Origin of the sequence: Rhizobium leucaenae USDA 9039 (genome assembly GCF_000426285.1) — a bacterium.
In the GTDB taxonomy this organism is placed as follows: domain Bacteria; phylum Pseudomonadota; class Alphaproteobacteria; order Rhizobiales; family Rhizobiaceae; genus Rhizobium; species Rhizobium leucaenae.
The window spans coordinates 1-56,076 of record NZ_AUFB01000007.1 but is presented as its reverse complement, the minus strand read 5'-3'; the positions used below and the strand labels follow the sequence as shown (position 1 = coordinate 56,076).

Genomic DNA, 56,076 nt, shown 5'->3' with positions numbered 1-56,076 from the left:
CGACCAAATATATATGGCGGCAATAACCAAACTAAAACCAAATACGCGCTCAGATGCATAAATGTTCGAAAGGCGACACCCGGACTGGTTGAGCGTCGCCTTCAGAATTCATGGGATATCGCGATCATCGTCCGGCCTTGGAATTCTTGGCTTCGTCGACGGCCGGCCAGCCAAGATCCTTGCGCATATCGTCCGAAAGGGACTCGAGCTCGCGCTCCGAGCGCCATTGCTGCCAGTGATCGGCAATCCGCGTGATGAGCTGCACAAACGTCCCAGTCGGCGGAAGCGGGCTGCGCGTCCTATGGGTGTGTCTATAGGTGATCGTTGTCATTTCAAGGTTCCTTCGGTTTTCAGATGCCCGAAAGGTCGCGACCTTTACGAGCTAATATGGGTGTGTTTGGCCCATCAATCAAACGAATAGATCTTATAGCTGCCATTAGCATTCTTGAACGATCGCGGGTTGGCGGCCTTCCGTTCGAGTGCCGAGAGCACCCGATCCGGCGGCAGCCCGCGGGCATTGACGTCGTCGATGAGATGCGCCGGGAAATGCGTTGCGATATCGTCGAGCGTGTGCTGCGCGGTGCGCTGAATTTCACGGGCGCGTATGAGGTTGAACAAGCGAGATGCCTCGCGAAGTGCTGCGCCAGCCATGGTTCGTTGCTCCTTTCGACTGTCTCAATCAATTTCGTTAGAGCCCAATATGGTGCTTCGTTGACATTCAGACAAATGAAATGATATGGTGTTTAAAATCAGAAAAATTGAAGGATGACGTTATGACCGTACCGCTCCGCCGGCCCATACCGCTGCTCGACAATGAAGTTCTGCGCACCTTCGTCGCCATCGCTGAAACCGGCAATTTTTCGACCGCTGCCGATGCGGTTTTTCGCACGCCGTCCGCTGTCTCCATGCAGATCAAGAAGCTGGAAGAGCAGCTCGGCGTGACGTTGTTCCTGCGCGATGCGCGCTCTGTCAGCCTGACGCAGCATGGCGAAATGCTGCTCTCCTATGCGCGCAACATCCTGGCCCTTTCCAATGAGGCCGTGTCGCGCTTCATCATGCCCGAGCTCAGCGGCGTCGTGCGGCTGGGCGCCCCCGATGATATCGGCGAGCGCCTGCTGCCGAGCATTCTGAGGAGTTTTTCGGAGAGTTATCCGGGCATCATGGTCGATGTTACTGTCGACATGAGTCTGCAGTTGAAGAAGCGTATCGAGGAGCAGCGGCTGGATCTGGCGCTGATCAACTGCGCGACGCGGCCTTTTCCAACCGAGGGCGAGGTGATCTATACCGAGCGCTTGGTCTGGGCCGGCGCAAAGTGCGGCACGGCCTATCGCCGCGATCCGCTTCCCATCTCGATTTGGGAAGAGGGCTGCATCTGGCGATCGGAGGCATTGGCGCAACTCGAGCGGCAGAAGCGTTCCTACCGCGTTTCCTATCTCAGCGCCCACACGATGGCACAGCGCGCCGCCATCGTGTCGGATCTGGCAGTCGCGCCGTTTCCGCGCTCCTACGTCACGGAGGATATGGAAATCCTTGGACCGAATGAGGGGCTGCCAGAGCTCACATCCTTCGACATTCGCCTGCTGACGGCGTCGCAGATGACAGGACCGATGAAGGCAGTCGCCGATAGCATCCGGCAGGCATTCGTAGAGATCGGACGAAGAATGGCGGCGTAAGCGGCCCGCGCTCGCCTATTACTCGCGGCTGCGGCGACGTCGGCGGCCGCCGCCCTCACCGTCGGCATCATCGGCAGGCTGCTTGCGCTCGGGCAATGTCACCACCTTCGACAGTTCCGGGAAGGCATCGACCTTGTTCGGCAGCGCCATGGCATAGACGAAATGCTCCTGAAACTTTGATTCAAGCGCCGTCTCTATCTTCTCGATTTTGCTCACCGTTTCCTCGATTTCGCGGCGGTGGCCGCGGTTGAGGAGGGCCATGCGCGCGCCGGTGCCGGCGGCATTGCCGACCGCCTTTACCTTGTCGAGGGCGCAGTCCGGGATCAGACCCAGCACCATCGCATATTTCGGATCGATGAAGGTGCCGAAGGCGCCGGCAAGGCCGATGCGGTCGACATGGGTTATGCCCTGCTTGTCCATCAGCAGCTTGACGCCGGCATAAAGCGCGGCCTTGGCGAGCTGAATGGCGCGGATATCATTCTGCGTCACCGTAATGCGCGGTTCGCCGTCGCGCAGCAGATAGGAGAAGGTGCGGCCGTTCTGCAGGATGCGCGGCGAGCGCGCCGTCATGCTGCCGTCGACGACGCCATCTTCGGAAATGATGCCGGTCAGGAACATCTCGGCCACGACCTCGATGATGGCCGACCCACAGATTCCAGTGACGCCGATTTTGGCTGCGGCTTCTTCAAAGCCGGGCTCATCCGACCACTGCTCGATGCCGATGACGCGATAGCGCGGTTCCAGTGTGACGGGATCGATACGTACGCGCTCGATGGCGCCGGGAGCGGCGCGTTGGCCGCTGGAAATCTCGGCACCTTCGAAGGCAGGGCCGGTCGGCGAGGAGGCTGCGACGACGCGGTCGCTGTTGCCAAGCACGATTTCGGCGTTGGTGCCGATATCGACCAGCAGCATCATTTCGTCCTGCCGGTGCGGCCCCTCGGCGAGCGTCGCCGCGGCGGCATCAGCACCGACATGGCCGGCAATGCAGGGCAGCATGTAGACGCGGGTGCCGGGATTCATCGGCAGGCCGATTTCGGCCGACGTCAAATGCACCGCGCCAGAGACGGCAAGCGCGAAGGGAGCGCCACCAAGTTCCGTCGGATCGATGCCGAGGAAGAGGTGATGCATGATCGGATTGCCGACGAAGACGGCGTCGAGAATATCCTGGCGCGATACGCCGCCGTCCGCGCAGACCTTGTCGATCAGCCCGTTCAGCGCTTCGCGCACCGCGTTGGTCATGGCGCCGCGACCGTCCGGATTCATCATCACGTAGGAGACGCGGCTCATCAGGTCTTCGCCGAAGCGGATCTGCGGGTTGGAAGCGCCGGCAGATGCCACCGTGCGGCCCGACAGCAGCGAAGAGAGATGCATCGCGATTGTCGTGGAGCCGATGTCGCAGGCAATGCCGTAGGCTTCATTCTTCAAGCCCGGATAAAGCGCGACTAGGCGCGGGCGGTCGCCCTCCTGATCCCTGTGGATCGCGGCCGTAACCTTCCATTCGCCCTTGCGCAGGATCGACTGGACCTGCGGGATGATATGAAAATCGACCTCGAGATTGTCGTACTTCCAGTCGGCGGCCAATGCAGCTTTCAGCCGGTCGAGATCGCCCGATGGCTTGTGCATATCCGGCTCTTCGACCTCGACGTAGCACATATGCACGGCCGTATCGCGGGCGATGACGCGCTCGTCGGCCGCCTTGCGGACCACCTGCGCATTGATCACCGTATCCTGCGGTACGTCGATGACCAGATCGCCTTGGATCAAGGCCGAGCAGGAGAGGCGACGCCCGTCGGGCAAGTCGCGGACTTCGGCGTAGCGCTTTTCCTTCGGGCCGATCGGTGAGAGGTGGTCGTTGGCGGAGACGATCTTGTGCTTGGCAAAATTGCCTTCCTGCACGGACACTTGGCACCGTCCGCATGTCGCGCGGCCGCCACAGACGCTTTCGACGTAGACGCCAAGCTGCCGTGCCGCTTCCAGCACGGGAGTGCCGACTGCAAATCGGCCACGCTTGCCGGAGGGCATGAAAAGGACGAGGGGGTTCGTGCTGTCGCTGGCTTGGGCCACGGATCAGCCTTTCTGTCTGGTGAGGCGGCGCACGTTCGATCGGACGCGCTTGCTGTAGGGCTTGACGGCGGCTTGGGCGATCGCATCGGCTGCGCGACGCGATGAGGTGCTGCTGCCCGTTGCCATCGCCGTTATCGCCACGACGTTCTGTTTGACAATGGCTATATTGGCCGCGACGGCGCTTTCCGCCGCAGCCATCATCTTTTCTGAGACCATCCGGTTGAATTCCGCGGTATTAAAAGCACCGCCGGTCATCGCCGCCATCCACATCTGTTGCGTGCGCATCGCAATGACGATGGGCGCCTGGAGCCACAGCGTTGCAAGATCGTTGGAAAGGCGGCTGCTCGGATACATCGCTATTCCCTCGTAGCGCCTGCTCCAGCGCGAGCCGCACGTCCACCACGGCGACCGCCGCCCGCTGCCGGCGCAGCCGTGGCAGCCGCAGCCACGCCGCCTTCGGCGGGCTTGTAGTCACGATAGGTCATGATCCAGTTCGTGCAATTGGGGTCAGTACCGTTCAGCACGTTGGCGGCGCGAACGGCTTCCATTTCCTGCGGGCGGCAGGGATTCATGATCGCCGAGGTCATGCCGGCGCCGATGACCATCGGAATGAAGCCGGCATTGATGCCATGGCGGTGCGGCAGGCCGAACGAGATGTTGGAGAGGCCGCAGGTGGTATTGACCTTCAGCTCGTTGCGCAGGCGATGCAGCAGCGCAAAGACCTGGCGGCCGGCGTCGCCCAGCGCACCGATCGGCATGACGAGCGGATCGACGACGATATCATGCGGCTTGATGCCGTGGTCCATGGCGCGTTCGACGATCTTCTTGGCGACCGCGAAACGCACGTCTGGGTCCATGGAAATGCCGGTCTCGTCGTTGGAGATGGCGACCACCGGCACGTCGTATTTCTTCACCAGCGGCAGGATGGCTTCGAGCTTCTCCTCTTCGCCGGTCACGGAATTGACCAGCGGCCGGCCCTTGGCGACCTTCAGCCCCGCCTCGATAGCGGCTGTTACCGAGCTGTCGATCGATAGCGGCACATCGACGAGGCCCTGGACGATTTCCAACGTCTTCACCAGCAGGCCCGGCTCGGTCTCGTTCGGATTGACAGAGGTGACGCCGGCGTTGACGTCGAGCATAGTCGCACCGGCGGCTACCTGTTCCAGCGCGTCCTTGATGACGGTCTCGAAATTGCCCTCGATCATCTCGGCGGCCAGCTTCTTGCGCCCCGTCGGGTTGATGCGTTCGCCGATCACGCAAAAGGGTTGGTCGAAACCGATGATGATTTCGCGAGTGGCTGAAGCAACGATGGTACGCGTCATGTCTGATCCTCTGGTCAGTTGGCCCGATAGCGGTGGTCTATCGTGCGATGAATTGGGTTACAAGCCAGACCGGCTCCTCCGGAGGCCTGTTGAGAATATTCTAATTCAATGCGCCAGGTGCGGCGGATGATGGGCGGCGGCTTCGGCCATTTGCTGTTGATTTTCCTCCATGCCGCCACGGATATGCTCCAGCCGCTCGGCGACCAGCGCGTCGGTACGGCTCGATTCGTGCTTCCACGGCTGGCGACCTTTCAACACACCCGAATCGTGCACCATCTCGGCGACATATTCTTCCTGGCGATAGGCCATGACATGGATGCCGGAAACGCCCTCGATCTCCTTCACCTCGTTGATGATGTCGATGCAGAGCTGTTTGCCTTCCTTCTTCTGATCCTGAGCACCTTCGATGCGCTTGATCACCGCGTCCGGAATATGCACGCCCGGCACGTTCGAGCGCATCCAGCGCGCGGTTTTGGCGGAAGCCAGCGGTCCGACACCGACCATGATGAAGCATTTCTCCTGCAGGCCGAGGTCCCGGACCTTCTTCATATATTCGCGGAACATCGGCACGTCGTAGCAGTATTGGCTCTGGACGAACTGCGCGCCGGCTTCAATCTTCTTCGCCAGGCGATACGGCCTGAAGTCGTAGGGCGGCGCAAAAGGGTTGATGGCGGCGCCAAGAAAGACTTTCGGCGGTGACGTCAACTTGCGGCCGGAAAGGAACTTGGCGTTGTCGCGCATGATCCGCACGGTTTCGAGCAGCGACATGCAGTCGAGGTCGAAAACCGGCTTGGCGCCCGGCTGGTCCCCGGCCTGGACGCCATCGCCGGTCAGGCACATGATGTTGCAGACGCCCATGGCGGCAGCGCCCAGCACGTCACCCTGGATGGCGATGCGGTTCTTGTCGCGGCACGCGATCTGCATGATGGGGGCATAGCCCATGCGCGTCAGCAGCGCGCAGATGCCGACCGACGACATATGGCAATTGGCGCCGGAGGCATCGACAGCATTGATGCCATCCACCCAGCCATCGAATATGGCGGCGCGCTCGTAGACATCTTCCGCATTGGCGCTGTCGGGCGGGTTCAGCTCTGCCGTGACGGCAAATTCGCCGCGGCGCAGCACGCGCTCCAACCGCCCGAGCGAAGAGTGGCCGGGCAGGGGATCGAGCGGCAGATGCGCGCCAAGCGGATTTTCATCGATATGCGCCATCGATCAGGCTTCCTTCTTCGTCGCTTCGCGTGCCGCCGCGGCTTCCGCCGTCACGCGCAGCCAGGAAGACGTTTCACGCAGCGATTGGTTCACTGGTTTCTGCACGTTCAAGATCGCGTCGCCACCGGTCATGTTGCGCGAGCCTTTCCAGGCCTGCACCCAAACGCACGGCATGTCGGGCTCGACTTCACAATTGCCGTTGGCGCGCACGCCGCCGCAGGGGCCGTTGCGCAACTGTTTCGGACAGTTCATCGGGCAGGACATGCCGGTCGACGAAAGGGCGCACTGGCCGCACATACGACAATCGAAGAGAAAGCCCTTCACATTGCGCTCGACAAAGGTGATCGGCCGCTCGACGCGCGCATAGCCGATCGACTTCCAGAGCGGATGCAGCAGGAGGAAGGTGTCGGCAAAGCGGTGATAAAACCACTCGAGGAAACGCGAGTGGCGCACAGCCCAGAGACGGACAGTGTATTTGCGGCGGGCGCGGCGGTTTGGCGAAACACCCGATGGCGTATAGGCGCCGCTGGCGGCCTTGGCCCCCGCTGCGGCGTTGCCCGGTTTTTGAACAGCATCACCCATTGTCACGGCCTCCGGCCTTCACCAATGCTACCAGGCGCTCGCGATCATAGGCGGCTTCGAGTTCGCTTGCGGCCTTATCGGCCTCTGCCTCCAGATCGTCGGAGACCGACACGGGATCGGCCTTGCGCCATTCGGCCAGATAATCGTCGGTCTCGGCAGCGCCGGTGCGCATCGCGCACATGTCGATCGCTTCCGTGAAGCGCAGCGACAATTCACGTTTGGCTGTTTGCCGTCCTTTCTTGATGATGACTTGGGCAGGGATGTCCCGCCAGTAGACGACAATGCGATCCGCCATGCAAAAATTCTCCTCTTTGAACAAGAATGGCACGTCCGCCGATCCTGGGACTGCGCTTGAGACGACGCGACCCATGCCAAAAAACGACGCGGTGTCGAAAGCGTCCCCACAATTGCCACCGCTAGTCACTCTTAAGTGACATCGTCTTGTTTTTCGCTGGGATTCGAGGCTTTCAACATGGCCAGCATGGCTGGGTCCGGTTACCGCCGCAAGTGGGCAGTCTTAAGGGCAATGTCGTAATCAGACGGCCAGCAATTCGCGGGCGAGATCGCCATAGCCGGTGAACCGGTATTCGTAGTCAAGGCCGAGATAGGCTGCTGCCGCTTTTGCCTTTTCCTGCAGCGCCGGATCCTCTTCCTGGGAGAGATAGACGATCTTGCGATAATTGCCGAAATACATTTCCTTCAGTTCGGGATGCCGGTCAAGGCCGAGTGGAACGACGACGAAGGCTTCGAACTGACGAGCCAGAAAATCGGTAAGGAAAAACGAGGTGACGTCATCCTCGCGAGCGGCAAAGGCGTCGTTGCCGCTGAAGAAGGAATAGCAGTGCGGGCCGGAGAGGCGCTCAATGCCCTCCTGCTCGCAAATTCTGTCGATATCGCCGCCGGTGCCGCAATCGGCATAGCCGATGAAAATCTTCTCAAAGCCGCGCGAGCGGGCATCCGCGATTGCCTCTTTGAGGGCAGGTGCGATCTTCTGGGGATAGGAATGATAGATCGCCGGAAGACAGTGCAGGTCGATGTGCTCGAGATTGTTGATTCTGGCGATCGCCAGTATTTCGCGCGCGATTGCGCCGCACGCGATCACATGAACCTTTTGCGCGATTGCACGTTTATCTCGCGGAGTTGTTGTCTCCGCCTTTTGTCGATCAATTTCCATTTCCGAGAAGGCTTCCGATCATGACCACACCGACACTCAGCAAAATCGCCGCCGCCTGCGCAGTCCTTATGGTACTCGGTTCATGCGCCAACACAATTCGCGGCGCGGGCAAAGACACCGCCAATGCCGTTAACGCGACCCAGGATGCCGGTCACAAGGTCAAGAAGGCGGCCCAATAACTGATCTGGGATGCCGATCGACCGGCGGCAACCCTTTGGATGCCGCCGCCTTGGCATTTGTCGTGATCAGGCGCTGGCAGCGTGGCTATTGTGCTTGCGCTTCATAAAGTCCTTGGCGGTTTCGACGGCGACGGCCGCGTCGCGGCAGTAAGCATCCGCACCGACCGCTTTGCCGAACTCTTCGTTCAACGGCGCGCCGCCGACGAGGACGACATAATCGTCCCGCATGCCCTTTTCCTTGAGCGTGTCGATGACGACCTTCATGTAGGGCATGGTGGTCGTCAGCAGCGCCGACATGCCGAGAATATCCGGCTGTTCGCGCTCGATGGCGTCCAGATAATTTTCGACCGGGTTATTGATGCCGAGGTCGATGACGTCGAAACCGGCGCCTTCCATCATCATGCCGACGAGATTCTTGCCGATGTCGTGAATGTCGCCCTTGACGGTGCCGATCACCATCTTGCCGAGCTTCGGCGCACCGGTCTGCGCCAGCAGCGGCCGCAGGATAAACATGCCGGCCTTCATCGCATTTGCGGAAAGCAAAACTTCCGGAACGAAGAGAATGCCGTCGCGGAAGTCGATGCCGACGATACGCATGCCTTCGACAAGCGCTTGGGTCAGAACGTCATAAGGTGCCCAGCCGCGTTCGAGGAGGATATTGGTCGCTTCCTCGATTTCCTCCTTCAGTCCGTCATAAAGGTCGTCGTGCATCTGCTGCACAAGTTCCTCGTCTGAAAGTTCCGAGAGAATGATTTCTTCGTCAGACATGCGCTCCATCCCGTTTTCGTGCGATGCATCAGGGGCTTCTATAAAACAATGCTGTCTTTATCGATAGACTGGAAGCCTAACAAAACCCTTTTCGAAAGCGACGTAGCGCAGATAAATCGCGACGGATGGAACGGATGGATATGAAGCAATTTCGCCCCGGTCATGTCTGTCCTATGCTAGTCACTGGCGCATAAAGGAATGTCCGTGCGATGGAATCGGGTAGCATGGGGCAAATGTACAGACGCATTCATGCGCAGGAGTGAGGAAGCATCATGGACGATATGATTGAGCAACCGGCCGCAGGTGATGGTGGCGGACGGCGTTCGCGCGGCGAAGGCAGAGGTGCGGCGGCGCGACGCGCATCACGCAGCGGTGGCGGGCCAGGTCCGTCGCTTCCGTATATTCAGCGTAAGATCGGTGTCTACGAAGTCCTGGACGAAGAAGGCCTGCAGCTTATCGAGCGCAATGCCGACACCGTGCTCGAAGAAATCGGCATTGAGTTTCGCGACGATGCGGAAGCGTTGGAACTCTGGAAGGAGGCCGGCGCCGACGTCAAGGGTCAGCGGGTGCATTTCCCGAAAGGGCTTTGCCGCGAACTCTTGAAGACCGCGCCGAAGGAATTCACCTGGCACGCGCGCAATAGCGCCCGCAACGCCCAGGTCGGCGGCAAGGCAACGATCTTCGCACCGGTCTACGGCCCTCCCTTCGTTCGCGATCTCGAAGGCAATCGCCGTTACGCGACGATCGAGGATTTCCGCAACTTCGTGAAGCTCGCCTATATGGCGCCGTCGATCCATTCGTCTGGCGGCACGGTCTGCGAGCCGGTCGACATCCCCGTCAACAAGCGCCACCTCGATATGGTCTACAGCCATATCAAATATTCGGACAAGCCGTTCATGGGTTCGGTGACCGCGCCGGAACGCGCCGAAGACACGATCGCGATGGCAAAGATCGTTTTCGGCGATGAGTTCGTCGAAAACAATTGCGTTACGCTGAACCTGATCAACGCCAATTCGCCGATGGTGTTCGACGAGACCATGCTCGGTGCATTGAAGGTCTACGCACGGCACAATCAGGCCTCCGTCGTCTCGCCGTTCATCCTCTCCGGCGCGATGAGCCCGGTGACGGTTGCCGGCACGCTGACGCAGATCCTGGCCGAGGTTCTGGCAGGCGCTTCCTTCACGCAATTGATTCGCAAGGGATCGCCGGTGCTCTACGGCACCTTCGCCGCATCCATCTCCATGCAGTCGGGCGCACCGACCTTCGGCACGCCGGAGCCGTCGCTGGTTTCCTACGGCTCAGCCCAGCTCGCTCGCCGTCTCGGCCTACCGTTCCGTACCGGCGGTTCGCTCTGCGCTTCCAAGGTTCCGGATGCGCAGGCTGCCCATGAATCGGCCAGCACGCTGAACATGACGCTGCTTGCAGGCACGAATTTCGTGCTGCATGCCGCTGGCTGGCTCGAAGGCGGTCTCGTCAGCTCTTACGAGAAGTTCATGATCGACCAGGATCAACTGGGCATGATGCAGAAGATGGCCGAGGGCGTCGATCTCTCCGAAAACGGCCAGGCGATGGATGCTATCCGCGAAGTCGGCCCCGGCAGCCACTATCTCGGCTGCGGTCATACGCAGGCCAACTTCCAGACCGCCTTCTACCGCTCGGCGCTCGCCGACAACAACTCTTTCGAACAGTGGGAAATCGAGGGGCAGAAGCGCATCGAAGAACGCGCCAATGCGCTTTGCCGTTCCTGGCTCGATCATTACGAAGCACCGCCGCTCGATCCTGCGATCGACGAGGCGCTGCTGGCCTATATCCAGAAGCGCAAGGATTCGATGCCGGACGCTTTCACCTGAAGAGAGCCCGAGGCCGCCAGGGAGCAAGGCGGTGCGGTTCGCGTCGCCGATCTGATTCAGAAAGAAGTCTGGCGGCCGCACTATCAATATAAGGGGCCGCGATGAGCGGCGGCTCCGCGATTGTCAGTAAACTCCGTGCGGCGCTTGCGCCACACGGAGTTTTTGTTCGCTGCATCGTCTCTTTCGGCGAAGACGAGGGACCTGCATTGGCTGACGGGGCGCCGGCGCGGAGCGTGATTCTGCTCGGCAATATCGGCGGTTCCATCTGGGAACCGTTTTCGCGGTGGCGGCAATCGCCCGAAAATGCTGGCCATACCGATCCGCTGGACGAATGGTCGAAAGCGATCATACGGCCTCTTGCCGCGGCATTCCAGGCGACGGCCTATTTTCCCTCCGATCCCCCGTGGCAGCCGTTTCAGCGGTGGGCGATGCAGGCGGAAGGTTTGAAAGCATCGCCGCTCGGTATCCTGATCCATCCGGACTATGGCCTATGGCATGGTTATCGCGGTGCGTTCGGCTTTGTCGGCGTGATCGAAGAGGATGGGGCAGGGACAATGGCTGCGCATCCCTGCGATCATTGCGCCGAAAAGCCCTGCCTAACGGCTTGTCCCGTCGACGCTGTCACATCGGCTGGATTTGATGTTGCCGCCTGCCGGTCGCATTTGCGCACGGATGCGGGGAAAACCGGCTGTATGACCGGCGGCTGTCTGGCGCGCAATGCCTGCCCGGTGGGATCGGCCTACCGCTATTCGCCGGCGCAACTTGCTTTTCACATGGCGGCACTTCAATCCTGAAAAGGAGAGGAATTTCCTTCTTTCGCCGCAATTCCATTGCGCCTTTGAAGCTCGCGAAATTCGCTGCGGAGCCCAAGCGTTTGATTCGGTTGCTGACCATGTTCGCCATCCTCATCTGCGCCACGACCGCGTCTGCTGACGAAGCCTGCCGCAAGGTTCTGCATCTCGGCGACAGCTATACGGTCTGCACCTTCGATCCCGCCAAAGACGGTATCCGGCTCTTTGAGAACGACCGCAGCGGCAAGCCCTATGGTTCGTTCCGCGCGTTGGAAGACGATCTTCGCCAAGACCGCATCTACGTCCGATTTGCGATGAACGGCGGCATGTACCGGGATGATCAATCGCCGGTCGGCCTCTATATCGAAGAAGGCAAGCAACAAAGGGCGATCAACACCAACAAGGGCTGGGGCAATTTTCATCTACTGCCGAACGGCGTCTTCTACATCGAGCAGGGCCATGCCGGCATCATGGAGAGCAAAGCCTTCCTGGCCTCAGGCGTCAAGCCGCTCTACGCGACGCAATCCGGGCCGATGCTGGTGATCGACGGCAAGCTGCATCCGTCGTTCCTCGCCGACAGCACCAGTTTCAAGACTCGTAACGGCGTCGGCGTCTCCGCAGATGGCAAGGTCATCTTCGCCGTGTCGGACGGCGCCGTCCGCTTCCACGATTTTGCGACTTTGTTTCGGGACGACCTTGATTGTGCCAATGCACTCTTCCTCGACGGCAGCATCTCCAGTCTCGATATACCGGAATGGCAGAGGCGAGACGAACTATTCCCGCTCGGCCCGATCATCGCGGTGACGGAGCTGCTGCCGGGCTGAGAGCCTCAAACGAACTGTTCGATATAGGTGAGAATATCGAACAAACCGTCCCTCGGACCGGGATTGGGCGGAAAGGTCTGCGTGAAGCGTAGGAAAGCCCTTGGCCGGTCCGATCTATCGAGTTCGGGAGCTTCTCGGCTTAGACGTTCCCGGATTGATGGTGAGAGAAGATTGATCGTCGTGTCGTCGACGATCGGCTCGATAATGACTGGTTCGCCGTTGAATGCGATCGCCTCCGTTGCGGCGGTCGCGATGCCGGCGAGCTTGCGGATCTGATCGTAGGATTCCGGCGGCAGCGGCGAGGGGTGATAGGCCGCCATGCGATGATACATGATGTAGGCCTCGACCCAATTCTGCGCGTGGACATGCAGGCGCATGGCGACGGCTTGGCGCTGCAGCATGAACTGCGTGATGCGCTGCACCAGAGACGTCCGGTAATCGGCCGGAAGCTTGCCGTCGCGAAGGGCCTGAGAGGCGAGATACTCCAGGCCGCCTCTATAGGTGTCCCACTGGAACATGCATTCCTTGTTGCCCTGCTGCAGGCGCGGGTCGTCGGAGACCGCCGTTACGCGCGCGAAGGGTTCCGGCATGAAGAGAATGTCGGCCTTGTCGAGTGCGCGGGTCGTATAGAGAAATGCCCAGAAGATGAAGGGCGTCGGGCTGGAGATGGACTTGGCCAGGACGTCGCGCCGGATGATCATGAACTCGGGAAAGACGTGCCGCTCGAGGATGAATTCCAGCATCGAATGGAAATCGCCTTTCGCATGACGCGTCGGATAGGAGAGGTGATAAAAGGGCTGCATGTCTCCGCCGCCGGGCCTTCCATCAACGAGCATCCACGGCGCCTGCACCATGCCGATCCTCTGGTCGTCCGCCATCAAGCGAATGTATTCGACGACCTTTTCCGGAATGAGCAAGTCGTCATCCCCGAGGAAAACGGCATATTGACCGCGGGCACGCTGCATGGCGAAGGCATAGTTGCTGAGAAAACCGGAATTGCTTGCGCGGCGATAGGCGCTGATTTCCGGGTGATGGGAGATGGACTGGACGTAGGCGGCGGTATTATCCGTCGAGCAATCATCGACGATCACGATCTCAAAGGGAATGTTTAGCCCGCGAAATGCATCCAAATGGAAGCTAACGTTGCGCTCCAGCATGAACTGACGATTGTAGGTCGGAACGCAGATCGAAAGAACGGGGGATTCAATAGAGGACATCGACTTCTCCAGGGGCGTCGGCGCGATTCGGAGCGCAAGCTTCGTCGCTGGATAGGAGAGATTGCTTTCGCGGGGCTGGAGAATTCCAGGCGGTGCAATGCGGCATCGGGCTCCAGCCCGGTGCAAGCTTTGATTTCTATCCCTCTGCCAAGGTGGTTCGCCGAACTTGATACGGCATGGTCGGCAGCGCGGGGAGATTGATCGAGACGCGGTTTCATCTATGCCGCCGCTGGCGGCAGCCCGTGCCTGGAGATATCATATGAACTCAATTGTCATTGCCCGCTACAACGAGTCTCTCGATTGGGTCGTGAACATTCCCAGCGATTTCGAGATCTACATCTACAACAAGGGCGTGCCGGTCAGCGATGCGCGCATCATTGATAGAGCCGATCATATCATTGACAGGCAGAATGTCGGGCGGGAGTCCGAAACATACATCCACCATATGCTGACGAAGCCGCGGAAAGACAATTCCTTCACGGTCTTCACGCAAGGCGATCCGTTTACCCATAGTCCGGATTTCCTCCCACTTTTGCAAAACTGGCGGCAGTGGGACAGCCTGCAGCCGCTTTCCTGGCAATGGCAGTCCGATCACAATATTCCGCCGGCGACCTTGCTTGCAGAATACGAACGCCGCCTGGGTGGGCGTCTGCGCGTTCGTCCCGAACGTTTCTCGCTGTCTAGCTGGAGTCCGCCGGATTTCATCGACGAAGGCGCCTTGGCAACGAGCCGTGATTATTGTGAGCTCCATGGCAGCCCGCGGGAAGGGGAAAACGTCGCCAGCGACTTCCTCCGCAAATGCGGCCTCGATGAGCTGGCGGATAAGGCTAGCGCGCATTCCTTTGGCGTGTTCTGCTACGGTGCGATCTTCGCCGTTCGCAATGATCTCATCGCCAATTGGCCGCGGCAAAGCCTCGAAATTACGTATCAGGCAACGTTAGGCCGGGCCGTCTATGGATACATGCTCGAGCGCATGTGGCTGCATTTCTTCGGCGCGGAATTCGACACGCCGGTCGCTTCGAGAGTTCCGGCAGAGCAGCCCTTGCCCCGGCAGGCCGCCGTGGAACTTGACGATCCCAAGGCGGAGCCGTCAATGGTCGAGCGCGATGACGACATCGTATCGTTTCAAGTCGAAGAGTTGCGCGATACGGCCGAGAAGCTGCGGATCGAAATTTCGGAACTCAGAGAAGCTCTCAAAACGCAGGCAGTTCTGGACCAGCGAGCCATTCACGATGTGGCCTCAGCGATAAGGAACATTCCCGGCGTCGTTCGCCCCAAGCGCCTGTTTATTTCGACCGGTTACTTTGCGACTGCCGTGGCAGCGACGCTCGCATCACAACAGGGTACGGCAACCGACGATTATCTTCTCATTACCATAGATAGACAGGCTGCCGAGGGTAACACGCAATGGGCGTACCAAATGAGCGACAGATGGGCAGCCGTCCACACCGTCGGTCATCATGAATATTACGAGAACAACGCCGGATTCTCCAATCCATTCAACTGCAATTTCGACGAAGTCTATTCCTCTCATTTCCACATGGCGGGATTCGTGCGCCACAAATTTCCGGCCTCACGGTACGCCTTTTATGAAGAGGGCCTGTCAACCTACTCTCAAGCGCTGAACGTGCGCGTTCAGGACAACAACACGCGATTCTATGCTCTGTCGCCCAAGATTGCGCGCGCAGCCTCGATCGTTTCGCAGCCTGTCGACGTCAAGCTACTCACTCAATTGCTTGAAAAGAGCATAAACTGTTACAGCATACCGATCTTTGAGAAGCCTCATAACATCGTCATGTTGGCGATGGGCATTCCACCAAATATTGCAGCCAGCCCTTCTCATTCCTTCGAAGCGTGCGAACCTGCGGCAAAAATGCTTCGGGCCGCGGGCTTCGATGTCTGGCTCAAGCCGCATCCGCGCGCGCCGATCGATGACCTGTTCGGCAATTCGAGCCTGGCAGCGGCCGGCGTCCGGTTGCTGGAGACCGACGCTCCTCTGATCGAGCCTGTGATCCTCGCCAATCGTCAGGCGATTTCAGCGGTCGTGTCGGTGTATTCGAGTTTCCTGGTTCATTCCTATCCATTGTTCGACATACCGGCATTTAGGATTCGTAGCCCTGTCATGGATAGAATGCAGGCCATCTGGAAATCCCTACAGGATTCCTCCGTGCCCGACGTCGATATGCTGCTGGGCGCCACGCCCGACAGCATCCCATCGATTGCCAGGTCGTTTCATAACACGTCGGTAAATCAGATCGGCAAACTCGGCCGTCGAATGTAGCGTGCGTTCCTTTGGTGAGAGCATTCCCAGCAACCGGAATATTTTAAGGATCGACGATGCAGCATCAAAAAGAATTCATACCGATCTCCGTTGTGGACGCCGCGTCCGACGAGAGCCTGCCGCTGGGGCACAAAGGGCAGGCCTTATTCATGAACAATACCGCCACGGGCTACCACTGGGGATGCTATGGAACCTCCATGGCGATCTACGAAACGATCATTCGCTCCGGCTATTCGATCGCCACCGTCGATGTGGATACGACACACGAGGGATTGGGTTATCCGCCGACGAGCGCCAGCGATCAATCCATCGTCGAATTTGCTGAGCAGCTTCAGGTCGTCAACAGCACCGTCTTCCGTGCCATCCGCGATTCCGATTTGCTGGTCGTCAATGGCGAAGGCACGCTTCATCGATTTCATCGGGCACCCCGCACGCTCCTGTCCGTCCTCCGGCTCGCAAAGATGATGGGAAAGCGCGTCCACCTGATCAACCACGCTTGTTTTCCTTCGGGAGGGCAGGAGCCGGCAAGCCAGGATGTCGAGCAATTCTATGCCGAATGTCTCAGAGATTTGGACAGGATCGTCGTTCGAGACGAGTGGTCTGCCAAGACCTACGAGCGCATGGGGATCAAGCATTCGATCGGCTTCGATTGCCTGCCGCTTTATATAAGGATGTATGCGAAACCGGTGCAGATGCCGAGTTCCATCCTTATTGGCGGGGCGTCTCACTGGACACCGGATATTGCGATGAATGTGGGCCGGATGCTTTCGACTATCCTTGGTCCGACGAGTGTCCCGGTGGTTTTCCTGGCTGGCGGCTTCAAGCGGGAGCCTCGGGAGGATGCCGTTCACTACGAGATATTGAAGAAGGTCATCCCGAATATTCAATTGGCACGTCCGACTTCCTTCTCGGATTGGATCGGGTGGATCCGATCTGCAGAGTTGATGATCACCGGGCGTTTTCACCATTTCGTTGCGGCCGCGACGCTGTCGACGCCAATTGTGACAATGCCGGGCAATACCGCCAAGACCAATGCCCTGGCTGCCATGCTGGGGGCTCCGCCTCCCTTGGCGCCAACCTCGGCCAACGCTCCGGATGCTCTGAGTGAAAGAATATCGAAGCCGTTTCGAACGTCGCCGGCGCAGGTGCAGGCGATACTGGAAGACGCCTTGGTCAATTTCGATTTCTAACGACGATTTCGACAGGCGACCGCAAAGGCGGGACCTCTGCAAGTTTCGCTAAAGGGACGACTGACAAGGTGTTCATCAACCTGGTTCGATTGTGAGTTGGGAGGCTGATGGTGCTTCGTAGCGCTATCTCGAAAACTCGAACGGTCGCTCCAAGTCCAGGAATAGGGGAATCCATGACGTCATTTGCAGCCAGTAATCTGCAAACTCTTTCGCATGCGGAGCGTGTGGCAATTGCAGAACAATGGTCTGACGCTCCGCCTTTGCAGGCAGAGATACTTTCAGGCACATTCTGGCAATTGGGCGATCTGAACGGGCGCCAGTTGTTGCCGTTCCTTGTGCTTGCCCCCGAGGGAATGGTCGGCAATGTCTTCCACAGATCACTCGACCACTGGTGCGTTGCCGACGGAAAACTTTGCATCCTCGACGACCGGGGGATGCCTACGATCGTATTCACCGCGGCTCGTATCATAAATTCCTCGGTCGTGACGCTTGCGGGCCACGCTGTCCTTGACGGCGTAGAGGCCGTCTACATTCTGAACCTTGTCGATCATCCGCCGCATCCTGTGGCGCCGACGCCACCCCACATGGAACGTCGGGCGAAATTCATCAAGCGGCCGCCAGCGGGTGCACGCCGGGCAAATCTCGTCGTCGTTCGCGCCAATGGTTCATCATTGCATCCGCGCTGGTTCGAGGGGATCGGGGATAATACGCGCACCTGGGATCTCTGCGTAAGCTGGTACGGAAACGAAATTCCCGACGCGTCGGTTTCGCCGGAATATCTGACCCATGCGCCGAACCAGCGCAAATTCAAGCCGATCTTCGATCTGTTTTATGACGATAGCCCGCTGTGGAACTACGATCGCATCTGGTTGCCCGACGACGATCTTCGGTGCAGCGGATCGGATTTGAACAGAATGTTCCATCTGTCGCGCAAATACGGGCTCGATCTGGCGCAGCCATCTCTTCGTCAGGAACCTGGCTGCCACATCAATCATCCGATAACGGCCCAGCGCCAGGGCAGCGACGTGCGCTTCGAACCTTTTGTCGAGATCATGTGCCCGCTCTTTTCGCGCCGCGCTCTGCGCATCTGCATTGGCAGCATCAAGGATGCGGTCTCCGGTTACGGTCTGGACCATTTATGGCCTTCATTCCTCGGACGGCCTGCGACGCGCATGGGCATTATTGACTCGGTTGGGATTGTTCATACGAGGCCGATCGGCGCGAGCTATGACGTGCGGTCCGCAATCGCCGAGCAAGCAGCGCTTTGGCAATCTTACGGGTTTCAGTATCGCCCTATACCAGGGGTAAATTGAGAATGTCGGCTACCGTCGCCATTTGCGAGAACGTGTTGAATACCGCTGTCGATATTCGAAATATTATTCTGCAGCGACAATGGGTACTGCTGAGGCCGAATGGCGATATTCGCACGTCCTATATGTATTTCGAGCAAGATGGCAGCATTATTGGTTACCAACATGTCAACGAAACGAGTTGGGATGTCGAAGGGGAAGAATTGCTTTTCCGGCACTGTTCCGGTGCGGTAACAGCGCGATCTGGAGTCATAAAATCCGACGCAGATGGCTCTCATCTGATTGTTATGATGCGTGAGGAAGACGCGTCCGCGTGTGCCCATGTGCTGGTGGAGCGTGCTGAAATATGGGATTTGTTGCGAAATAAGTCGTGCTCGGATCTCTGGTCAAGAGTCCAGCGGCATCCGGCTTTTAGGGACAATTGTCGTATCGATACCAACGGCTTTTCTCTACCGGCAATTAGCGATCTGGAAATGATCGAGGTTACTCAGGCCACGCAAGGACGCCTTGCAGATCTCGGCATCAATATTCTCGGACCCTTCGGAATACGCAATCTAATTGCAATTGATCGGAGGATGAAACGCGTCAATCTCGCCGTTCATTTTCACGGTCACAGCTTTAATGCGGTTATTCTCGATCAGCAAAGCAGGATTCGTGGTGAATTCAACTTTGAGGGAGACGAGAACATTGCAGTGATTGGTGCCTCCGCCTCAGAGAGAGAAACTCAAATCTCGGCGGTATTCCGTTACAACTCGGCAGGCCTCTTTTTAGGTAGAGGCAGTTCAGCCGGTCAAGTGAACTTCTGGATTGAAGGCCCCGGAAACTCGGTGCAAGTCGGGGATGACTTTATGTCATCATGGGGCGTATGGGTCCGGACGGCGGATTCCCATGGATTAATTGATCTCGACAGAGGCGAAATTATCAACTCTCCGAAGAGCGTAGTTATCGGATCGCATGTCTGGCTTGGGCAAGACGCTATTATTATGCCGGGCACGACAATAGGTGGCGGAACGGTAGTCGGCGCACGATCTATTGTTACCAAATCATTGCCAGCTTGTTGCGTTGCAGCAGGTGCGCCGGCGAAAGTCGTGCGCGAACGCGCGTCATGGACTCGCAAGGCACATCCCTCTGCTGATGAAATCGTTGATCTTCAGCGATATGCCTCGACGGAAATACTCAATCACAATTGGTGCGATCGCCACCAAGATTTGCCGGTAAAGAAAGTTTGAAAGCATGATCGATTTTTCCAACGTTGACCTGCTTATCGTCGGCGCAGGTTTCTATGGTGCGACCATTGCCGAACGGGTCGCGAACGAACTGCAAAAGAATGTTCTGCTGATCGATCGCCGCAGCCACATCGGCGGCAATGCCTATAGCGAATTCGATAGCGAGACCGGAATTGAAGTCCACCGTTACGGCGCACATCTTTTCCATACGCCGAACGAAACCGTTTGGACCTATCTCAACAGGTTCACCGGGTTTACCGATTACAAGCACCGGGTTTATTCGACCTATCGGGATCAGGTCTATTCGATGCCGATCAATCTCGGCACCATCTCGCAGTTTTTCAACCGGCGTCTTTCTCCGGCGGAAGCGCGGGCGCTGATTGCCGACCAGGCGGCCGAAATGGCCGGTCGCAATCCTGCAAATTTGGAAGAGAAGGCGATTTCCCTGATCGGCCGGCCCTTATACGAGGCGTTCATCCGCGGCTATACCGCAAAGCAGTGGCAGACCGACCCCCGCGATCTGCCGGAGCATATCATCACGCGGCTGCCGGTCCGCTACACGTTCGACAACCGATATTTCAACGACAAATATGAGGGCCTGCCGGTCGACGGATATACGGCGATCTTCGAGCGCATGCTGAAGCACCCCAAGATCAATGTCGCTCTCGGCGTCGATTTCTTTTCGCTGAAATCCTCTTTGCCGCCGGGGCTGCCGATTGTCTATACGGGGCCGATCGATCGGTATTTCGATTACTCAGAAGGGGAATTGGGCTGGCGCACGATCGATTTCGAAAAGGAGACCGTCGGTACCGGCGATTTCCAGGGCATGGCGGTCATGAACTATGCCGATGAGACGGTCCCCTATACGCGCATCCTGGAGTTTCGCCACTTCAATCCCGAAAGAAGCTATCAGACCGAAAAGACCGTCATCGTAAGGGAATATTCGCGCTCGGCGCAGCGCAAGGACGAGCCCTATTATCCGATCGACACCCGGCAGGACAAGGATGTCTTCCTGCGATATCGGGCGCGCGCGGAGGCGGAAGTCAATGTCCACTTCGGAGGACGGCTCGGCACCTACCGATATCTCGACATGCACCAGGCAATCGGCGCGGCCCTGAAGGCGTTCGAGAGCCGCGTCGTGCCGCATTTCACCGAGGGGCGGATCCTCGGCGGCGAAAAATAGGCTTTTGGCTGAGTTCGGCGCCGAACAGACCTTCGGCGCCATTTTATCAGAGATCAGAATGTGCATCGTCTTTGGATGATGCTGCCATTGGAGGCGTGGGCGGGATGACCTACGAAGGGCATCCCGCCCGATCGTTTTTATCCCCGGCGACGGCGCTCGCGCGTCGGGGCGGCCCCGCCTTCATTGGCCGTCTTGTTGCGCAGCGGGCCGATCCGTTCGATGATCGTTTCCAGCGTCGGGCGCGGGCCGGGCGTGTAGCTGTCGAGCGCTCCGCGCATGGCGGCGAGATGGCCGCAGGAGGTGCCGCAGCAGCCGCCGATGATCTTGGCGCCGGCGTCGCGGGCGAGGCGGGCGTAATCGGCCATCAGCGGCGGCGTGCCGGAATAATGGATCTCGGCACCGCGATATTCCGGAATGCCGCAATTGCCTTTGACGATCACGATCGAAGCCGGATCGGCATCGGTCATGTCGAGCAGGCTCGAGAGGATATCCGATGCGCCGACGCCGCAATTGGCGCCAACGGCGAGCGGACCTTCGCCGACATCCTTGGCAACACCATGAATGTCTCTCGGGTGCAAGCCCATCATCGTCTTGCCGGCGGTATCGAAAGAGCCGGTATAGGTGTAGGGCAGGCCAACCTTGACGGCAGCTTCCGCGGCAGCACGGATTTCTTCCGGCGACGACATGGTCTCGATCCAGGCGACGTCGACACCGCCGGCCTTCAGGCCTTCTATCTGCTCCGCGAAAGCGGCAACCGCGTCCTCATAGGTCAGCGCGCCAAGCGGCATCAGCAATTCGCCGGTCGGGCCGACGGAGCCGGCGACGATGACCTTGCGGTCAGCCTTGTCGGCGACAGCGCGGGCTATTTCCGCAGCCGTCTTGTTCAAGCTGTGAACACGGTCCTGCGCATGGTGCAGCTTCAACCGGTGACGGGTGCCGCCAAAGGTGTTGGTGAGAATAATGTCGGCGCCGGCATCGACGAAATCCTGATGCAGCTTGGTGATCCGGTCGGGATGCTGTTCGTTCCAGAGTTCCGGCGCTTCACCGGCCTCCAGGCCCATGGCGAAAAGATTGGTACCGGTCGCGCCATCAGCGAGCAGCACGCCCTTTTCGGCAAGAAGATCGGTCAAGGGATTGGCTGTGACGGTCATGGCGTCTCCTCAAATGTCAGATAAACCGGATGGAAATGCAGATATAAACATTTCTTTATATGAGTACAATGCCCGGATAAAGGCAGAGCTTGCTCGATAATGTGATCTACAAAGAAAAAAAGCGCCCGGAGAGGGCGCTTTTCCGCTTTACTGTAGGCGTGTTTTTAGGCGGCTGCCATCTGCGCCGTTTCATGCGTAGTCGGCGTCACCATCGCGGCGATGATGGCTTGCAGGTCGATCGCGCCGATCGGCCGGCCGCCGGCATCGATGACGACGGCAGTGGTCTGTCCACTGTCGGTCATCTGTTTTGCCGCCATTTCCAGCGTCATGTCGCCGGATATGCGAACGCCATGCGGCTCGCCGGCAATCGGTTTCATGATCGTCTGAGCCTGAATGACGCGGCCGCGGTTCACTTCCTTGACGAAGGCGGTGATGTAGTCGTCGGCGGGCTTCAGCACGATTTCCTGGCCGCTGCCCTGCTGCACGACCTTGCCGTCGCGCAGGATGGCGATTTTGTCGCCGAGGCGCAGGGCTTCGTCGAGATCATGGGTGATGAAGACGACGGTTTTCTTCAGCTCCCTTTGCAGGTCGAGAAGTACGGTCTGCATGTCGACGCGGATCAGTGGGTCGAGCGCCGAATAGGCCTCGTCCATCAGCAGGATATCGGCATCGTTGGTGAGTGCACGCGCAAGGCCGACGCGCTGCTGCATGCCGCCGGAAAGCTGGTTCGGATAATGGTTCTCGAATCCCTTCAGGCCAACACGCTCGATCCAGTATCGACCTTTCTTCTGGCTTTCGACCCGGGCCACGCCCTGGATGTCCAGCCCGTAGACCGTGTTTTCCATCACGGTGCGGTGTGGCAGCAGGGCGAATTTCTGGAACACCATTGCCGTCTTGTGGCGGCGAAACTCACGCAGCGCGTTTTCGCCCATATTGCAGACATCGACGCCGTCATAGAGCACTTCACCGGCGGTGGGTTCGATGAGCCTGTTGATGTGGCGGATCAGCGTGGACTTGCCGGAACCGGAGAGACCCATAACGACCGTGATGGCGCCGGCGGGCATGTCGATATTGATGTCCTGCAGGCCGAGGACATGGCCATGCGTCTCGTTGAGTTCGGCCTTGCCGATGCCGTTCTTCACCGCGTCCACATAGTCGCGCCCGCGCGGGCCGAAGATCTTGTAGAGGCTTTTGATCTGGATCGAGTGACTAGCCATGGATGACCTCCGAGTGCTTCTGGAGCCGTCTGCCATAGGCCTGGCTCGTGCGATCGAAAATAATGGCGATCGCGACCAGGGCGAAGCCGTTGAGGAAGCCGACAGTAAAGAACTGATTATTGATCGCCTGCAGCGTGTTCTTGCCGAGCCCGCCGACGCCGACCATGGAGGCGACGACGACCATGGCGAGCGACATCATGATGGTCTGATTGATGCCGGCCATGATGGTGGGCAGCGCCAACGGAATCTGCACGTTGAACAGTTTCTGCCGGTGCGACGAGCCAAAGGCGTCGGCGGCCTCCAGCACTTCCTTGTCGACGAGGCGGATGCCGAGGTTGGTCAGCCTGATCATCGGCGGAATGGCGTAAATCACGACAGCGATAAGACCGGGGACCTTGCCGATGCCGAAAATCACGACGACGGGAATGAGATAGACGAAGCTCGGCATCGTCTGCATTACGTCGAGGATCGGATTGATGATCGATTGCAGCCGGTCGGAACGGGCCATCAATATGCCGATCGGCAAGCCGATGACAATGGCGATGAGGGTGCAGACGGTCACCATGGCAAGCGTCACCATCGTGTCGCCCCAAAGGCCGCAGATGCCGATCAAGATCATCGAAATGGCGGTGCCGGCGACGATCTTGAGATTACGGCTGGCAGCGTAGACGACGGCCATCATGACGAGGAGCACGACGAACCAGGGCGTATTGGTGAAAAGCCATTCCAGGTAGTTCAGAAACCATTGCAGCGGCTGGACCACGGCGTCGATGACATTGCCGTAGGCGCGAACTATTCCCCTGAAGCCATCATCGATGTTCTTGCGCGCGGCGCGAATGAGTGTGTCGTCGATCGCCGGAAAATTACATAGAACATCCGGCAAGAAACTGCATTGAATAGCCATGAAATTCCCCTTCTTGTCCGGTTTTTTGCCCAGCCCATGCGTGTGGCCTTCACGCGTGGATGGCAGGCAGCACTGCGACCGGTTCGTCAGGCTGCTTCTTGTTTTACACTATCCGCAGGCGCCATTCTGCGCTTGTTGCGACCTATGGCCGCGCTGCTCCGTCGGTATGGGCGTCACCGCAGCGGCTGCGAATGCGGGAACTGGCGGCTTATCCGGCCACCAGTTCCGTCGTCTTGTCAAAGCGAAGCTTTGACCTTGGTGGCAACGTCCGGAGAAACCCACTTGGTCCACATGTCGGGGTAGGTCTTCAGGAAGTATTTTGCGCCGTCTTCGTTCGTGCCCTGATTGTCCGTCATCCAGGCCAGAACCTTGCCGACCGTGCCGTTGTCCCATTTGCGGGTCTTGACGTAGTCCATAGCAACGCTCGCCTTTGAGGCAAAGTTCTTGGTCACGACGGTATAAACATCGGAAACCGGATAGGAATTGACCTTCGGATTGGCGCAATCCTGGATCGCGGTGCAGGCGTCCCATTCCTTCTTGTCATGCGGCACATTGAAGCTCAGGCGCACCATATCGTATTTGCCAAGGATCGCGGTCGGAGCCCAGTAATAGCCGAGCCAGCCGGTCTTCTTTTCGAAAGCATTGGCGATAGAGCCGTCGAGGCCGGCGGCCGAACCCGTGTCCACCAGCGCGAAGCCGAGCTTTTCTGCGCCGAGAGCCTTATAGAGATTGGCCGTGGAAATCTGGCAGTTCCAGCCCGATGGGCAATTGTAGACCGCACCTTTCGAGGAATCTTCGGGGGCGGGGAAAAGCTCCGGATGTTTCAGAGCGTCCTGAACGGTTTTGATATCCGGGTGGGCGTCGGCGAGGAATTTCGGAATCCACCAGCCTTCGACGCCACCATCGCTGAGGAGGGGAGCTGCCTCGATCAGGCGGCCTTCGGAAACGGCCTTGTCGAGGGCGGTGCGCACGGCGTTGACCCAGAGTTCGGGCGCGACATCGGGCTCGCCCTTTTCGTCCATGGAGGCGAACGTCGGCTGCGTGTCGCCCGTGACCAATGTCACGTTGCAGCCATAGCCGTTCTGCAGGATGATCTTGTCGACCTGTGCGGCGACGCCGGCGGATGCCCAGTTCATTTCGGCAATCGACACGTCGCCGCATTCCGCAGCCTGTGCCGAGCCAGCCAAAGCATAGGCACCCAGTGCGAAGATGGCGGAAGCGATAAGCTTCTTCATTGGATAATGTCTCCCAGTTGTCGTTAAGTTACGGAAATCGACTCCAGCAGACATGATGCCTTGCCGATCCCCCGTCAGCGTGGTCGCACCACAACCGTTCACCCGCCGCTGACGACGTCTGCCCGGTCCCCTGTTTTGCTGTCGTGCATTTGCTCTTTATGTGGCTACGGAACCTTCTCGCAGCCGCGTTTTTTTGCATCGACGGGGTGCAGCCTAAGGATTTGAATGAAGAAATCAACCTGTCGTCGGCTGTGCGGACTTACTACGCCTTGTCGAAAAGCTTATATAAGAGCTTGAATTAGCCTATTTTCCGCTATTCATGGCTGTAAAACAGGCATGTAAGACACGGAAGCACGCGCTGCGTACTTGCAGAGATCGATGCCCGCTCAAATATCGCGTCCGTCGAAGACCTTTTTTATTCCATTCACGCCGTTTTCGGTCTCTGGAAGGAAGTCGAAAAAAAATCGAAAAAATTCCGGATTCATTCTTATTTAAGCCCTTAATAACTGTCCGGTAACGATGTCCGGCTATCAATCGGCGCGTGGCAGGGAACAACCTGCCTCTCCGGATCAGGTAGTGCGTACCGGAGGAAGCGAGCCTTGCAGTGTGAGATGCAAGCGAGCCGGCGTTTTTTGGCAAACCGCGTTGATCTCCGAGATCGCGCGGTTTTCGCGTTTAGGGCATTGGCTAACGGACGCGGGCAGAATCGTTATAGGATAACGCTCAGGCGCGGACCGACGCACGGCTTGCAGCACCTGGCGGAAACAATAAAGCCGCGTATGCAAGTTGCATGGCGGCTTTGCTGTGCGATAGACCTGCGGCTTGACGGCCAATCAACCGACGTTATAGGTGCGGATGAAGCCGATCAGGCCGAAGCGCGTATCGAGCTGCTGCAGGCGGTTGTCGGGGCGGCGCGACGGCAGCTTGGAGTTCCAGGCGATCTGAATGGAATTCTTGTTGTTGAAGATGAAGAGCATCGGGGTTTCCTCGGGCCGGATCCACCGGCTTTCGTTGTTTGATTTGCGATGGAGATAATCCTCTTCAGCATCATGAACAATGGAGGAAGTCGTCATCCATTGTCGCAAATAGAGCATTTTAGGAAGTGGTGCGTTTTTGCCTCGGATTCCCCGTTTCCAGCCGTTAACCTTCGCGGCGGATTCAGGGCAAAATCCATGATTTCCAGTAGTAGTGCCACATCGGAGCAATAACGGATGACAAAGGCGATCATGCTGCAGGGGACCGGCTCTGATGTCGGAAAAACGGTATTGGTCGCCGGGCTTTGCCGGTTGTTTGCCAACCGGGGCGTTCGGGTGCGCCCGTTCAAGCCGCAGAACATGTCGAACAATGCTGCGGTCGCCGAAGACGGTGGAGAGATCGGCCGGGCGCAATGGCTGCAATCGCTGGCCGCGCGCGTGCCGTCGTCGGTGCATATGAACCCGGTGCTGTTGAAGCCGCAGTCGGAGACCGGCAGCCAGATCATCGTGCAGGGCAAGGTCTGGGGACAGGCCAAGGGCAGGGATTATCAGGCACTCAAACCGCAATTGCTCGGCGCCGTCCTGGAGAGCTTTGCGACCATGCGCGCCGGAACCGATCTTGTGATCGTCGAGGGCGCCGGTTCGCCGGGCGAGATCAACCTCAGACGGGGCGATATCGCCAATATGGGTTTTGCCACCCGCGCCAATGTCCCGGTCGTGCTGGTTGGCGATATCGATCGGGGCGGCGTGATCGCGTCGCTGGTGGGCACGCATCATATCCTGCCCGAGGAAGACCGGCGGATGATCCGCGGCTACCTCATCAACAAGTTCCGCGGCGACATCTCGCTGTTTGGCGAAGGTGTGGATGCCATCGGGAGCTTTACCGGCTGGCCTTGTTACGGTGTCGTCCCCTGGCTCAAGGCGGCAAGCCGGTTGCCCGCCGAGGACTCTGTCGTGTTGGAGCGGCTTGCGCGCGGCTCGGACGGCGCGTTGAAGATTGCCGTGCCGGTGCTGCCGCGCATCGCCAATTTTGACGATCTGGATCCGCTACGCGCCGAGCCGGATGTCGATCTGGTTTTCGTTCGCGCCGGTGATCGGTTGCCAGCGGATGCGGGCCTCGTGGTCCTGCCGGGTTCAAAGTCGACGATAGGCGATCTCATGGACTTGCGGGTGCAGGGCTGGGATCGGGATATAGCTGATCATGTCCGCCGCGGCGGCCGCGTCATCGGCATTTGCGGCGGCTATCAGATGCTCGGCCGCATGGTGCACGATCCACTCGGCATAGAGGGATCGGTAACGGAACTGCCAGGGCTCGGCCTGCTGGATGTCGAGACGGAGATGGCGCCGGAAAAGACCCTGCGCAACAGCGTGGCTTTTTCCAGGGAATACGACGCGCCGCTCTCCGGCTATGAAATCCATCTCGGCGTGACGCGCGGCGTCGACTGCGACCGACCCTCGACCATGATCGACGGCCGGCCCGATGGCGCGCTCTCCAGTGACGGCCGGATCATGGGCACCTATCTGCACGGGCTTTTCACCAGCGATACCTATCGGGCAAAGCTGCTGGCAAGCTTCGGCCTGACCGGCGAGCGGATGGACTACCGCGCCGGCGTCGAGGCGGCTCTGGACGAGGTCGCGACAGAGCTGCAGGCCGTCCTCGATCCGGCCTGGCTCGACAGCCTGGTGCAGTAGAACGGCTCAGCTTTTCACGGAAATGCAGAACCCTGAATTTCCCTAGAGCTCGCCTGAAACCTCGCGGCGGCGGCGATCGAGTTCTTCGCTGTAGCGGCGCAGCGTATAGCTTTCGGTCAGCAGGCCGATCACCCTGCGTTCGATCAGGTCGTTGATAACCACCAACGCTTCGCTTTGGGTCTGGTCGAACAGGGCCGCCGCCTGTTTGGCATTCATCTGTGGCTGCAGGAAGTCGTTGCGATGGCGGATGAAATCGGCAAGGCCGTGTTCCTCGTCGTCCTTCTCGACCGGGCTCGCATATATGTCGGGCATCAGCACCATGCCGGCATATTTCTCGTCTTTGTCGATAAGAATGACGCGTTGCGCCGAGCCGATCGGAAAATGCTGGCGAAATTCTTCGATGCTCATGTCGATAGGCGCCGTGTGCACGTCCGGGCGCATCATACGGGCGACCGTGAGGTTGCGGATCCAACCGACGTCGTGGGCGCTGCGGATGCTTTCGCCGCGCAGATGGAAGCGCCATGTGGCGAAGGAATAACCGAAGGTGGTGCGCACCACCAGCGACGAGGTGATGACGGCGGCGAGCACCAGGGCAGTGATCGGAAAATCGCCCGTGATCTCAAGCGCCAGGAAGGTCATCGTCAACGGTCCGCCGATGATGGCGACGGCAAGCGAGCTCATGCCGACGACAGCATAGACGGCGGGCGTCAGCGTGGCGTGGTCGAAATAGGGGCCGCAATAGGCAAAGATCTTGCCGAGCAGCCCGCCCATGAACAGCGACGCGAAGAACAGACCGCCTCTGAAGCCGGAACCGATCGACACGGCAGAGGCCAGGGATTTCAGGATAAAAAGCCCCGTCAGTGCGCCGAGGGTTACATTCGTCGACAGGTTGAGATGCAAAGCGCCATGGCCGGCCGACAGAACCTGCGGCGAGATCAGCGCCAGCAGGCCGACAACGAGGCCGCCGAGCGCGGGGCGAAGGGGCGGGGCGATGGAACTCTTGCGTGCAAACTCTTCGACCCAGGCGACGCCTTGCATGATCAGGATGCCGATGCCGGCGCAGAAGGCACCGAGCAGGACGGCCGGGAGATAGTCGGCAGGGACGATCGCGCCGAAATGATCGATGTCGATGGCGAAATCATCACCGGCGAGCAGTCTTGCGATCATCGTCGAAATCAGCGCTGAGACGACGACTGGCGTCAGCGTGAGAATGGAATAGCTGCCGATGATCAGCTCGAAAGCATAGAAGGCGCCGGTGAGCGGCGCATTGAAGGCGGCGGCGATGGCGCCGGCAGCGCCGCAGCCGACGAGCATGCGCAGGTCAGCCCGGCGCATCTGCATCTTATAGCCGAATTTCGACGCAATGCCGGCGGCAAGCTGGGTGTAACCCGCTTCAAGTCCGACAGAGGCACCGAATCCGTTCGAGATCAGGTTCTGTACCGCAACGAGGATACTGTCGGTGAGCGACATACGGCCGCCATGCAGCGCATTGGCTTCAATGGGGTCGACCATCGGCTTCTTGCGCGTGCGGGACAATATGTAGATCAGGATGCCGAGGATGATGCCGCCGGCTACGGGTGCAATAAGAAGCACCGACTTGTCTGGTATCGCCACCGCCGCTGAGCTGAGGCGCTCATAGTCGGTTATGCCATAGATGATGCTGTGAAGCTTGCGCGAGATGAAGCTCATCGTCGTCACGGCGCAACCGGAGACTATTCCTGCCAGCGCGCCAGCGAAAACGAGCCCCAGTTCGCCACGACGAAGCAATGCCCTGAACCGACCGAGATCGAATAGAGCCGAGAAGACGCCGAGGCGACGCGGTTGGAATTTCTGTAACATGGAGAACGGACGACAGTTTTGTGCTCAAAGCTATATGCTCGGCTTCTATAAACTCCTAACATCAAAGAAATACGGCAAAAAGAGCGGCGAATGCCGAGACTTTTATGCATGTTTCGCCGTTGGAACAGCGGATGTCGCATCCGCCGCCTTGATTGACTTGCCGGGGCCGAGAGCCTAATCATTGCGGCATAACGAATGGTTCCCGAGCGGCGATCTGTCGCATGGGATGAAAAGGGAATGTGAAGGAGCGGACCCAACTCGGGCGTTCTCATCACAGCCGACCCCGCGACTGTAGAGCGGTCAGGGTCTTTCATCCGGTTTGAGGGCGTTTCGCTGATCGTCCGCATGGTGCGGGCAGGTGAAAGCAGCTTCAAGCCGGAAAAGCCACTGGCGTGGCATCATGATCAACCAGGGCTGGACGCCTCTAAATCTACGAATCGTCCGCTTTTTCATGATGTTTGCCGGGAAGGCGAGAGAGACTTGCTGGTGCAGGAGCGGAGGCGACCGGTTTCGGTCCGCCCCCGCTAGCTGCGCCTTATCCGCGAGCCAGGAGACCTGCCATACGTGCCGGGCGCAAGGCCCACCCCAGGGACGGATGTCTCGGCTGCCAGCACGGAGGTTGTCATGGCGCGAAATGAGTTTTTGGCGTGCAGTCGCCTGCTTTCGGAACGGGGATAGTTCATGACATCCCCGTCTTCCCAGGCCGTCTTCGTTCTCGGCGGCGCACGCTCTGGCAAATCCCGATTCGCCGAATCGCTCGTCTCGGACACTGGCCTCGATCGTCACTACGTGGCGACGGGCCAGGCTTGGGACGATGAAATGCGCAATCGCATCGCTCAGCATCGCGCCGATCGGGGTGACATTCTCTGGACGACGCATGAGGAGCCGCTCGATCTGACCGCCCGGCTGGCGGCGATCGACGGCGAGGGCCGCGCTGTTCTCGTAGACTGCCTGACGCTTTGGGTCACCAATCTGATGATGGCCGAGCGCAATATTGCGGCGGAATTTTCCGCTCTCACCGAATTTTTACCGGGCGCAAAGTCGCGTCTTGTCCTCGTTTCCAACGAGGTCGGGCTCGGCATCGTGCCCGAAAATCGTATGGCGCGCGAATTCCGCGATCATGCCGGCCGGTTGCACCAGATGATCGCGGCGGCGAGCGCCGAAGTCTATTTTGTCGCGGCAGGGCTGCCGCTGAAAATGAAGGGTTGATCCGCATGAACCAGGAAAAAATTCCCGCCACCGTCATCACCGGTTTCCTTGGCGCCGGCAAGACGACGATGATCCGCAACCTCTTGCAGAATGCCGGCGGGAAGAAGATTGCTTTGATCATCAACGAGTTCGGCGATCTCGGCGTTGACGGCGACGTGCTGAAGGGCTGCGGCGCCGAGAATTGCACCGAGGACGATATTATCGAGCTGACCAATGGCTGCATCTGCTGCACCGTGGCGGATGATTTCATCCCGACCATGACCAAGCTTTTGGAGCGTGAAGCGCGTCCCGACCATATCGTCATCGAAACCTCCGGTCTTGCTCTGCCGCAGCCGCTGGTCGCTGCTTTCAACTGGCCGGATATCCGCACCCAGGTCACCGTCGACGGCGTCATCACGGTGGTCGACAGCGCCGCCGTAGCCGCCGGCCGTTTCGCCGATGACCACGATGCGGTCGAGGCCCGCCGTGTCGAGGATGAAACGCTCGATCACGAAAGCCCGATCGAGGAGCTATTCGAAGATCAGTTGACCTGCGCCGATCTCATCGTTCTCAACAAGACCGACCTCATCGACGTCGCCGGCCTCGGCCGCGTCCGTACCGAGGTTGCCTCGCGCACCGCCCGCAAGCCGACGATCATCGAAGCGAAAAATGGTGACGTTCCGGCCGCCATCCTCCTCGGCCTCGGCATCGGCACCGAAGGCGACATTGCCAACCGCAAATCGCATCACGAGTTGGAGCACGAGGACGGCGCGCCGCACGATCACGATGAATTCGACAGCTTCGTCGTCGACCTCGGCCCGATCGCCGATCCGGCTGCCTTTATCGACAAGCTGAAGGGCGTGATTGCCGAGCATGATATCCTGCGCCTCAAAGGTTTCGTCGATGTGCCAGGCAAGCCGATGCGCCTGCAGATCCAGGCCGTCGGCAGCCGCGTCGACCATTATTTCGACCGGGCATGGACGCCGGGCGAAGAGCGCCAGACCCGGCTTGTAGTGATTGGGCTGCATGAGATGGATGAAGGGATCGTGCGCAAGGCGATCGAGTCGCTTGTTTGATTCTGTATCGGATCATGATACATTGTCTATGTTGTGCTGAGAATTGAGATAGCGGTGATCGCTTCATACAAAGGGAAGTTCGCCGAAACAGTTGCTTCGGGTGCTGTGCCGAAAGGCTTTCCCGCCGATCTTGTTCGTTCTGCGCAACGCAAGCTGACAATGTTGAACCATGCGGTTGTGCTGGACGACCTGCGATCGCCGCCCGGCAACCGGCTGGAGCGTTTGCAAGGTGATCGCTCCGGCCAGCATTCGATCAGAATCAACGACCAATGGCGCATCTGCTTCCTGTGGACCGAAGCTGGACCGCGTGATGTCGAGATCGTGGATTACCACTGATGGAGTGAAACATGACTGAGACCAAACTTCCGCCTATCCATCCCGGTGAAATCCTGCGGGAAGAGTATCTGAAGCCATTGGCGATGAGCGCTGGTGCTCTGGCGAAACATCTCAACGTGCCCCGAACACGCATTGAGAGACTGGTATCGGAGGAGACCGGAGTAACACCGGATACGGCGCTTCGGCTTGCGCGGTTTTTCAGCACGACACCGGATTTCTGGATGGCGATGCAGACGGGTTATGATCTCGCTATCGCGCAAGCGGAAAAGAGCGATGTATTCGCAGCCATCAAGCCGCTCGAAGCGGCCTAAATAAACGAAACGAATTGGGGCGGCATGCATCTCCTTCTAGCTCAAAAAGGAACGATCAGCGACGGCGAGGAGGCGATTGATCTCGGTCAGTCGCCGGGCGATATCCTGTTTCTGTCGGCCGCCGATACCGAGCTTGCGGCGATAGCCGCTGCCTATGGGCAGGGGGGAGCCGCACATTCCTTGCGGCTCGCAAGCCTGATGAGCCTCAAGCATCCTATGTCCGTCGACACTTATATCGAACGGACGGCGCGGCATGCGAAGCTGATCATCGTGCGGGCACTTGGCGGTGCCAGTTATTTTCATTATGCACTGGAGGCGCTGCATGCCAGCGCCGTTCGCAACGGCGCTTTCATCGCCGTTTTGCCGGGGGATTCGAAGCCCGATCCGGGGCTGACGCCGTTTTCCAATGTCGCGCTCGAGGATCTCAATGCGCTGTGGTCCTATCTGATCGAAGGCGGCGACGCCAATTCGCGTGACTTTCTCGGTTATGCCGGGGCGATGCTATCGGGCGCCGAGAAGCCGGCGCCGGCAGCTCCGTTGATGAAAGCGGGAATCTGGTGGCCACGCAGGGGTGTGATCGGGGTCGAGGAGTGGAGGACGTTTTCCGAGCCGTGCGGAGGCGCCCCCTCATCCGCCCTTCGGGCACCTTCTCCCCGAGGGGAGAAGGGGAAAATAGAGAGTGCGGCATCCTCACCCTCGCCCCAGCGGGGAGAGGGTGGCGCGATAGCGCCGGGTGAGCGGGCGATCACGGGTTCGGAGATAGCGGGACTCGACGCTCCGACCGTCGCCATTTCTTTCTACCGTGCGCTTGTTCAGAGCGGTGAAACCAAGCCGGTCGAAGCCATGATCGAGGCTCTTGTTGCCGAGGGCATGCGGCCGCTGCCGGTGTTTGCCTATAGTCTCAAGGATCCCGTTTCAGTCGGCATTCTCGAAAGCGTTTTTGCCGAGCTGAAGCCGGATGTTGTCATCAACACCACCGGTTTTGCCGTTTCGGCGCCGGGTGCGGATCGCCAGCCAACCGTGTTGGAGGCGAGCGACGCCGTTGTGCTGCAGGCGATCTTCTCCGCATCCTCCAGAGAAGCTTGGGAAACGTCATCACAAGGGCTATCGGCGCGCGATCTCGGCATGAATGTCGCGCTGCCGGAGGTGGATGGGCGCGTGCTTGCCCGCGCCGTCTCGTTCAAGGCGGCGGCACGTTATGATGATCGTGTCGAGGCCAATATCGTTGCGAGCGAGCCGGCAGCGGACCGCATGCGGTACACCGCCCGATTGGCCGCCAATTGGGCGCGTCTGCGCAAAACGCAGCCGCAAGACCGGCGCGTGGCGCTTGTCATGGCCAATTATCCGAACCGCGACGGACGGCTCGGCAATGGCGTCGGGCTCGATACGCCGGCGGGCACGATGGAAGTGCTGAAAGCGATGCAAACGGCGGGTTATCCGGTTGCCGACCTGCCTGCCGATGGCGACGCGCTGATGCGGCACCTGATGAATGGCCCGACCAATTCCGGTCATGACGGGAGGATCGTGCGCGAGGCGCTTTCCATAAGGGAATACAAGGATTTCTTCTCGTCTCTTCCCATTCAGATTCAGGAAGAGATCGCTGTACGTTGGGGCGATCCGGAGAGCGATCCCTATGTTCGCGAGGGTGCCTTTGCACTGCCCTTCACCTGCTTCGGCGACGTGCTAGTCGGCATCCAGCCCGCGCGCGGCTACAACATCGATCCGAAGGAAAGCTATCATTCGCCGGATCTTGTGCCGCCGCATGGCTATCTCGCTTTCTATGCCTTCCTGCGTCAGTCCTTCGGCGCGCATGCCGTCATCCATATGGGTAAGCACGGCAATCTCGAATGGTTGCCGGGCAAGGCCCTGGCGCTGTCGGAAACCTGCTATCCCGAAGCGATCCTCGGGCCGTTGCCACATCTCTATCCCTTCATCGTCAACGACCCCGGCGAGGGCACGCAGGCCAAGCGCCGCACGAGCGCCGTGATCATCGACCACCTGACCCCGCCTTTGACCCGCGCCGAAAGCTACGGCCCGCTCAAAGACCTCGAAGCGTTGGTGGACGAATATTACGAGGCCTCCGGCGGCGATCCCCGACGCATTCGGCTGCTGCGCAAACAAATTCTCGATCTGGTCACCGATATCGGCCTCGATCAGGACGCCGGTATTGCCAAGGGCGAGGGCGAGGATGAGGCGTTGAAGAAGCTCGATGCCTATCTCTGCGACCTCAAGGAAATGCAGATCCGGGACGGGCTGCACATCTTCGGTGTCTCGCCATCCGGACGGCTGCTGACGGATTTGACGGTGGCGCTGGCGCGTGTACCGCGTGGCTTGGGCGAGGGTGGCGATCAGAGTTTGCAGCGGGCGATCGCGCGGGATGCAGGACTCACATTATCATCCGAGTTTGCCGTTTGCCCCCACCCCCCCTCGGTCGCTTTCGCGACATCTCCCCCACAAGGGTTAACCTGCAGCATCCCGTCGTATCAAACAAACATCGAAGCTGTTGACGCTATGCGTGATGTTTTGGGCGAGCAGAGCGGCATACTCCCATCAATTTCCCCCCTGGGGGAGATGTCAGCGAAGCTGACAGAGGGGGGTATCTCTCCGCATGTACCGTTCGATCCTTTGGATCGCGATATGGCCGCAGCATGGACCGGCCCGCGCCCCGATATTCTCGCCGACATTTCCGACGCTCCCTGGCGCACCCAGGGCGATACGGTCGAGCGTATCGAACTCCTGGCTACGAGCTTCGTCGCCGGCGAAATCGCATGTCCCGAAGACTGGCCACAAACCCACACCGTCCTCGCCGAAATCGAATCTCGGCTCAAGCCTTCGATACTTGCCTGTGGCGACGCCGAAATTGCTGCTCTTATGAAGGGCCTCGACGGCCGGTTCGTGCCACCAGGTCCATCGGGCGCGCCGACGCGCGGCAGGCCGGATGTCTTGCCGACGGGTCGGAATTTCTATTCCGTCGACAGCCGCGCCGTCCCGACGCCGGCAGCCTATGAGCTGGGCAAGAAATCGGCCGAGCTGCTGATGCGCCGCTATGTGCAGGATCACGGTGAGTGGCCGGTTTCCTTCGGGCTGACGGCCTGGGGCACGTCGAATATGCGCACCGGCGGCGACGATATTGCCCAGGCGCTAGCCTTGATCGGTGTCAAGCCGGTCTGGGACATGACCTCGCGGCGGGTTACCGGCTATGAAATTATCGCGCCGGCAAAGCTCGGGCGGCCGCGTGTCGATGTGACGCTGCGCATTTCCGGCTTCTTTCGCGATGCTTTTCCAGAGCAGATTGCGCTGTTCGACAAAGCGGTCCGCGCGGTTGGGGCGTTGGATGAAGATACCACTGACAATCCCATTGCGGCCCGTATGCGCGGCGAGATTGCGCGGCTGGAAGCCGCTGGGCTGGATGAGACATCGGCGAGCCGGCGGGCCGGTTACCGCGTCTTCGGTTCGAAGCCCGGGGCCTATGGAGCGGGATTGCAGGCGCTGATCGACGAAAAGGGTTGGGAGAGGCGCGCCGATCTGGCGGAGGCCTATCTCGTCTGGGGCAGCTACGCCTATGGCGCAGGCGAGGACGGGAAAGCCGAACGCGGCGTGTTCGAGGAGCGGCTACGTTCGATTCAAGCGGTCGTGCAGAATCAGGATAATCGAGAGCACGACCTGCTGGACAGCGACGATTACTATCAATTTGAAGGCGGGATGGCGGCTGCAGCGGAGCAGCTCGCGGGCGCTCGTCCGTCGATCTATCACAACGACCATTCCCGACCGGAAAAGCCGGTCATCCGCTCGCTGGAAGAGGAGATCGGCCGTGTCGTGCGCGGCCGCGTCGTCAATCCGAAGTGGATCGATGGCGTCATGCGCCATGGCTATAAGGGCGCCTTTGAAATAGCAGCCACGGTCGACTACCTCTTTGCCTTCGCGGCGACGACAGGCGCCGTGCGCAATCATCATTTCGAGGCGGTCTATCAGGCTTTTGTCGTCGATCCCACGGTGCGCGATTTCATGGCGGAGAAGAATCCGGCCGCTTTGCAGGAGATGAAAGAACGTCTGCTCGAAGCGATCGATCGGCGGCTCTGGACGCCACGCAGCAATTCGGCGCGGTTCGATCTGGAGACTTTGACCGGCGATAAAGAGATCGTCGCTTGAGCGCGGTCGACGATCTTCTCAAGGTTTTCCATCGCTACGTCGCTTCGCGGAGCGATCCGCTATTGAAGCGTTTCGTCGAAGGTTTTGATTGGCGGATGGAGGAGCGGCCGCTTGCGGCGCACAGTCTGCCGGTCGTAGATTATCTGAATTTAGTCCGCCGGCCAGCCGACGCCGCAGAAGGTGAGCTGTTTTCCAGCCTTGCGGGTGCGGCAAGCGGATTGCACTGGGCGCAGACCTACAGCATTGCCAACTTCGGCGCCGATTTTCTGCAGAGATATGGCTGGGTCGAGCTTTTTGGGACGCGCGGCCACTTTGTCAGCAATGACATGGCCGGCGGCTTTCTGCTGCTCGGATCGGATGTGCATTATCCGGATCACCATCATATCGCCGAGGAAATCTATATTCCGCTGACCGACGGTTCGCTGTGGAGCAAGGACAGCCAAGCCTTCCTGCCGCGCTGGACGGGCGAAATCATTCATCATCCCTCGGATATTCGCCATGCCATGCGAACCGAGGAAACACCGCTGGTGGCGCTTTACCTTTGGCGAGGCGGACCACTGGCGCAGAAATCGACAATTCCAGGGAGGACCGAATGAGCGAAGAGACGACCGAAACGGGCACTGAAGCACCGAAGAACGATGAAGCCCGTCATGCGGAGAAAATGGCCAAGAAGAAGGTCGCGCGTGACAAGATCATGTCGAAGAAAACGGACGAGAAGGGGCTGATCATCGTCCATACCGGCAAGGGCAAGGGCAAGTCGTCGGCCGCCTTCGGGATGATTTTCCGTCACATCGCCCATGGGAAGCCGTGTGCGGTGGTGCAGTTCATCAAGGGCGCGATGTGGACCGGCGAGCGCGATCTCATCGAAAAGCATTTCTCCGATATCTGCCAGTTTCACACCATGGGCGAGGGGTTCACCTGGGAGACGCAAGATCGTGCCCGTGACGTGGCTGCCGCCAGCGCTGCCTGGGAGAAGGCCAAGGAGTTGATCCGCGACGAACGTAACTCGATGGTGCTTCTCGACGAGATCAACATTGCGCTCCGCTATGATTATCTCGATATCAATGACGTCCTCGACTTCCTGAAAACCGAAAAGCCGTACATGACGCATGTTGTCTTGACCGGCCGTAACGCCAAGGAAGAATTGATCGAGATTGCCGATCTTGTCACCGAGATGGAGCTGATCAAGCATCCGTTCCGCTCCGGCATCAAGGGACAGCCGGGCGTCGAATTCTGACTAGAGCAGAGAGGCGCTTCGGTCGGCGGCGGCGATGTAGATCTTCGGGTCGCCGATGCGAAAGGTTGTCTGCTGGAGTTCGGCAGAGCGGATGCGGTCGACGCGGAAAGTTCTGATGTCGTCACGCAGGTGATCCCAGGTGATGAGATACCAGACCGGCGCATTGAAATAGAGGAACTGCGGCTCGATTCGGCGGCTGGTGACAACGCCGTCGCCAGCCTCGTAGTCGATGATCACCTGCCGCTGTTCGAAGAAGGCTTGCGATATCAGCGCAAGATTGGCTCGGCTTGGCGGCACATAGCTGTTGACGACGTTGAGCGTTGCCGGCGCGCCGACGATAATCCGGCGCCGCAGGTCTCGGATGCGGCCCTGATAGCCTTCAGCGAAGGTGGCGGAGACCTTGCGCTTGATCGATGTGAGATGCTGCAACAGCAAGGGCGAGCCGACTTTTTCGGCGATGGTGATGCTGAGCAGCAGATCGATGGTTTCGAGATGATCGAGATGCAGCCTGCCGAGCGACCAGCTACGGTGCAATTGCATGCCGCCGCCACGGCCGCGGTCTGCATCGATCGGCAGGCCGTTCTGGCGCAATAGCGCAATGTCGCGATTGAGGGTGCGCAGGCTGACGCCCATCTCGGCCGCAAGCTCGGCAGCGGTCGCATGCTCGCGTTCGCGAAGCAGCCCTTTCAGCTCTTCAAGCCTGTTCAGCCTTGTTCCATCTGCCGTGCGCGCCATGGCTGAAATATGTCGTTATCTGTCCTATTAAGCAATAGACCACGCCCATCCAACTCAGCCCGAGGAAAAGGCGATGACGGGAAAAGTTATGGAATGGGCGCCGTTCAGGCTACGCCCCGACGTATCCGAAGGCGCGCTTCTGGAAGCGGCTGCGAGAATGCAGGATCGTTTTTTGAAGCGGCAGCCCGGCTATCTCAACCGCGAACTGGTGCGCGGCTCAGACGGCAGCTATGTCGATGTCATCTGGTGGCGCTCCCATGCCGATGCGGCAGCGGCCATGCCGAAAGTGCATGCGAGCAAGGATTGCCTTGACTATTTCGATCACATGCAGATCGATTCCGCCAATGCCGGCACCAGCGTGCTGCATTTCGAACAACTGCGGAGCTTTTGAGGAATAGGCATGGCTGAACGCCTGAAGGATCGTTTCGGCGCAGAAGTGCCGGCCCGCATCGCCGATATGATCGGCGCGGTGCATCCGGGATTCGACCGGAAAGGTTTCATCGCCGCGACATTGGACGGATATGAGCCGCTGGAATTGATGGACCGCGGGCGGGCGATCGCGCGCATGCTCAAGGCGTTTCTGCCCGGAGACTATCCCAAGGCGGTCGATATTCTCATTCGGTCGCTGGGGCCGGAAATGGACGGCAGCGATAATTTTGGCATGACGCCGTTTCTTTATCTGCCACACACGATCTTCGTCGCCGATAACGGCATCGAACATTTCGAGTCTTCCATGCGTGCGCAATATGAGCTGACCAAGCGCTTTACCGCCGAATTCTCCATCCGCACCTTCCTCGACAAAAGGCGGGACGAGACATTGGAGCGGCTACGCATATGGACCAGCGACGCCAATGTGCATGTCCGGCGTCTGGTATCGGAAGGCACTCGGCCACGCCTTCCATGGGCACAACGGCTCCGCGCCTTCCAGACCAATCCGGCGCCGGTGCTTGAACTGTTGGAATTGCTGAAGGACGATCCGGAGCTTTATGTCCGCCGCTCCGTTGCCAACAATCTCAACGATATCGGCAAGGATCATCCCTCTATTCTCATCGACACGGTGCGCCGCTGGAGCGTGGATGCGCCTGCGGAGCGTCAGCGCCTGATCCGTCATGCGCTGCGCTCCGCCGTCAAGCGTGGCGAAGCCGACGCGATCGGCGCCATGGGTTATTCCGCCGCCGAAGGCATTCGTGTCGGCAGCGCGCAAATAATTCCGGCAAAGGCGCAGATGGGTAATATCGTCCGCATCGGCTTTTCCCTCGTCAACGACGGAGACGCAGCGCAGTCGCTGTTGGTCGATTTTGCCGTGCATTTCGTCAAGGCCAACGGCTCGGCCAGGCCAAAGGTCTTCAAGCTGACATCGGTTTCATTGGCGCCCGGCGAAACGGCGCAATTTTCCAAAGCATTGCGTCTGGATGACCTGACGACACGCAAGCATTATCCAGGGCTCCATCGGATCGACGCGATGGTCAATGGCGTGGCGATGAACGTGGGGGAATTCGTGTTGGATTAGTGGCTGAGACGGTTTCAGCTACTCCGCGCGACTGCCGCCATCTCTTTTAACGCCTCGGCCGTTGCCTGATCCGCAGGGAAAAGGGATTCGATCGCCAGCTCTGCAAGGGTGATATCGACGGGCGTGCCGAAGATGGTGGTTGTCGAAATGAAAGAGAGGCGTCCGGCGTTGGTGATAAGCTCCAGGGGTACGGCGATACCGGCATAGTCGCGGTTAAGCGAGCTTGGCCTATGCGCGGTCGGTGCGGGATAGGCCGAGAGTTCCTTCAGCAGATCGGAGAGCACTGGATCGCCGGTCGCAATGATCTGCTGGCGCAACCTTTCCAGCAGATGTGCGCGCCATTCGGCGAGATTGAAAATACGCGGTGCAAGGCCCTGCGGATGCAGGCTGAGCCTCAGGACATTCACCGGCGGCTCGAGCAATGTGACATCGGCGACGCCGGAGAGCAGGGGCGCAACCGCGTCATTCGCGGCGATCAGGGTCCAATGCCTGTCGATCGCAAGCGCCGGAAAGGGTTCGTGGCCCTTTAGAATGACGTCGATGGCTCGGCGTGCCGGAGCTAGAGCCGGGTCGTCCAGCGAGCGTTCCGGGAAGACCGGCGCGAAGCCGGCGGCCAACAGCATCGGATTGCGTTCGCGGAGCGGCACGCCGAGCCGTTCCGCAAGATGGATCAGCATCTCGCGGCTTGGAAGTGCGCGTCCGCTCTCGATAAAGCTGAGATGCCGTTGCGATATCTCAGCTTCGAGGGCAAATTCGAGCTGGCTCAAATGGCGGCGCTGCCGCCATTCGCGCAGGTAATCGCCAAGAGAGCGGCCGGGCATCATCATAGGGCGGCCGGGGCCTGATCGAGAAAGCCGTGAACCGTTTTCAGCCGCTCGCCGTCGAGGATGGCGAAGTCCGTGCCCTTGATCAGAGGCTCATCGCCTTCCGCGCCAAGGCTCCAGGAGAAACGAAGGTTGTCGCCGTAGCGATCGGCCGGGCCGGCGAGTTTGAAGCGCAAGCCGGGAAGGCGGGTATGCACGGCGGCGACCAGCGCATCGATCTGCTCATGGCCTTCGCCGCGCATCAGCGGATCGACATAGGTGCAGGATTCCGTCCAAGCCTCAGTGATGAGGGCGCGGCGCCGTTCAGCGTCGGTTTCGTTCCAGACGGCGAGATAGCGTTCGGCAATGGTTGTTGCATCGGTCATCGGGTCAACTCCTTTGGATCGCCTGAACCGTTCAGGCAAAGCGATCATGGGTGAGCCCTTCAGCACTATCAATTACGTGGCAGGTAATCAAAGCCGCCCGTTTTAGAACCCCAGCCAGACGCGAACGGGATTGGTCGGGTCGGCCAGCAGCTTGATGGCGAAGGCGATGCAGACGACCACCAGCAGCGGCTTGATCAGTTTCGCGCCGATGCGCATGGCAAGCCTTGAACCGAGTTGGGCGCCGAGGAACTGCCCAAGCCCCATGGTCAGGCCGACCTTCCAGAGAATGGCGCCGGAGAAGATGAAGACGATCAGGCTGCCGAGGTTGGAACCGAAATTCAACAGCTTCGTATGCGCCGTCGCCTTCAGCATGCCGAAGCCGACGAGTGTGACGAAAGCGAGCATGAAGAACGAGCCCGTCCCGGGGCCGAAGGCGCCATCGTAAAAGCCGATCAGCGGCACGAACGTGAAACCGAAAAGCGTTGCGCTCATGCGGCCATGTTTTTCGACATCGTTTAGATTTGGCTTGAAGGCGAAATAAAGTGCGATGGCGATCAACAGGAACGGCAGGATGATGCGCAGGACATCGCCGGGCATGATCGTCGCCAGTGCTGCGCCCAGCATGCCGCCGACAACCGCCATCAGCGCCATCGGCAATTGCGTGCGAAGCTGCACATGGCCTTGGCGGGCATAGGCGATAGTCGCGGAGGCGGCGCCGCAGATCGATTGCACCTTGTTGGTGCCGAGCGTCTGTAACGGCGGAATGCCGGCAAGCAGCATGGCTGGCACGGTAATCAATCCGCCGCCACCGGCAATGGAATCGACAAAACCGGCGAAGAAGGCGGCGGCGAAGAGCAGAAGCAGCAGATGAAGGGTGATGTCTTGCAAGGCGAGAACTCGAAGGCGTGTGATTTGGTACGTCTTCTTGCACTGCGATTACATTAGGGCAATGGCTGTAGGGACACACCGGGCGAAATTGACGGCCAGGGGAATGATTCTGTAGATGGTCAGGTGAGTGCGTTTTTGCCGTGCCTGACTATAATTGCCGTCGCTGAGGCCCCCACATGACGACACATCTTGAACCTATTGCCCGCCGCTACATCCTCGGCCTCGGCTGCGAGCGCGGTACGGACTGGAACGATGTGCGCCTGCTTGCCGAACGGGCCTTGCGGGACAGCGGGATAGAGGTCACGCAGGTACTGACAATCGCCTCTATCGACACGCGGAGCAACGAGCCGGCGATCCTGGAGACGGCTGCTCATCTTCAACTGCCGTTGCGTTTTTTTGACGCCGCAACGCTGGAGCGCGAGACGCCTCGCCTGAAGAACCCGTCCGAGCTCGTCTTTGCTCGCGTCGGTTGCCACGGAGTCGCCGAAGCCGCTGCGCTGGCGGCCGCCGGACCTATCGCGGAGCTTGTTCTTCCGAAAATCAAGTCCGGCTTTGCCACCGCCGCAATTGCGAAAATCGGCTGATTTTCTGACTCCTCGGCCGCGATTTCTCGCAGTTTGTGACGAATTCGCGTGAGATTGCGTCCGATATTGCAGAAATGGCAGCTGCGGCTATGGTGAGGCATTTCGCCGGTCGCTGCTCGTATGCGTCGCGGCGAGTTCGTGCCATGATCCCAAAAACTGCGGGCAGTCTTTGGATAAGATCAGGGTGATCAAAAGGATAATAAGGAAAAATCATGCATAAGGTCATTTACGACACGGACCCTGGCGTCGATGACGCCATGGCGCTTCTCTTCCTGCATCGCCATTCGGATATCGATCTTCTCGGCGTCACCACGGTGTTCGGCAATGCTTCCGTCGACACGACGACGCGCAATGCGTTGTTTCTGAAGCGCGAATGGAACATTGCGTGCCCGGTTGCCCGCGGCGCCAGCGTTACGTTCGATCCATCGCGAAGGGAACGGGATTGGCCTACCTTCGTGCATGGCCGCAATGGTCTTGGCGATATCGAAGTGCCGGAAACGATCGATCTGTCGACCGATCCGCGTCCGGCCCACCAGTTCATCATCGATACGGTCCGCGCCAATCCGGGCGAGGTGACCCTTGTCGCTGTCGGCCGTATGACCAATCTGGCACTGGCCCTGAAGCACGATCCGGAGATCGCCAAGCAGGTGAAAGACGTCGTCATCATGGGCGGCAATTTCTATGTTCCGGGCAATGTCACGCCGGTGGCGGAAGCCAATATTCACGGCGACCCGGAAGCCGCGGATGCTGTCATGACCGCAGCCTGGAAAGTCGTGGTCGTCGGCCTCGACGTGACCGCGGTTACGACGATGAGCCGCAGCTATCTCGCCGACATGGCGAAGGCCGGCGGCCCGTCCGTGCAATTGCTGTCTGACCTGTCGCAATCCTATATCGACTTTTACAGCCATGCAGTGGATGACGGCATGATGGTGCACGATAGCTGTGCGTGCGTCTATGTCGTGGCGCCGGAATTGTTCGATACTATCGAGGGTTCGGTTCGCGTCGTCTGCGGCGGCATCGCCGACGGCCAGACAATCGTCAAGCCGAACGGCCGACATTTCCCGCCGAACGAATGGGACAATCTGCCGACCCAGATCGTCTGCACCGGCATCCGCTCGCAAGCGGTCATCGACCTGATCCGCGATGTGATTCTCGGCAAGGCGAACCACTGACGCAGATTCGGAGAGGGCGGCTGTTCTGCCTTCTCCGGAAGCTTCCTGTCTGCAGGATCGTCTATTTTTTAATATTATCAAGTTGTTGTACTGGCGTCCTGACAATTCGAGTCAGAGATTTCCAGCGATGCATCGGCTCTTCCTTCCGACGTCTTCGTCGCCCTGGGGAAAGTGAATAGCGCAGCGTTGCTGCTGCTGCGAGCTGATCTACCCTATCATCACGGCAGGGAAATGAGACTCGAAGCCGGAAGGGCCTTATCCCATTCTCAAGATTGCAATTTTGGCCATCCGGGCATAGGACAGGTGGGATGAACGATACTGCATTTTCCAATCTGCCGGCGCTGGAGCCGGGCTCCGTGTGGCTTGTCGGCGCCGGGCCGGGTGATCCCGGGCTTTTGACCTTACTGGCGGCGAAGGGACTGGCCGAGGCCGATATCATCGTGCACGACGCGCTCGTCAACGAGGACTGCCTGAAACTCGCCCATCCCGGTGCGATATTGGAATATGCAGGCAAGCGCGGCGGCAAGCCGTCCGCCAAGCAGCGGGATATTTCCCTGCGTCTTGTCGAGCTCGCGCGGGCGGGCAAGCGCGTTTTGCGGCTGAAGGGCGGCGATCCCTTCGTGTTCGGGCGGGGCGGCGAAGAAGCGCTGATGCTGGTCGAACACGGGATTCCGTTCCGGATCGTACCGGGTATTACCGCCGGCATCGGCGGCCTCGCCTATGCCGGCATCCCTGTCACCCATCGCGACGTCAATCATGCCGTTACCTTCCTAACCGGTCATGATTCCTCCGGTGTCGTGCCGGACGCGATCAATTGGGAAGCGATCGGCAAGGGTTCACCCGTCATCGTCATGTATATGGCGATGAAGCATATTGCGCAGATCAGCGCCAATCTCATCGCCGCCGGCCGTTCGGCCGATGAGCCGGTCGCCTTCGTCTGCAATGCCGCGACGCCAGCGCAGCAGGTGCTAGAGACGACACTCGGTCAGGCCGAAGCCGATGTCGCTGCATCCGGCATGGAACCGCCGGCGATCGTCGTCGTCGGCAAGGTAGTCAAGCTGCGGCCTTCCCTCGACTGGTTGGGCGCTCTGTCCGGCCGTAAGCTTCTGCCGGAAACGGACGTGCGGGCGGGGGCGGGTCACAAGGTGCCGGCATGAGCGGCTTGCTGATTGCCGCGCCGTCCTCCGGTTCGGGCAAGACCACGGTCACGCTCGGTCTCTTGCGCGCGCTGCGAAAACGGGGAATTGCGGTAGCTCCAGGCAAGGCAGGACCAGACTACATCGACCCTGCTTTCCTTGCTGCGGCCAGCGGTTCGCCCTGTCTTAATTTCGATCCATGGGCGATGCGCCCCGAGTTGATTTCCGCCAATTCGGCGCTGCATCGCGCCGGCGGGCGGATGCTGGTCATCGAAGCCATGATGGGTTTGTTCGACGGTGCGGCGGATGGTTCGGGTACGCCGGCCGATCTTGCCGCCTTCCTTGGGCTTTCCGTCGTGCTCGTGGTCGACGCATCGCGGATGTCGCAGTCGATTGCTGCGCTCGTCACAGGCTTTGTCAATTTCCGCGCCGATGTTCGTATCGCCGGCGTCATCCTCAACCGCGTCGGCAGCGACCGGCATGAGGCGATGCTGCGTCGCGCCTTGGAAGCCGTCCGCATTCCCGTGGCTGCCGTCATTCGCGGCGACAAGGAGCTGACGCTGCCGGAGCGGCATCTCGGGCTGGTGCAGGCCGGAGAACATGCCGGGCTGGAGGGGTTTATCGAACACGCGGCGGAGACGATCTCCAAAGCATGCGATTTCGGACTGCTGCTGCGGGCCGCACACCAGAATATCATCCGGCCATCGGCCGCCAACATCGCCCGTTTGATGCCGTTTGGGCAGCGCATTGCCGTGGCGCGCGATATCGCTTTTGCCTTCTGCTATGAGCATATGCTGCTCGGCTGGCGCCGGCGCGGGGCGGAGATTTCGTTTTTCTCGCCGCTTGCCGATGAAGCGCCGGCTGACGATGCCGACGCCATCTATCTGCCTGGTGGTTACCCGGAATTGCATGCGGGCAGGCTTGCGACGGCATCCCGTTTTCAAGAGGCAATGAAGGCCGCCGCCGCGCGGGGTGTGCGAATCTATGGCGAGTGCGGCGGCTACATGGTGCTCGGCGATGGCTTGGTGGATGCCACCGGCATGCGACATGAAATGCTTGGGCTACTGCCTGTCGTCACCAGTTATGAGAAGCGCCAGAGGCATCTCGGCTATCGGCGTGTGGTGCCGCTTGACGGTTCGTTCTTCGATCGGCCGATGACAGCGCATGAATTTCATTATTCGACCATCGTCTCCGAAGGCACGGCCGATCGGCTGTTTGCGGCCAAAGACGCGCTCGGGGCCGATCTCGGCACGGCCGGTCTGCAGCGTGGCAATGTCGCCGGCTCCTACATGCATCTGATCGATCTTGCCGGTGAGGCCGCATGACGAACAGGATCGTACACGGCGGCGGCATCACGGCGGCGGCTCGTCTCTATGGCGGGCGGCCAGAGGACTGGCTCGATCTGTCAACCGGTATCAATCCCAATCCCATTGCGTTGCCGGACATCTCCGTTTCGGCATGGCATCGGCTGCCGGATCAGCATCTGGTGGAGCGGGCGAGGGAGGTCGCGCGGGCCTATTATCGCAGCGGCGATATCCTGCCATTGCCGATCCCCGGTACGCAATCGGCGATCCAGCTACTGCCGCGGCTTGGATCGGCAGGCAGTGTGGCCATCCTGTCGCCAACCTATGGGGAATATGCCCGCGCCTTCGCGCTTGCCGGTATGCCGGCCTTCAAGATTACCGGTGTCGATGATCTCACGTCCGAACAGGGGCTGGTCATCGCCGTCAATCCCAACAATCCGGATGGCCGAATGCTGTCCGTCGGCCGGCTGCGGGAATTGCATGACCGGCTGCAGCGGCGTGGCGGCATACTGGTGGTCGACGAAGCGTTTGGGGATATGGAGCCGGAAAGCAGCCTTGCGCCTTATGCGTCCTCCATGCCGAACCTCATCATTTTTCGTTCCTTCGGCAAATTCTTCGGCTTGGCCGGTCTGCGCCTCGGCTTCGTTATCGCGCAGGTTTCGCTCTTAGAGCGTTTCGAGGATTGGCTCGGACCGTGGGCCGTTTCCGGGCCGGCGCTTTCACTGGCCGCCTCTTCGATGGCGGGCGACACAACCACCATTCGCAACCGCATTTCCGATCGCAGGTCGGCGCTGGATGCGGTCCTTCGCCGAGCTAGGCTTCAGGTGGCCGGTGGCACGGGGCTGTTTGCGCTTGTCGCCGATGATCGTGCAAGCGACATATATTCGCATCTCTGCCGCCATCATATTCTCGTCCGCAAGTTCGACTATGCGCCAAATTGGCTGCGCTTTGGCCTTGCTCCAGACGAGGTGGTGGATCGCAGGCTTGCCGGGGCACTTGAGGCTTATTCGATATGATCATAGACGAACATTTGCTCATCCTCGTTCTGGCATTGCTGTTGGACCGCTTCATGGGCGATCCGGATTGGCTGTGGCGGCGCCTGCCACATCCCGTCGTGCTGTTCGGCAAGGCGATTTCCTTTTTCGACCGCCATTTCAATCTCAGGGATTTGCCGGGCCTGACGCGCCGCCGCAATGGCGTGATGTCGATCATCGCGCTGCTTTTCGGGGCGGTCATTGCCGGCTGGGCCGCACATGGGCTGCTCGGCTTCTTCGGCTGGCTCGGCATCCTTGTCGAGGCGGGCCTGGTGGCGATTTTCCTGGCACAGAAGAGCCTGGCCGATCATGTGGGCGAGGTATCGAAGGCGTTGCGCAGCGAGGGACTGGATGGCGGACGCCGTGCGGTATCGCGCATTGTCGGCCGCGATCCTGAAACGCTGGACGAGCCCGGCGTCTGCCGCGCCGCGATCGAGAGCCTTGCGGAGAATTTTTCCGATGGCGTCGTGGCACCGGCGCTCTGGTATGCCGTTTTCGGCTTGCCGGGCCTGTTTGTCTACAAGATGCTGAATACCGCTGATTCGATGATCGGCCATAAATCCGAGACCTATATCGATTTCGGCTGGGCCGCCGCCCGGCTGGACGACGTCGCCAACTGGCCGGCGGCGCGGCTGTCGATCCTGCTTATTGCCGCCGGCGCACTCGCCAAGAAAGGGATTTCAGCACTCGGCAATACGATCCGCGTTGCGGTTCGTGATGGGGGATTGCATCGCTCGCCGAATTCCGGCCGGCCGGAGGCGGCGATGGCCGGCGCTTTGGATATCCAACTTGCCGGGCCGCGCGTCTATGGCGGTGAGGTCGTGCGCGAACCGATGATCAACGGTTCCGGCCGCGATATAGCGACCGTCAATGATGTCGACAGCGGCATCTCGATCTTCTACTCGGCATGCACCATGCTGACACTCGTCGCCTTTGCGGTCTTCCTGTTGCTGCTGTGATTGATTGGGCTCACGTTAACGAATTGCTCACTATCTGTATTAATCTAGTATAATCAGAGAGCTGATACTTCTTCCCTCCATCGGAATTGTTTCAAAAAGAAGCAAACGATGGAGGGGCGCAAGATGAAACGGATAGTGGCAGCCGCTGCTGCATGTTTATTCCTGCAGTTTCATGCTGTAACAGCACAGGCTGGAACTGTTCTCGCCAATGTTGATGTTCGGTCGCAGACGATGACCGTTTCCGAAGATGGCGTTTTCAAGTATCGCTGGAAAGTATCGACGGCGCGCAGAGGTTATGTCACCCCGACTGGCTCCTATACAGCGACGTGGCTCTCGCGCGATCATCGCTCGAAGAAATACGACAATGCGCCGATGCCCTATGCCGTCTTCTTCAATGGCGGCTACGCGGTGCACGGCACCTACGAACTGAGGCATCTCGGCCAGCCTGCGTCGCACGGCTGCGTACGTCTTGAACCGCGCAATGCCGCCACGTTCTTCTCGATGGCATCGCAGGTGGGATTGAGAAACACCCGCATCATCATCAGCGAGTGATCGCCGCCGCAATACTGCCGTATCTTGCTCGCATGCCGGCGCCTATCCGGCAATTGTGCACCGGAAGTATCTTTGCTGTTTAGGCAACAGTGCTTCGCCAAATTACTGGGGTCTCAGGTGGAAACCATTGGCTTTTGAAATGGATTTCCCTATGAGGAGGGTTGAATTGTCATTTCAAGAGGTATGGGCGTGACTGCTACATTCGACAAAGTTGCCGACATCATCGCTGAAACAAGCGAAATCGACCGTGAGACGATCACCCCAGAGAGCCACACGATCGACGACCTCGGCATCGACAGCCTCGACTTCCTGGACATCGTTTTTGCCATCGACAAGGAATTCGGCATCAAGATTCCGCTGGAACAGTGGACGCAAGAGGTCAACGAAGGCAAGGTTTCGACCGAGGAATACTTTGTCCTCAAGAATCTCTGCGCCAAGATCGACGAATTGCGCGCCGCCAAGGGCTGAGCATCGTTCTTGCTTTTTTTGACGCCCAGCCGCCCTTGAATATAGCGGCCGGGCGGTTTCATTCTTAACTATCGTATCCTGCCCGGGCCACACCGCGTCACCGGGTTGGATCGGAGGCGTTAATGCTGCTGGAATATTTCCAGATGATTGACCGGGTCGAGTCGGTCGATCTGTCCAAGGGTCTTTTGAAGGCGCATTCGGTCGTCCCGGCCAAGAGCCCCGTTTTCGAAGGTCACTTTCCGGGCATGCCGCTCGTTCCCGGTGTCCTGCTGATCGAGACCATGGCGCAGGCGTCGGGCATGCTGGTGCTCGCGGCAACAAAATTCGCCTATATGCCATTCCTGATGTCGGTCGACGGCGCCAAGATGCGCACTTTCGTCGAACCGGAAGCCGAACTCGACATCGAGGCGGAACTGGAGCATGACGGCTCGGGCTTCGCGGTGACGAAGGCGCGGATCACTATTGCCGGCAAGAAGATCTGCGATGCGCAGTTGAAGCTGCGCACCATGCCGTTTAATGAGGTGCCGCTCGCCGATATCGTGCGCAAGCGGGCAGGCGAGGTCGGGCTTCTCGACGCCATCGCCGCCAATGGCTGACGTTTCCGGCTTGCATGGCGCGGCATTCTAAGAGGATTGATGAATGAGCAAGGCTCAGAATGATGTGGTGATCACGGGTATCGGTATCGTCACCTGTCAGGGTGTCGGCAAGGATGCGCATGTCGCCCTGCTGACATCGGACAAGGTGCCGCCGACCACCGTCGAAACCGAGAAATTCAAGCCCTATCCCGTACATCCGCTGCCGGAGATCGACTGGTCGCAGCAGATCCCGAAGCGTGGCGATCAGCGCCAGATGGAAAACTGGCAGCGCATCGGCGTCTTCACCGCCGGCCTGGCATTGGATGATGCAGGCTTCAAGGATGATCTCGAAGCTTGCGGCAGCATGGATATGATCGTTGCCGCCGGCGGCGGCGAGCGCGATATCAATGTCGACACGCTGATCGTTAACGAAGGTCTGAAGCGCAACGACCGCGAATTGCTTCTGAACGAGAAGCTGACCACCGAGCTCCGTCCGACTCTGTTCCTCGCACAGCTCTCCAATCTGCTCGCCGGGAATATTTCCATCGTCCATAAGGTCACGGGTTCGTCGCGGACTTTCATGGGCGAGGAAGCTGCCGGTATTTCAGCGGTGGAAACTGCGTTTCATCGCATCAAGTCGGGCGAATCGAGCCATGCATTGGTCGGCGGCGCGTTTTCGGCCGAACGCCAGGACATGATACTGCTGATCGAATCCGTGAACGCGCATGCGATCGGCGACTGGCATCCGCTTTGGTCCCGCAAGCCGGAAAACGGTGGCGGCATGATCATGGGTTCGCTCGGCGCTTTCCTCGTGCTTGAATCGCGCGCTCATGCCGAAGGCCGTGGCGCGCGCATTTATGCAACAATCGACGCCATCGAAGGCGATCGCGGCAGCCGCGACAGCGGCAAGTTCGAGGCGCGTCTGGAGCGCTTGCTCGCGTCTGCCAAGGACGGCGAGGGCGACAACACCGTCATCTTCTGCGGGACGACGGCAATACCCGATCTCGCCACGCGCGAGAAGGCCGTTCTGGAAAAGCAATTACCCGCATCGGCCATTCGCGGCTATGCCGGCCTTTCCGGGCACGGGCTTGAGGGCCAGTTTCCGCTTGGGCTCGCCTTTGCCGCTCTGGCGGTCGCCAACAAGGCCAAGGTGCCGCCGTTCGACGCCACGCATGAAAAGCCCATGAACGCCGGCGCACGGAAAGCGGTTGTGACGACCGTCGGACATGTGCGTGGCGAAGGCGTCGCTGTACTTTCCGCCGAAGCGTGAGGAGTTAGGATCATGACCGCATCCGCCTACAAGGATCATCTCGGTCGCCCGATCGTCGCCGTTACCGGCATGGGCATCATCACGTCACTCGGCCAAGGGCTGCAGGACAATTGGAATGCGCTTTCTTCGGGCACGTCCGGCATCCACGGGATCACCCGCTTCCCGACCGACGGCCTTTCGACGCGTATCGCCGGTACGGTGGATTTCATCGATATCCCGGCACCCAACGCCGTCGAGCGCTCCTATGCCTTCGCTCGCGAGACCACGATCGAGGCGCTCGCCCAGGCCGGACTTTCCGGTGATTTCAACGGGCCGCTTTTCCTTGCGGCACCGCCGATCGAGCCGGAATGGAGCGCGCGCTTCGAGTTGGCCGACCGCTCGCCGCCATCAGATCATCCGGCCGATGCCTATGAGCGCTTCCTTGCAGCCATGCGTGAGCGCCCCGATCCCGCGTTCCACGAGGCAGCCCTATTCGGCGCCATTTCAGAGCGCCTTGCCGATCGTTTCGGCACGCGCGGCCTGCCGGTAACTCTGTCGACCGCTTGTGCATCGGGCGTGACGGCAATCCAGCTCGGTATCGAGGCAATCCGCCAGGGCCGAACGGCGCGGGCACTGACGGTCGCGACGGATGGGTCGCTTAGCGCCGAAGCGCTGATCCGCTTTTCGCTGCTCTCGGCGCTGTCGACGCAGAATGACCCGCCGACCAAGGCATCCAAACCCTTCAGCAAGGATCGCGACGGCTTCGTCATCGCGGAAGGTGCCGCAACGCTGGTGCTGGAATCGCTAGAGTCCGCACTTGCCCGCGGCGCCAAGATTCTTGGCATCATGAAGGGCGCTGGCGATAAGGCGGATTCCTTCCATCGCACTCGCTCGTCGCCGGATGGCGGCCCGGCAATCGCGACGATCCGCGCTGCTCTTGCCGACGCTGGAATGGCCGAGACCGATATCGGCTACATCAACGCGCACGGCACGTCGACGCCGGAAAACGACAAAATGGAATACGGTTCGATGTCCGCCGTTTTCGGCGATCGGCTGCCGACGATCCCGGTGTCATCGAACAAGTCGATGATCGGTCATACCCTGACCGCGGCCGGCGCGGTGGAAGCGGTGTTCTCGCTGCAGACGATGCTCACCGGCACGCTGCCGCCGACCATCAACTACAACAATCCCGATCCGTCGATCATTCTCGACGTCGTGCCGAACAAGAAGCGCGAAAAGCAGGTGGGCGCCATTCTTTCGAACTCCTTCGGGTTCGGCGGACAGAACGCCAGCCTTGTCATGGCGCTTGAACCGGCTTAATCGGACCTTCGAAGAAAAAGACATTACTGCGCCCGAGGGGCGGGGGATTTTGCCATGCGCGCTTTGCAATTGATCGACGACCGCAAACTTGAGATCACCGATCTGCCGGAGCCAGAGGCCCCGGGTGCGGGTGAAGTGACCCTGCGCGTCAAAGCGGTCGCCCTCAACCATATCGATGTCTGGGGTTGGCGCGGTATGGCGTTCGCCAAGCGCAAGATGCCGCTCGTGATCGGCGCGGAAGCGGCCGGTGTCGTCGAAGCGATCGGGCTAGGCGTTGCCAACGTGCTGCCCGGTCAGCTCGTGTCGATCTACGGGGCGCGTACCTGCGGCCTCTGCCGCCACTGCCGCGAAGGCCGCGACAATCTCTGCGAACATGTCGGCGGCGTGCATGGTTTCCATCTCGATGGCTTCGCGCAGGAGAAGGTCAACCTACCCGCGCGTCTGCTGGTTCCGGCACCTCCCGGTGTCGATGCGATTGGCGCTGCCCTAGCGCCCGTCACCTTCGGCACGGTCGAGCATATGCTGTTCGATAACGCCAAGCTCGAGCCGGGTGAGACGATCCTCGTCCATGCCGGCGGCTCCGGCATCGGCACGGCGGCGATCCAGCTCGCCAAGAAGATCGGCTGCACCGTCATTACCACCGTCGGTTCCGACGATAAGATCGAGAAGGCCAAGGCGCTCGGCGCAGATCATGTCATCAATTACCGCACGGATCGTTTCGAAGGCGTGGTGCGCAAGCTGACCAAGAAGAAGGGCGTCGATGTCGTCTTCGAACATGTCGGCAAGGACACCTGGGCCGGCTCGATGCTGTGCATGAAGCGTGGCGGGCGTCTCGTGACCTGCGGCTCGACTTCGGGCGTTTCCACCGACATGAACCTGATGATGCTGTTCCAGCAGCAGCTCAAGCTGCTCGGCTCCTTCGGCTGCCGCATGGAGAACATGGCGAATGCCATGCAAAAGATGGCGCGGGGGCTGGTGCATCCGGTCATCGACACCGAAGTAAGCTTTGGCGATATCGACCGGGCGCTAGAGCGGATGGAATCGCGCCAGATCTTCGGCAAGATCATCCTCAAGATGGATTGACCGGCGTGAAGCTTTTCCTCACCCGGATCGTGCTTGCCGTCCGGCGTTTTCGCCAATGGCTGATCGCGCAGATCATCTTCGGCTTCCTGAATTTCCTGAAGCTGTTTCCTGCCGATGGAGGCATCAACTTTGCCGATTGGATCACCCGGAAAATCGGGCCCCACATGAGCCGGCACAAGCTGATGCTGACCAATCTGCACAACGCTTTTCCTGAAAAGAGCGAGGCGGAGATCGCCGAGATCGCCCTGGCGAGCTGGGGCAATATGGGGCGGCTGGCGGCGGAGTATGTCTTCCTCGATCGGCTATTCGATTTTGATCCATCCAGCAAGGAGCCGGGCCGCATCGAGGTATCCGGCATTCCGATCTTTCTGGATCTCAGGGATAATCCGCGGCCGTTCATCGTCTTTACCGGACATACGGGAAATTTCGAATTGCTGCCGGTCGCAGGCGCAGCCTTCGGGCTGAAGGTCACCGTGCTCTTCCGTCCGCCGAACAACCCCTATGTGGCAGAGAAGGTTTTTGACTTTCGCGCCAAACGCATGGGCAATCTCGTACCCTCGCATGCGGGATCGTCGTTCACCTTGGCTAGGCAGTTGGAGGCCGGCGGCGGGGTTGGCGTGCTGGTCGACCAGAAGTTTCGCAAGGGACTGAGGACAAAGTTCTTCGGTCGCGACGTCAAGACCAATCCCTTGCTGCCGAAACTGGTTCGTCAGTTCGATTGCGAGGTTTATCCCGCCCGCTGCATTCGTCTGCCCGACAATCGTTATCGGCTGGAAATCGAACCGAGGCTGGAGATGCCCCGGGACGAGCGCGGCAATCTCGATCTGCCAGCGACAGCGCAGATTCTGAACGACAAGGTAGAGAGCTGGGTGAGGGAATATCCCGAGCAATGGTTGTGGTATCACGACCGGTGGAATATCAAGAAGGCTCTTTTTAAGAAATTATTTAAATAAAGCAATTTGTAGCAGAATGAGCCACTGTGAGCCCGATTAGGCTCAAAATTTGACCTTCGGTAAGTCCTGCCTTTCAAGAAATTCGCCTTTTCCGAGAACTTCACTTCGCCAGGATTGAATGTGAGGGTAAGTCATGTTATCTCAACTGCATGAAAGCTTGGCGAGATAGCGGACGCCAGGCTGAAGATCCTTGGTCATGACAGCGTCGGGATGAGGCCCGAGGCTGACCTGTGGGCAGGGACAGGAGGGCAATTGTGCTGGCACTCTTTCATGCCTTCTCCATGAAATGCACCCAGATTCAACGGGCGATCAAACTGGGCGATGATGAACTCGTCGGTTCACTCGATCGCGAATTGGAGCCGCTCGTCACAGCGATCCTGGCCTATAAAGCCACCAGCCTTCTCGAAATGTACATGCAGTTGCAATTCATGAGCAATCTCATCCGTGAGGAATCGGATGACCGCTCGCGGGTGATGCGCAATTCCGCGTCCCTCTCATCGCTGATCGATCGCTATTTCGGAGGTGCCAGCGAGGCTGCGGCCGAGGTGCTGATGGCATTTTCCACGGGAAAGAACGAGCACGAAGGCGAGGTTGCCAGTTTCGACGAGGATAATGTTCTGAATGACGTGATCCTCGACAGCCTGCCGGACCGCGTCGCCGTCATTACGCGCGACTACCGCTATCTCTATAGCAATGCAGCCAATTCCGAATACCTGAAATCAAGGCCGATCGAACTGGTGGGCCGGCATCTTTCCGAATTCATCGGTTCTGAGCTGTTCGAAGGCTGTATCAAGAGCAAACTGGATGCGTGCTTTGCCGGTGAGACGGTCGATTGCCACTATCCGGCCTATCGTCCGATGGATGTGAACAAAATCTTGCAGATCGTGTCCCATGGAGTGGTGTAGCTTGATTTCATAGCCATCGGTGATTTCCGGTAGGGTCGGGTTGCTTAGAGCCAACCTGAGGGACACCACCGATGACCGACGACATGATGAACCTGCGCTCACTCGTTGAGAAGAGCGCTGATGCCGATTTGCTGCGGGAGATGATCGGCTTTGCTGCCGAGAAGCTGATGGCGCTGGAGGTCGGCACGAAGACCGGCGCGGCCTATGGCGAGAAGAATGGCTTCCGGCTGGCCCAGCGTAACGGCTATCGCGACCGGGATTGGGAGACACGGGCGGGCACCGTCGAGCTGCGCATTCCCAAGCTT

General features: G+C 59.5%; 56 protein-coding genes and 1 riboswitch. Of the genes, 35 read left to right on the top strand and 21 right to left on the bottom strand.

The genetic code is table 11. From position 1 onward, the window contains the following. Positions 1-124 precede the first annotated feature (124 nt). Positions 125-331: a DUF1127 domain-containing protein gene (locus K290_RS0112600; protein ID WP_028752260.1), complete on the bottom strand. Its 207-nt coding sequence runs from the start codon at positions 329-331 to the stop codon at positions 125-127. 74 nt (positions 332-405) lie between these two features. Then, positions 406-651, bottom strand: coding sequence for a hypothetical protein (locus tag K290_RS0112595; RefSeq protein ID WP_028752259.1), 246 nt, complete (start codon positions 649-651; stop codon positions 406-408). An 80-nt stretch (positions 652-731) separates the two neighbouring features. On the opposite strand from K290_RS0112595, the gene K290_RS0112590 reads away from it, so the two are divergent. Beyond that, positions 732-1,673 carry a LysR family transcriptional regulator gene (locus K290_RS0112590; RefSeq protein ID WP_028752258.1) on the top strand — a complete coding sequence of 314 codons (942 nt, stop codon included), beginning with the start codon at positions 732-734 and terminating at the stop codon, positions 1,671-1,673. Positions 1,674-1,691: 18 nt separating this feature from the next. Here K290_RS0112590 and K290_RS0112585 read toward each other — a convergent pair whose 3' ends face one another. The 7 genes from K290_RS0112585 to K290_RS0112555 form a co-directional block, all read right to left on the bottom strand. Then, entirely contained in the window at positions 1,692-3,695 is a 2,004-nt protein-coding gene (locus K290_RS0112585; protein ID WP_051264054.1) for an ASKHA domain-containing protein, read from the bottom strand. 45 nt (positions 3,696-3,740) lie between these two features. Continuing rightward, positions 3,741-4,091, bottom strand: coding sequence for a hypothetical protein (locus K290_RS0112580; RefSeq protein WP_028752256.1), 351 nt, complete (start codon positions 4,089-4,091; stop codon positions 3,741-3,743). Positions 4,092-4,093: 2 nt separating this feature from the next. Further along, complete coding sequence (locus K290_RS0112575) at positions 4,094-5,059, bottom strand: methyltetrahydrofolate cobalamin methyltransferase (protein ID WP_028752255.1); 966 nt, start codon at positions 5,057-5,059, stop codon at positions 4,094-4,096. A 105-nt stretch (positions 5,060-5,164) separates the two neighbouring features. Next, positions 5,165-6,271: a methylenetetrahydrofolate reductase gene (locus K290_RS0112570; protein ID WP_037135333.1), complete on the bottom strand. Its 1,107-nt coding sequence runs from the start codon at positions 6,269-6,271 to the stop codon at positions 5,165-5,167. A 3-nt stretch (positions 6,272-6,274) separates the two neighbouring features. Next, positions 6,275-6,853 carry a methylenetetrahydrofolate reductase C-terminal domain-containing protein gene (locus tag K290_RS0112565; RefSeq protein WP_028752253.1) on the bottom strand — a complete coding sequence of 193 codons (579 nt, stop codon included), beginning with the start codon at positions 6,851-6,853 and terminating at the stop codon, positions 6,275-6,277. Then, the gene (locus K290_RS0112560) at positions 6,846-7,148 is read right to left on the bottom strand and encodes a virulence factor (RefSeq protein WP_028752252.1); all 303 of its coding nucleotides are present in this window, start codon (positions 7,146-7,148) and stop codon (positions 6,846-6,848) included. The genes K290_RS0112565 and K290_RS0112560 overlap by 8 nt, the downstream gene beginning before the upstream one ends. A 240-nt stretch (positions 7,149-7,388) precedes the next feature. Next, positions 7,389-8,027: a DUF1638 domain-containing protein gene (locus tag K290_RS0112555; RefSeq protein ID WP_051264042.1), complete on the bottom strand. Its 639-nt coding sequence runs from the start codon at positions 8,025-8,027 to the stop codon at positions 7,389-7,391. Between the two features lie 20 nt (positions 8,028-8,047). Between K290_RS0112555 and K290_RS0112550 the strand changes: the two genes are divergently transcribed. Beyond that, positions 8,048-8,206, top strand: coding sequence for an entericidin domain-containing protein (locus tag K290_RS0112550; protein WP_028752250.1), 159 nt, complete (start codon positions 8,048-8,050; stop codon positions 8,204-8,206). 66 nt (positions 8,207-8,272) lie between these two features. On the opposite strand, the gene K290_RS0112545 is transcribed toward K290_RS0112550, so the two are convergent. Beyond that, on the bottom strand, positions 8,273-8,974 hold the full coding sequence (locus tag K290_RS0112545; protein ID WP_028752249.1) for a corrinoid protein: 702 nt from the start codon (positions 8,972-8,974) through the stop codon (positions 8,273-8,275). 272 nt (positions 8,975-9,246) lie between these two features. Here K290_RS0112545 and K290_RS0112540 point away from each other — a divergent pair, with 272 nt between their 5' ends. The 3 genes from K290_RS0112540 to K290_RS0112530 all read left to right on the top strand — a co-directional run bounded on the left by K290_RS0112540 (position 9,247) and on the right by K290_RS0112530 (position 12,439). After that, on the top strand, positions 9,247-10,824 hold the full coding sequence (locus K290_RS0112540) for a trimethylamine methyltransferase family protein (protein ID WP_028752248.1): 1,578 nt from the start codon (positions 9,247-9,249) through the stop codon (positions 10,822-10,824). Positions 10,825-10,925: 101 nt separating this feature from the next. Next, the gene (locus K290_RS0112535; protein ID WP_028752247.1) at positions 10,926-11,618 is read left to right on the top strand and encodes a 4Fe-4S dicluster domain-containing protein; all 693 of its coding nucleotides are present in this window, start codon (positions 10,926-10,928) and stop codon (positions 11,616-11,618) included. A 98-nt stretch (positions 11,619-11,716) separates the two neighbouring features. Then, complete coding sequence (locus tag K290_RS0112530) at positions 11,717-12,439, top strand: phosphodiester glycosidase family protein (RefSeq protein ID WP_028752246.1); 723 nt, start codon at positions 11,717-11,719, stop codon at positions 12,437-12,439. A gap of 5 nt (positions 12,440-12,444) precedes the next feature. Here K290_RS0112530 and K290_RS0112525 read toward each other — a convergent pair whose 3' ends face one another. Then, positions 12,445-13,656, bottom strand: coding sequence for a glycosyltransferase family 2 protein (locus K290_RS0112525; RefSeq protein WP_028752245.1), 1,212 nt, complete (start codon positions 13,654-13,656; stop codon positions 12,445-12,447). 259 nt (positions 13,657-13,915) lie between these two features. Between K290_RS0112525 and K290_RS0112520 the strand changes: the two genes are divergently transcribed. The 5 genes from K290_RS0112520 to glf all read left to right on the top strand — a co-directional run bounded on the left by K290_RS0112520 (position 13,916) and on the right by glf (position 20,846). Next, positions 13,916-15,937: a polysialyltransferase family glycosyltransferase gene (locus tag K290_RS0112520; protein ID WP_065091536.1), complete on the top strand. Its 2,022-nt coding sequence runs from the start codon at positions 13,916-13,918 to the stop codon at positions 15,935-15,937. A gap of 56 nt (positions 15,938-15,993) precedes the next feature. Further along, positions 15,994-17,127, top strand: a complete 1,134-nt coding sequence (locus K290_RS0112515; protein WP_028752243.1) for a polysaccharide pyruvyl transferase family protein — start codon at positions 15,994-15,996, stop codon at positions 17,125-17,127. 173 nt (positions 17,128-17,300) lie between these two features. Beyond that, positions 17,301-18,440, top strand: coding sequence for a DUF707 domain-containing protein (locus K290_RS0112510; RefSeq protein WP_161631245.1), 1,140 nt, complete (start codon positions 17,301-17,303; stop codon positions 18,438-18,440). 2 nt (positions 18,441-18,442) lie between these two features. Beyond that, positions 18,443-19,666 (top strand): acyltransferase, encoded by a 1,224-nt coding sequence (locus K290_RS38735; protein ID WP_051264040.1) that lies wholly within the window; start codon positions 18,443-18,445, stop codon positions 19,664-19,666. A gap of 4 nt (positions 19,667-19,670) precedes the next feature. Then, positions 19,671-20,846 (top strand): UDP-galactopyranose mutase, encoded by a 1,176-nt coding sequence (gene glf / locus K290_RS0112500; protein ID WP_028752241.1) that lies wholly within the window; start codon positions 19,671-19,673, stop codon positions 20,844-20,846. A gap of 137 nt (positions 20,847-20,983) precedes the next feature. Here the strand turns inward: glf and bmt are convergent, their stop codons facing one another. The 5 genes from bmt to K290_RS38170 all read right to left on the bottom strand — a co-directional run bounded on the left by bmt (position 20,984) and on the right by K290_RS38170 (position 26,426). Further along, a complete protein-coding gene (gene bmt / locus K290_RS0112495) occupies positions 20,984-21,997 on the bottom strand; it encodes a betaine--homocysteine S-methyltransferase (RefSeq protein ID WP_028752240.1) in 1,014 nt (337 codons plus the stop codon). Between the two features lie 164 nt (positions 21,998-22,161). Beyond that, on the bottom strand, positions 22,162-23,214 hold the full coding sequence (locus K290_RS0112490) for a quaternary amine ABC transporter ATP-binding protein (RefSeq protein ID WP_028752239.1): 1,053 nt from the start codon (positions 23,212-23,214) through the stop codon (positions 22,162-22,164). Then, positions 23,207-24,118, bottom strand: coding sequence for an ABC transporter permease (locus K290_RS0112485; RefSeq protein WP_028752238.1), 912 nt, complete (start codon positions 24,116-24,118; stop codon positions 23,207-23,209). The genes K290_RS0112490 and K290_RS0112485 overlap by 8 nt, the downstream gene beginning before the upstream one ends. 236 nt (positions 24,119-24,354) lie before the next feature. Further along, positions 24,355-25,353: an ABC transporter substrate-binding protein gene (locus K290_RS0112480; RefSeq protein WP_028752237.1), complete on the bottom strand. Its 999-nt coding sequence runs from the start codon at positions 25,351-25,353 to the stop codon at positions 24,355-24,357. Positions 25,354-26,186: 833 nt separating this feature from the next. Then, positions 26,187-26,426: a hypothetical protein gene (locus tag K290_RS38170; RefSeq protein ID WP_154668593.1), complete on the bottom strand. Its 240-nt coding sequence runs from the start codon at positions 26,424-26,426 to the stop codon at positions 26,187-26,189. A gap of 138 nt (positions 26,427-26,564) precedes the next feature. On the opposite strand from K290_RS38170, the gene K290_RS0112465 reads away from it, so the two are divergent. After that, positions 26,565-28,019 (top strand): cobyric acid synthase, encoded by a 1,455-nt coding sequence (locus tag K290_RS0112465; protein WP_028752236.1) that lies wholly within the window; start codon positions 26,565-26,567, stop codon positions 28,017-28,019. 42 nt (positions 28,020-28,061) lie between these two features. Here the strand turns inward: K290_RS0112465 and K290_RS0112460 are convergent, their stop codons facing one another. Beyond that, positions 28,062-29,858 carry a chloride channel protein gene (locus K290_RS0112460; RefSeq protein ID WP_028752235.1) on the bottom strand — a complete coding sequence of 599 codons (1,797 nt, stop codon included), beginning with the start codon at positions 29,856-29,858 and terminating at the stop codon, positions 28,062-28,064. 179 nt (positions 29,859-30,037) lie between these two features. Next, positions 30,038-30,435: riboswitch (cobalamin riboswitch) on the top strand. A gap of 104 nt (positions 30,436-30,539) precedes the next feature. Between K290_RS0112460 and cobU the strand changes: the two genes are divergently transcribed. From cobU to cobO, 7 genes are read left to right on the top strand one after another with little or no spacing between them, the layout of a single operon-like run. Further along, positions 30,540-31,067: a bifunctional adenosylcobinamide kinase/adenosylcobinamide-phosphate guanylyltransferase gene (cobU, locus tag K290_RS0112450; protein ID WP_028752234.1), complete on the top strand. Its 528-nt coding sequence runs from the start codon at positions 30,540-30,542 to the stop codon at positions 31,065-31,067. 5 nt (positions 31,068-31,072) lie between these two features. Continuing rightward, on the top strand, positions 31,073-32,122 hold the full coding sequence (gene cobW, locus K290_RS0112445; protein WP_028752233.1) for a cobalamin biosynthesis protein CobW: 1,050 nt from the start codon (positions 31,073-31,075) through the stop codon (positions 32,120-32,122). 54 nt (positions 32,123-32,176) lie between these two features. Continuing rightward, a complete protein-coding gene (locus tag K290_RS0112440; RefSeq protein ID WP_028752232.1) occupies positions 32,177-32,458 on the top strand; it encodes a type II toxin-antitoxin system RelE/ParE family toxin in 282 nt (93 codons plus the stop codon). 11 nt (positions 32,459-32,469) lie between these two features. Next, a complete protein-coding gene (locus tag K290_RS0112435) occupies positions 32,470-32,769 on the top strand; it encodes a HigA family addiction module antitoxin (protein WP_028752231.1) in 300 nt (99 codons plus the stop codon). 24 nt (positions 32,770-32,793) lie between these two features. Beyond that, positions 32,794-36,918, top strand: a complete 4,125-nt coding sequence (cobN, locus tag K290_RS0112430) for a cobaltochelatase subunit CobN (RefSeq protein WP_028752230.1) — start codon at positions 32,794-32,796, stop codon at positions 36,916-36,918. Further along, positions 36,915-37,514, top strand: a complete 600-nt coding sequence (locus K290_RS0112425) for a dimethylsulfonioproprionate lyase family protein (protein WP_028752229.1) — start codon at positions 36,915-36,917, stop codon at positions 37,512-37,514. The genes cobN and K290_RS0112425 overlap by 4 nt, the downstream gene beginning before the upstream one ends. After that, positions 37,511-38,155, top strand: coding sequence for a cob(I)yrinic acid a,c-diamide adenosyltransferase (gene cobO / locus K290_RS0112420; protein ID WP_028752228.1), 645 nt, complete (start codon positions 37,511-37,513; stop codon positions 38,153-38,155). Before K290_RS0112425 ends, cobO begins: the two co-directional genes overlap by 4 nt. Here cobO and K290_RS0112415 read toward each other — a convergent pair whose 3' ends face one another. Beyond that, the gene (locus tag K290_RS0112415) at positions 38,156-38,890 is read right to left on the bottom strand and encodes a helix-turn-helix transcriptional regulator (protein WP_028752227.1); all 735 of its coding nucleotides are present in this window, start codon (positions 38,888-38,890) and stop codon (positions 38,156-38,158) included. It abuts the gene before it with no gap. A gap of 73 nt (positions 38,891-38,963) precedes the next feature. On the opposite strand from K290_RS0112415, the gene K290_RS34145 reads away from it, so the two are divergent. Continuing rightward, positions 38,964-39,281 carry an antibiotic biosynthesis monooxygenase family protein gene (locus tag K290_RS34145; protein WP_154668592.1) on the top strand — a complete coding sequence of 106 codons (318 nt, stop codon included), beginning with the start codon at positions 38,964-38,966 and terminating at the stop codon, positions 39,279-39,281. Between the two features lie 9 nt (positions 39,282-39,290). Then, positions 39,291-40,400 carry a DNA alkylation repair protein gene (locus tag K290_RS0112405; RefSeq protein WP_028752226.1) on the top strand — a complete coding sequence of 370 codons (1,110 nt, stop codon included), beginning with the start codon at positions 39,291-39,293 and terminating at the stop codon, positions 40,398-40,400. 14 nt (positions 40,401-40,414) lie between these two features. On the opposite strand, the gene K290_RS0112400 is transcribed toward K290_RS0112405, so the two are convergent. The 3 genes from K290_RS0112400 to K290_RS0112390 all read right to left on the bottom strand — a co-directional run bounded on the left by K290_RS0112400 (position 40,415) and on the right by K290_RS0112390 (position 42,477). Next, the gene (locus K290_RS0112400) at positions 40,415-41,227 is read right to left on the bottom strand and encodes a helix-turn-helix domain-containing protein (protein ID WP_028752225.1); all 813 of its coding nucleotides are present in this window, start codon (positions 41,225-41,227) and stop codon (positions 40,415-40,417) included. Beyond that, positions 41,224-41,589, bottom strand: coding sequence for a nuclear transport factor 2 family protein (locus K290_RS0112395; protein ID WP_028752224.1), 366 nt, complete (start codon positions 41,587-41,589; stop codon positions 41,224-41,226). Before K290_RS0112395 ends, K290_RS0112400 begins: the two co-directional genes overlap by 4 nt. 102 nt (positions 41,590-41,691) lie before the next feature. Then, positions 41,692-42,477: a TSUP family transporter gene (locus K290_RS0112390; RefSeq protein ID WP_028752223.1), complete on the bottom strand. Its 786-nt coding sequence runs from the start codon at positions 42,475-42,477 to the stop codon at positions 41,692-41,694. Positions 42,478-42,653: 176 nt separating this feature from the next. Between K290_RS0112390 and K290_RS0112385 the strand changes: the two genes are divergently transcribed. From K290_RS0112385 to K290_RS0112315, 15 genes are all read left to right on the top strand, one after another. After that, positions 42,654-43,061: a cobalamin biosynthesis protein gene (locus K290_RS0112385; RefSeq protein WP_028752222.1), complete on the top strand. Its 408-nt coding sequence runs from the start codon at positions 42,654-42,656 to the stop codon at positions 43,059-43,061. Positions 43,062-43,273: 212 nt separating this feature from the next. Beyond that, positions 43,274-44,233 (top strand): nucleoside hydrolase, encoded by a 960-nt coding sequence (locus K290_RS0112380; RefSeq protein WP_028752221.1) that lies wholly within the window; start codon positions 43,274-43,276, stop codon positions 44,231-44,233. A gap of 308 nt (positions 44,234-44,541) precedes the next feature. Then, the gene (cobA, locus tag K290_RS0112375) at positions 44,542-45,390 is read left to right on the top strand and encodes a uroporphyrinogen-III C-methyltransferase (RefSeq protein WP_028752220.1); all 849 of its coding nucleotides are present in this window, start codon (positions 44,542-44,544) and stop codon (positions 45,388-45,390) included. Continuing rightward, entirely contained in the window at positions 45,387-46,694 is a 1,308-nt protein-coding gene (locus K290_RS0112370; RefSeq protein WP_028752219.1) for a cobyrinic acid a,c-diamide synthase CobB, read from the top strand. The genes cobA and K290_RS0112370 overlap by 4 nt, the downstream gene beginning before the upstream one ends. Beyond that, on the top strand, positions 46,691-47,689 hold the full coding sequence (gene cobD, locus K290_RS0112365) for a threonine-phosphate decarboxylase CobD (protein ID WP_028752218.1): 999 nt from the start codon (positions 46,691-46,693) through the stop codon (positions 47,687-47,689). The genes K290_RS0112370 and cobD overlap by 4 nt, the downstream gene beginning before the upstream one ends. Then, a complete protein-coding gene (cbiB, locus tag K290_RS0112360) occupies positions 47,686-48,666 on the top strand; it encodes an adenosylcobinamide-phosphate synthase CbiB (protein WP_028752217.1) in 981 nt (326 codons plus the stop codon). The genes cobD and cbiB overlap by 4 nt, the downstream gene beginning before the upstream one ends. 123 nt (positions 48,667-48,789) lie before the next feature. Then, positions 48,790-49,218 (top strand): L,D-transpeptidase, encoded by a 429-nt coding sequence (locus K290_RS0112355; protein ID WP_028752216.1) that lies wholly within the window; start codon positions 48,790-48,792, stop codon positions 49,216-49,218. Between the two features lie 183 nt (positions 49,219-49,401). Continuing rightward, positions 49,402-49,686, top strand: a complete 285-nt coding sequence (locus tag K290_RS0112350; RefSeq protein ID WP_003495848.1) for an acyl carrier protein — start codon at positions 49,402-49,404, stop codon at positions 49,684-49,686. A 122-nt stretch (positions 49,687-49,808) separates the two neighbouring features. Then, a complete protein-coding gene (locus tag K290_RS0112345) occupies positions 49,809-50,282 on the top strand; it encodes a 3-hydroxyacyl-ACP dehydratase FabZ family protein (protein ID WP_028752215.1) in 474 nt (157 codons plus the stop codon). Positions 50,283-50,325: 43 nt separating this feature from the next. Further along, entirely contained in the window at positions 50,326-51,531 is a 1,206-nt protein-coding gene (locus tag K290_RS0112340) for a beta-ketoacyl-ACP synthase (protein ID WP_028752214.1), read from the top strand. A 12-nt stretch (positions 51,532-51,543) separates the two neighbouring features. Continuing rightward, positions 51,544-52,830: a beta-ketoacyl-ACP synthase gene (locus K290_RS0112335; protein WP_028752213.1), complete on the top strand. Its 1,287-nt coding sequence runs from the start codon at positions 51,544-51,546 to the stop codon at positions 52,828-52,830. A gap of 54 nt (positions 52,831-52,884) precedes the next feature. Beyond that, complete coding sequence (locus K290_RS0112330) at positions 52,885-53,913, top strand: zinc-binding dehydrogenase (protein WP_028752212.1); 1,029 nt, start codon at positions 52,885-52,887, stop codon at positions 53,911-53,913. A gap of 5 nt (positions 53,914-53,918) precedes the next feature. Then, complete coding sequence (locus K290_RS0112325) at positions 53,919-54,866, top strand: lipid A biosynthesis lauroyl acyltransferase (protein WP_028752211.1); 948 nt, start codon at positions 53,919-53,921, stop codon at positions 54,864-54,866. Between the two features lie 254 nt (positions 54,867-55,120). Further along, positions 55,121-55,771: a PAS domain-containing protein gene (locus tag K290_RS34140; RefSeq protein ID WP_154668591.1), complete on the top strand. Its 651-nt coding sequence runs from the start codon at positions 55,121-55,123 to the stop codon at positions 55,769-55,771. A 71-nt stretch (positions 55,772-55,842) separates the two neighbouring features. Beyond that, positions 55,843-56,076 (top strand): transposase (locus K290_RS0112315; RefSeq protein WP_028752210.1); only part of this gene is annotated, 234 nt, incomplete at its 3' end.

What these genes read in the sequence shown, in the direction of transcription:
- K290_RS0112350 (WP_003495848.1), top strand. Translation starts at nt 49,402, where the DNA reads ATGGGCGTGACTGCTACATTCGACAAAGTTGCCGACATCATCGCTGAA.
- bmt (WP_028752240.1), bottom strand. Translation starts at nt 21,997, where the DNA reads ATGACCGTCACAGCCAATCCCTTGACCGATCTTCTTGCCGAAAAGGGC.
- K290_RS0112600 (WP_028752260.1), bottom strand. Translation starts at nt 331, where the DNA reads ATGACAACGATCACCTATAGACACACCCATAGGACGCGCAGCCCGCTT.
- K290_RS0112370 (WP_028752219.1), top strand. Translation starts at nt 45,387, where the DNA reads ATGAGCGGCTTGCTGATTGCCGCGCCGTCCTCCGGTTCGGGCAAGACC.
- K290_RS0112525 (WP_028752245.1), bottom strand. Translation starts at nt 13,656, where the DNA reads ATGTCCTCTATTGAATCCCCCGTTCTTTCGATCTGCGTTCCGACCTAC.
- K290_RS0112540 (WP_028752248.1), top strand. Translation starts at nt 9,247, where the DNA reads ATGGACGATATGATTGAGCAACCGGCCGCAGGTGATGGTGGCGGACGG.
- K290_RS0112565 (WP_028752253.1), bottom strand. Translation starts at nt 6,853, where the DNA reads ATGGGTGATGCTGTTCAAAAACCGGGCAACGCCGCAGCGGGGGCCAAG.
- K290_RS0112435 (WP_028752231.1), top strand. Translation starts at nt 32,470, where the DNA reads ATGACTGAGACCAAACTTCCGCCTATCCATCCCGGTGAAATCCTGCGG.
- K290_RS0112405 (WP_028752226.1), top strand. Translation starts at nt 39,291, where the DNA reads ATGGCTGAACGCCTGAAGGATCGTTTCGGCGCAGAAGTGCCGGCCCGC.
- K290_RS0112560 (WP_028752252.1), bottom strand. Translation starts at nt 7,148, where the DNA reads ATGGCGGATCGCATTGTCGTCTACTGGCGGGACATCCCTGCCCAAGTC.
- K290_RS0112345 (WP_028752215.1), top strand. Translation starts at nt 49,809, where the DNA reads ATGCTGCTGGAATATTTCCAGATGATTGACCGGGTCGAGTCGGTCGAT.
- K290_RS0112385 (WP_028752222.1), top strand. Translation starts at nt 42,654, where the DNA reads ATGACGACACATCTTGAACCTATTGCCCGCCGCTACATCCTCGGCCTC.
- K290_RS0112585 (WP_051264054.1), bottom strand. Translation starts at nt 3,695, where the DNA reads ATGCCCTCCGGCAAGCGTGGCCGATTTGCAGTCGGCACTCCCGTGCTG.
- cobD (WP_028752218.1), top strand. Translation starts at nt 46,691, where the DNA reads ATGACGAACAGGATCGTACACGGCGGCGGCATCACGGCGGCGGCTCGT.
- K290_RS38735 (WP_051264040.1), top strand. Translation starts at nt 18,443, where the DNA reads ATGTCGGCTACCGTCGCCATTTGCGAGAACGTGTTGAATACCGCTGTC.
- glf (WP_028752241.1), top strand. Translation starts at nt 19,671, where the DNA reads ATGATCGATTTTTCCAACGTTGACCTGCTTATCGTCGGCGCAGGTTTC.
- K290_RS0112480 (WP_028752237.1), bottom strand. Translation starts at nt 25,353, where the DNA reads ATGAAGAAGCTTATCGCTTCCGCCATCTTCGCACTGGGTGCCTATGCT.
- K290_RS0112545 (WP_028752249.1), bottom strand. Translation starts at nt 8,974, where the DNA reads ATGTCTGACGAAGAAATCATTCTCTCGGAACTTTCAGACGAGGAACTT.
- K290_RS0112460 (WP_028752235.1), bottom strand. Translation starts at nt 29,858, where the DNA reads ATGTTACAGAAATTCCAACCGCGTCGCCTCGGCGTCTTCTCGGCTCTA.
- K290_RS0112555 (WP_051264042.1), bottom strand. Translation starts at nt 8,027, where the DNA reads ATGGAAATTGATCGACAAAAGGCGGAGACAACAACTCCGCGAGATAAA.
- K290_RS0112580 (WP_028752256.1), bottom strand. Translation starts at nt 4,091, where the DNA reads ATGTATCCGAGCAGCCGCCTTTCCAACGATCTTGCAACGCTGTGGCTC.
- K290_RS0112395 (WP_028752224.1), bottom strand. Translation starts at nt 41,589, where the DNA reads ATGACCGATGCAACAACCATTGCCGAACGCTATCTCGCCGTCTGGAAC.
- K290_RS0112515 (WP_028752243.1), top strand. Translation starts at nt 15,994, where the DNA reads ATGCAGCATCAAAAAGAATTCATACCGATCTCCGTTGTGGACGCCGCG.
- K290_RS0112575 (WP_028752255.1), bottom strand. Translation starts at nt 5,059, where the DNA reads ATGACGCGTACCATCGTTGCTTCAGCCACTCGCGAAATCATCATCGGT.
- K290_RS34145 (WP_154668592.1), top strand. Translation starts at nt 38,964, where the DNA reads ATGACGGGAAAAGTTATGGAATGGGCGCCGTTCAGGCTACGCCCCGAC.
- K290_RS0112530 (WP_028752246.1), top strand. Translation starts at nt 11,717, where the DNA reads ATGTTCGCCATCCTCATCTGCGCCACGACCGCGTCTGCTGACGAAGCC.
- cobA (WP_028752220.1), top strand. Translation starts at nt 44,542, where the DNA reads ATGAACGATACTGCATTTTCCAATCTGCCGGCGCTGGAGCCGGGCTCC.
- K290_RS0112380 (WP_028752221.1), top strand. Translation starts at nt 43,274, where the DNA reads ATGCATAAGGTCATTTACGACACGGACCCTGGCGTCGATGACGCCATG.
- cbiB (WP_028752217.1), top strand. Translation starts at nt 47,686, where the DNA reads ATGATCATAGACGAACATTTGCTCATCCTCGTTCTGGCATTGCTGTTG.
- K290_RS0112400 (WP_028752225.1), bottom strand. Translation starts at nt 41,227, where the DNA reads ATGATGATGCCCGGCCGCTCTCTTGGCGATTACCTGCGCGAATGGCGG.
- K290_RS0112510 (WP_161631245.1), top strand. Translation starts at nt 17,301, where the DNA reads ATGACGTCATTTGCAGCCAGTAATCTGCAAACTCTTTCGCATGCGGAG.
- K290_RS0112340 (WP_028752214.1), top strand. Translation starts at nt 50,326, where the DNA reads ATGAGCAAGGCTCAGAATGATGTGGTGATCACGGGTATCGGTATCGTC.
- K290_RS0112415 (WP_028752227.1), bottom strand. Translation starts at nt 38,890, where the DNA reads ATGGCGCGCACGGCAGATGGAACAAGGCTGAACAGGCTTGAAGAGCTG.
- K290_RS0112335 (WP_028752213.1), top strand. Translation starts at nt 51,544, where the DNA reads ATGACCGCATCCGCCTACAAGGATCATCTCGGTCGCCCGATCGTCGCC.
- K290_RS0112570 (WP_037135333.1), bottom strand. Translation starts at nt 6,271, where the DNA reads ATGGCGCATATCGATGAAAATCCGCTTGGCGCGCATCTGCCGCTCGAT.
- K290_RS38170 (WP_154668593.1), bottom strand. Translation starts at nt 26,426, where the DNA reads ATGACGACTTCCTCCATTGTTCATGATGCTGAAGAGGATTATCTCCAT.
- K290_RS0112590 (WP_028752258.1), top strand. Translation starts at nt 732, where the DNA reads ATGATATGGTGTTTAAAATCAGAAAAATTGAAGGATGACGTTATGACC.
- K290_RS0112535 (WP_028752247.1), top strand. Translation starts at nt 10,926, where the DNA reads ATGAGCGGCGGCTCCGCGATTGTCAGTAAACTCCGTGCGGCGCTTGCG.
- cobN (WP_028752230.1), top strand. Translation starts at nt 32,794, where the DNA reads ATGCATCTCCTTCTAGCTCAAAAAGGAACGATCAGCGACGGCGAGGAG.
- cobU (WP_028752234.1), top strand. Translation starts at nt 30,540, where the DNA reads ATGACATCCCCGTCTTCCCAGGCCGTCTTCGTTCTCGGCGGCGCACGC.
- K290_RS0112520 (WP_065091536.1), top strand. Translation starts at nt 13,916, where the DNA reads ATGAACTCAATTGTCATTGCCCGCTACAACGAGTCTCTCGATTGGGTC.
- K290_RS0112550 (WP_028752250.1), top strand. Translation starts at nt 8,048, where the DNA reads ATGACCACACCGACACTCAGCAAAATCGCCGCCGCCTGCGCAGTCCTT.
- K290_RS0112595 (WP_028752259.1), bottom strand. Translation starts at nt 651, where the DNA reads ATGGCTGGCGCAGCACTTCGCGAGGCATCTCGCTTGTTCAACCTCATA.
- K290_RS0112485 (WP_028752238.1), bottom strand. Translation starts at nt 24,118, where the DNA reads ATGGCTATTCAATGCAGTTTCTTGCCGGATGTTCTATGTAATTTTCCG.
- K290_RS0112465 (WP_028752236.1), top strand. Translation starts at nt 26,565, where the DNA reads ATGACAAAGGCGATCATGCTGCAGGGGACCGGCTCTGATGTCGGAAAA.
- K290_RS0112490 (WP_028752239.1), bottom strand. Translation starts at nt 23,214, where the DNA reads ATGGCTAGTCACTCGATCCAGATCAAAAGCCTCTACAAGATCTTCGGC.
- cobO (WP_028752228.1), top strand. Translation starts at nt 37,511, where the DNA reads ATGAGCGAAGAGACGACCGAAACGGGCACTGAAGCACCGAAGAACGAT.
- cobW (WP_028752233.1), top strand. Translation starts at nt 31,073, where the DNA reads ATGAACCAGGAAAAAATTCCCGCCACCGTCATCACCGGTTTCCTTGGC.
- K290_RS0112355 (WP_028752216.1), top strand. Translation starts at nt 48,790, where the DNA reads ATGAAACGGATAGTGGCAGCCGCTGCTGCATGTTTATTCCTGCAGTTT.
- K290_RS0112330 (WP_028752212.1), top strand. Translation starts at nt 52,885, where the DNA reads ATGCGCGCTTTGCAATTGATCGACGACCGCAAACTTGAGATCACCGAT.